The organism is Pseudomonas sp. LB3P31, from assembly GCF_054897945.1.
Genome location: NZ_CM142710.1, coordinates 574,883 through 631,489, shown reverse-complemented (window position 1 = coordinate 631,489; position 56,607 = coordinate 574,883). Strand labels below are relative to the sequence as shown.

Sequence of the window (56,607 nt, the reverse complement as noted above, 5' to 3'; positions counted from 1 at the left end):
GCCACCGTAGGTCAGCAAAGCGCAGACCAGCACGATCACTAGCATCGCCTGGCGCGTACCCAGCAGGCGAATGGCTGCGGCGACGATGGAGCGCGAGAAGCCGGACAGTTCGATCAGCTTGCCGAATACGGCGCCGAGCAGGAACACCGGAAAATACAGTTTGATGAAGCCGACCATTTTTTCCATGAACACACCGGTGAAGGCCGGTGCGACAGCAGAGGGGTCGGTGAGCAGGACGGCGCCGAGGGCGGCAATCGGGGCAAAGAGGATGACGCTGTAGCCGCGGTAGGCGGCCAGCATTAGCAGCGCCAGGGCTGCCAAGGCGATGATCACACTCATGGTGTGTCTCCTGGATTGTTATTTTTTTTGGGGTGAGGCTGGGTGGGAAGTGCTAAAGCGATTTCCGTGCCATGGCGGTAACACGTTGAAATATATGAGGATTTTAATTTTTTGAGTGGTTGAGCAAAATTTGTGTCTCTGATTAGAGAAATGCAGTGACTGAGCCGGGGTCATCGCGGGCAAGCCTTGCTCCCACAGAAGCAAGCTTTGCTCCTCCATATGGCGGCAAAACCCATTATTACGAGACCCTCAAATCCTGTGGGAGCGAGGCTTGCCCGCAAGAGGTAGCATCTACCAATAGAGATATATGTCTCTTTAATGAGACTCAATGATTCCCAAAGCCACCATCTTCTTGTACAAGGTGGAGCGCCCCAACCCCAACTGCGCAGCCGCTTCAATCACCTTCCCCCCACACTGCGCAAGGGTCGACTCGATCAGCTGCCGGTCAAAACGCTCCCGCGCCTGGCTGAATGTCTCATGCACCAGCGACTCAATTACCGCCGGCGCTACGCACTGCACCGGCGTAAACGTGCCAATCGCCGCACGGATTTCTGCCGCGTCCAGAATCAGGTCATCACTGAGCAGCGCCGCACGCTCCAGCACATTGCGCAGTTCACGAATGTTCCCCGGCCAGGCGTGTTGCGCCAACAGCGCCAGCGCCTCGTGGTGCAGTTCATGCTGGCTGCGCAGTTCCTCCAGAATCGCTTCGCTCAGGGCCGGCAGATCATCCAGACGATCACGCAAGGGCGGTACATGGATCGGCAGGACGTTGAGGCGGTAGTAAAGGTCGGCACGAAACTCGCCGCGCTTGATCGCCGCTTCGAGGTCGGTGGAAGTCGCCGCGATTACCCGCGCGTCGCTCTGGATCATCTCGTTGGAGCCTACCGGTTCGAATTCCTTTTCCTGTAGCACTCGCAGCAGTTTGCTTTGCAAGGGCAGGGGCATGTCGCCGATCTCATCGAGGAACAGCGTGCCACCCTGGGCCAGTTGCAGCTTGCCTACGCGACCCTTGCGATCCGCGCCAGTGAAAGCACCCGGCGCGGTACCGAAGAACTCGGCTTCCAGCAGCGCCTCCGGGATCGCTGCGGTGTTGATGCTGACAAACGCCTTGTGCGCCCTGGGCGATGCGCCGTGGATCGCCTGGGCGAGCAATTCCTTGCCGGTCCCGGTTTCGCCCAGCAGCAACACCGGTGAGTCGGCGCTGGCACCACGGCGGGCGCGGCGCTTGACTTCAAGGGTCGCGGCGCTGGTACCGATGAAGTGGGCGAAGTTGTATTTGCTCTGGCGTGCACGCAGCAGGGAGCGAGTCGAGGCAAGTTCTTCCTGCATGCTCATGTAGCGCTTGAGCATCGGCGACAGACTGCGTAGCTCGTCGAACAGGGCAAAGCCGATGGCGCCGATCACTTCCCCGGTGTCATCGTGGATCGGCAGGCGCATGACCACCAGCGGTTCCTTGGGGGTGTCCTGCATGTCCAGCAGAATGGGTCGCCCGGTGCGCACCACTTCGCGCAGCAGGCTGCCGGGGATCACGCTTTCGCAGGGCTTGCCGATCGCCACTGCCGCCGACTCCAGGCCAAAGCGCCGGGCGTAGCGTTCGTTCATCCAGACGATGTTGGCATCACGGTCGACGATGACCGTGCCTTCGCTCGATTGCTCGATGATCTCGAACAGTGAGCGGATCGCCAGCAGGCGGACGCGCTGATAGTCCTTGAGGCTTTCGGTGGTGTTCATATACGGGGGCTGATCCTGATTGTGTGTGGCTGTGCTGGCCCCTTCGCGGGCAAGCCCGCTCCCACAGGGATCTCGGTGGTTACACAAATCCCCTGTGGGAGCCGGGCTTGCCCGCGATGGCCGCGACTGGGTCTCAAGGCATGCCAAGCAACGCCGCCGCCAACAACTCCTTGGTATACGGATGCTGCGGCGAATCGAACACCTCATGGCTCGCACCGCGCTCCACTACTTTGCCATCCTTGATCACGATCATATCGTGGGCCAGGGCACGGACCACCGCCAGGTCGTGGCTGATGAACAGGTACGTCAGGCCATGTTTTTCCTGGAGCTGGCGGAGCAGGGCGACCACCTGTTTCTGCACAGTGCGATCCAGCGCCGAAGTCGGTTCGTCGAGCAGGATCAACGCCGGTTTCAACACCAGTGCCCGGGCAATCGCGATACGTTGGCGCTGGCCACCGGAGAATTCATGGGGGTAGCGATCGCGGCTTTGCGGATCGAGGCCGACTTCTTCCAGCGCGCGAATCACTTCGGCCTTGCACTCATCAGCCGTCAACTGGCTGTGCACCTCAAGGCCCTCGCTGATGATCTGCGCCACCGACATCCGGGGGCTGAGGCTGCCGAAGGGGTCCTGGAACACCACCTGCATTTTCTTGCGCCACGGCCGCAGCTGTTTCTGCGTCAGGCCGTCCAGCGCCTGCCCCTGGAAGCGGATGCTGCCTTCGGAATCGAGCAGGCGCAGGATCGCCTGGCCGAGTGTCGATTTGCCGGAACCGGACTCCCCGACGATCCCCAGGGTCTTGCCGCGCTGGATATTCAGGCTGATGCCGTCCACCGCATGCAGCCAGGTCTTGCGCTGGAACAGTCCGCCACCGAGCACGAACTTGACGCTCAGGTCGTCGACTTCCAGCACATTCTCGCGCTCATCCCGGGGCAGTGCTTCGCCTTCCGGCTCGGCGTTCAACAATACGCAGCTGTAGGGGTGTTTGGGCTCGGTGAACAGGGTTTCGCAGGGCGCTTGCTCAACGATCTCCCCGGCCTTCATCACGCACACGCGCTGGGCGATGCTGCGCACCAGATTCAAATCGTGGCTGATCAGCAGCAGCGACATGCCGAGGCGCTGCTGCAGGGATTTGAGCAGCAGCAGGATCTTGCGCTGCACCGTGACGTCCAGCGCCGTGGTGGGTTCGTCGGCGATCAGCAGTTCCGGCTCACAGGCCAGGGCCATGGCAATCATTACCCGTTGCCGCTGTCCGCCGGAGAGCTGGTGGGGGTAGGCCTTGAGCCGCTCCTTGGGCTTTTGAATGCCCACCAGTTGCAGCAGTTCGAGGATGCGCGCCTGGGCGGGCTTGCCAGTGAGGCCCTTGTGCAGTAGCAGGGTTTCGCCGATCTGCTTCTCGATACTGTGCAGCGGGTTGAGCGAAGTCATCGGCTCCTGGAAGATCATCGCGATGCGGTTGCCGCGCAATTCGCGCAGCACCTTGGGGGCTGCGCCGAGCAGTTCCTTGCCGTGATAGCGGATGCTACCGGTGGTCTCGGTGCCGGTCTCGGGCAGCAGTTGCAGAATCGAGTGTGCGGTCACCGATTTGCCGGATCCGGACTCGCCGACCAGGGCCAGGCACTCGCCGGGACGGATGTCCAGGCACAGCTTGCGCACCACGGTCTGCCCGCTGAAGGCAACGCTGAGGTCACGGATTTCGATCAGGTTGCTCATATCAACGGCCCGTTTCTCATGATCGTGGGTCAAAGGCATCGCGCAGGGCTTCACCGATAAACACCAGCAAAGACAGAATCAGCGCGAGGGTGAAAAACGCGGTCAATCCGAGCCAGGGCGCTTGCAGGTTCTGCTTGCCCTGACCGATCAGTTCGCCCAGGGACGCACTGCCGGCGGGCATGCCGAAGCCAAGGAAATCCAGGGCCGTCAGCGTCGAAATCGCCCCGGTCAGAATAAACGGCAAATAACTCAAGGTCGCATTCATGGCGTTGGGCAGGATGTGTCGCACGATCACCTTGCGATCAGTCAGTCCCAGCGCTCGCGCCGCTTTGACGTACTCCAGGTTGCGCCCGCGCAGGAACTCGGCGCGTACCACGTCGACCAGGGCCAGCCAGGAGAACAGCGCCATGATTCCCAGCAGCCACCAGAAATTCGGCTCGACGAAGCCCGAGAGAATGATCAGCAGGTAGAGTACCGGCAGCCCGGACCACACCTCCAGCAGACGCTGCCCGATCAGGTCGACCCAGCCGCCGTAATAGCCCTGCAGGGCGCCGGCGGCGATGCCGATCAGCGCGCTGACGAGAGTCAGCATCAGGGCAAACAGAATCGACACCCGCGCGCCGAAGATCACCCGGGCCAGCACATCGCGCGCCTGGTCGTCGGTGCCCAGCCAGTTCACGCTGGACGGCGGACTCGGGGCGGGTTTGCTCAGGTCGTAGTTGGGCGTGTCGTCGCTGAACGGAATAGGCGGGAACAGCATCCAGCCGCCGTCCTTCTCGATCAGCTTGCGCACATATTCGCTGCGGTAATCGGCCTGGAATGGCAGCTGCCCGCCAAACTCCTGCTCGGTGTGGCGCTTGAAGGCGGGGAAGTACAGGTCGCCCTGGTAGCTGACCACCAGCGGCTTGTCGTTGGCGATCAGTTCGCCACCTAGGGTCAGCAGGAACAGGCCGATGAACAACCACAATGACCACCACCCGCGACGGTTTTTCCTGAAACGCTCGAAGCGGCGGCGCCCCAACGGCGAGAGCTTGAACATCAGGCGTTCCTCGCGGCGAAGTCGATGCGCGGGTCGACCAGGGTGTAGCACAGGTCGCCGAGCAGTTTTATCAGCAGGCCGAACAGGGTGAAGATGAACAGTGAGCCGAACACCACCGGATAGTCTCGCGAGACGGCTGCTTCATAACTCATGCGGCCCAGGCCATCGAGCGAGAAGATCACCTCGATCAGCAGCGAGCCGGCGAAGAACACGCTGATGAAAGCCTGGGGGATCCCCGAGACCACCAGCAGCATGGCGTTGCGAAACACATGGCCGTACAACACCCGACGCTCGCTCATGCCCTTGGCCCGGGCGGTGACGACATACTGGCGGGTGATTTCATTGAGGAAGGAATTCTTGGTGAGGATGGTCAGGGTGGCGAAACCGCCAATCACCAGGGCCGTCACCGGCAGCACCAGGTGCCAGAAGTAGTCGGCGATCTTGCCCACGGTGGACAGCGACTCGAAGTTGTCCGAGACCAGCCCGCGCACCGGGAACCAGTTCAGTGAAGTGCCACCGGCGAACACCACGATCAGGAACATCGCGAACAGGAATGCGGGCATCGCGTAGCCGATGATGATCGCGGTGCTGCTCCAGATGTCGAAATGACTGCCGTGGTGCACCGCCTTGCGAATGCCCAGCGGGATCGACACCAGGTAGGTGATCAGGGTGGCCCAGAGCCCGAGGGAAATGGTCACCGGCATCTTTTCCAGGATCAGGTCGGTGACCGTGGCGCCGCGGAAGAAGCTCTTGCCGAAATCCAGGCGGGCATAACTGGTGAGCATCAGCCACAGGCGCTCATGGGCCGGCTTGTCAAAACCGTACTGTTTTTCGATTTCCTTGATCAGTTGCGGATCAAGCCCGCGACTGGCCCGTGAGCTGGCGGAGGGCGCCTCGCCGGAACCGCCGCCGACACTCGCACCGCCGATGCCTTGCAGGTGGGCGATGGCCTGTTCCACCGGGCCACCGGGTGCGGCCTGGACGATCACGAAGTTGACCAGGAGGATAATCACCAGGGTCGGAATGATCAGCAGCAGACGGCGAAGTGTGTAAGCCCACATCAATGCGGTCCTCCGGGTCTGCCGCGACTGATGCGCTCAGCGGTCATTTGCTGGTTGGTCAGCGGCGTGGTGCTCATTTCCCACCAGCTTTCGATGGCTTCGTCATTGCTCGCCTGTTCGTTGGGCGTACCGAAGCGGTTCCACCACACGGTGGAAGTGCCGGGCGGGTAATAGTTGGGAATCCAGTAGTAATTCCACTGCAGCACCCGGTCCAGCGCATGGGCGTAGCGCAGCATGTCGGCCTGGGTCGAGGCGCGGATCAGGCCGTTGACCAGGCTGTCCACCGCAGGGTTTTTCAGCACCATGTAATTGTTGGCGCCGGGGTCGTTGGCCGAGGCCGAACCGAAATAATTGAGCAGCTCGCCGCCGGGGGAGGTGGTGACCGGGTAGCCGGTGACGATCATGTCGTAGTCGCGGCTCATCAGGCGGTTGACGTATTGGGAGGCGTCGATGCGGCGGATGTTCATGTCAATGCCGATCTGTTTCAGCGTGCGCTTGTACGGCAGCAACAAACGGTCCAGACCGTTCTGGCTGACCAGGAAGGTGAAACTCAGCGGTTTGCCGTCGGCGTTGACCAACTGATCACCCTCCGGTTTCCAGCCCGCCTGCTCAAGCAAGTCCAGGGCCTGCAGCTGTTTGTCGCGAATCACCCCGCTGCCGTCGGTTTTCGGTGCTTCAAATACCTGGGTAAACACCTCGTCGGGGATCTGCCCGCGCAACGGCTCGAGGATCGCCAGCTCCGCAGCATCCGGTAAATGCCGTGCGGCCAGTTGGGTGTTGGAAAAGAAGCTCTGCTGGCGGATGTACAGGTTGCGCATCATCTGCCGGTTGCTCCATTCGAAGTCCCAGAGCATGGCCAGCGCCTGGCGCGTGCGCCGATCCTGGAACATCGGGTTTTGCAGGTTGAACACGAAACCCTGGCTCGGTTGCGGGGCCTGTGTGGCCAGGTGGGCTTTCTGCAAGCGACCGTCGCGCAGGGCCGGGCTGTCGTAACCGATGGAGTAGCCAGTGGCGGAAAACTCGCGGTTGTAATCATAGGCGCCACCGCGCAGCACCTGACGCGCCACGTCGGTATCGCCGAAATACTCGATGCTGAAATGGTCGAAATTGTACAGTCCGCGACTGACCGGCAAGTCCTTGCCCCACCAGTCGGGATTGCGCTCGAAGGTGATGCTGCGCCCGGAGTCGACCTTGCCGACCTTGTAGGGCCCGCTGCCGAGTGGCGCCTCATATCCGCCGCCACCGGCGAAGTCGCGGATCTTCCACCAGTGTTCGGGAAACACCGGCAGGGTCGCGATGTCCAGTGGCAGGGTGCGGTTTTCGTTGCTCTTGAAGTCGAACCGCACCGTCAGCGGTGATTCGATCTCGACCCCTTTGACGTCGGCGAACTGGGTGCGATAGCGCAGGCTGCCCTGGGTCATCAGCAGGTCGTAGGTGTAGCGCACATCTTCGGCGGTGATGGGTGTGCCATCGGCGAAACGGGCTTTGGGATTGAGGTAGAAGCGCAGTGACAAGCCGTCAGCGGAACGCTCCATCTGCTGCGCCACCAGGCCGTAGACCGTGTAGGGCTCGTCCATCGAGCGCTGGGCCAGGGGCGAGTAGAGCAGGCCATCGATCTGGCTGACGCCGATGCCTTTATCGATGTACGGCAGCATGTGGTCGAAGTGACCGATCTCCACCGCCGAACGCCGCAAGGTTCCGCCCTTCGGCGCCTGCGGGTTGGTGTAGGCAAAGTGACTGAAGCCTGCAGTGTACTTCGCCGGTTCGCCGTACACGGTCAACGCATGTTGCGGGGCCGCATTCACACCGGCGGCGCCCAGTAACAGAGCCACGGCAGTGAATAATAAAGTGGGGAAAGCCAGTTGCATTGTCAGCCTTAAAGCCGGGTGGTCGATAAGCGTAATTTGTACGCTAGCGGCGCATCCCTCGCCAGCCGAATTACTCGTCCCAAACACAACGGCCCACCAAAAGGCGGGCCGTTGTGGCGAAAGCTGCGCGGACTGATCAGTCCTGGCGGCTGGTCACTTCCAGCAGGTGGTAGCCAAACTGGGTCTTGACCGGGCCTTGCACCGTGTTGATCGGCGCGCTGAATACCACGGTATCGAACTCCTTGACCATCTGGCCCGGGCCGAACGAACCCAGGTCACCGCCCTGGCGGCTCGAAGGGCAGGTGGAGTTGGCTTTGGCGACTTCGGCGAAGTCTGCGCCGCCTTCAATCTGGGTTTTCAGTTCGTTGCACTTGTCTTCGCTGGCAACCAGGATGTGACGGGCAGTGGCTTTAGGCATGGGAAAATACTCCAATCAATGTTCAGTAAAGTGGTGAGCCTACCGGATTCAGTGGCCCATTTCTTCTCAAAGTTCCATTGTTCCTACAGACCGGCCTTTCGTAGCCGTAGTGCATGCTGCACATACAGGTCAACCGGGTCGAGGCCTTTGCGCACGCGTCCAGCGGTCTGGTTGATGGCGTCCAGGTGATCCATCGGGTAGTCGGAGCGGATCACCTTGCCCAGGTGAGAGCTATATCGACCGACCAGGCCGTCGTTCTGATCGGCCTCTTTGATGAAGTAACGGGAGAACGCCCGGGAAAAGATGTGCAGCGGATCCAGCGCATTGCGCCCTTCATCGATCAGGTTGCCCTGCAGGGTGCCGCTCCAGGAGTAGTAGCGAATGCCATCTACTATTTCGCGACCCATCCCGCCCCAGGTATCCGGCAAGCCCTGGGGGTATTTTTGATTGAAGGTTCCAACGCCTTCAGTGGTCAGGGCGTTCAGCGCTGCGATGGCATTCTGTGGCATTTCGGGCTTGCCACTGAGTACCGAGAGGAAGTCGGCGAACAAGGTGGCGATCGACTCCGCCACCTGCTCGGGCAGACGTCCGGGCGTCAGCGCCTTGCGCAGACAGTCCGCCAGTTCGGAGCCGTGATTGGGGCCGCTGACGGAGGTGACCGACGCGACGACCTCCGGTTTCACGGCTGCGGCATACCGCGAGGCCAGCGCACCTTGGCTGTGCCCGATCAGATTGACTTTTTCCGCGTCGGTACCTTCCAGCACCCGCTCAATCTGCGCCAGGAGCTGCTCGCCCCGCGCCTCGTTGCTGTTGGTGGCGGATAGGTGCGGCACGAAGACCCTGGCACCGGCCTTTATCAGGGCGGGCCGAATATCGTGGAAGAGTTCGAACGGGCCGATTCGATCGAAACCGAATAGCCCGTGGACCAGCAGGATCGGGTAGTGGGTTTGTGCATTCCGTTGCATGGGTTTGTACCTTTTTTTGCGAGTTCCAGGACGTGTTCTGCGTCCCACTCTAATGTACTCCTACTGCGCGAGCTGTCTGAAAAGGCCGCGCGCGGAGGGGGAAAATGGATTGTGCGGGTGAGAAAATTCGCTTGGATTGGACGGTTACCCCATTCCTTCGTAGGAGCTGTCGAGTGCAACGAGGCTGCGATCTTTTGATCTTGCTTGTTTTTCTGTGTATATATCCATTTTTGCGGTAATGGCTTCTATTGGTTCCGCTTTTACAGCGGGTCACTTGGAGAAGCGCCAAGTAACCAAGCGCTTTCTGCCCCACCACTCGGCACCTCGCCTAGGCTCGGTGTGCCCTCACTCCGGCATTGCTCCGCGGGTCGCTGCGATGGGCCGTCCCTGGCCCAGCGCAGCTAAACCGGCATCCTTGCCGGTTTACCCGCTACGCAATGCCTGCGTTCGGCCAGCGTGGTTTTACGGGGCGTCCGCGATCACAAACGGGGCCGTGGCGGCCTTCGGGCCGACCAAGGCATCAAGCCGGCGCGCTGCGCTTGTTTGATCGTGCACCGTCCCTGAATTTGAAATGAGAATCTGTGGGAGGTGATACCTGTTGGAGGTGACACCTTTGGGAGGTGATATCTGTTAGAGGGGGCACCTGTGGGAGCAAAGCTTGCTCGCGAGGGCGGCGTACCAGTCACCACAAATGTTGAATGCCAATCCCTCATCGCGAGCAAGCTTTGCTCCCACAGGGTGTTCCAGTTAAGGATGTGCCACTCGCCGCTAATGCACAGCCGAGCTAGCCGTCAGGTCGGCTCTCAGGCCGCCTCGGCCTGGTTGTTGATCGCGGACGCCCCGTTAACCACGATGGCCGAACGCAGGCATTGTGGAGCGGGTAAACCGGCAAGGATGCCGGTTTAGCCGCGCTGGCCCATGGATGGGCCATCGCGGCGGCCCGCGGAGCAATGCCGGAGTGAGGGCACGCCGAGCATTAGCGAGGTGCCGAGTGGTGGGGCAAGAAGCCCTTGGTTACTTGGGGCTTTTCCAAGTGACCCGCCGTAAGGGCGGAACCAATAGAAGCCGTTACCGCAGTAACGGATATGTACACAGTAAGATCAAAAGATCGCAGCCTCGTTTCACTCGACAGCTCCTACAGAAGGAATGGAGTGACCCGCTGTAAAAGCGGAACCAATAGAAGTCGTAACCGCAGGAATGGGTATGTACTCGTCAGCCGAGACCATCATTCAGAGCAGTCAACGCCGAGCCCTGATCCGCTGCACAGCCTCCCGCAACAACCGCTCAGTCGCGCCCCAACCCAGACACCCATCCGTCACCGACACGCCATAACGCAGGTCCGCACCCAAAGCCTGGCAACCCTCGAACAGATGGCTTTCAATCATCATCCCGATCAGCGAACGATCACCTTGCAAGCGCTGCTCCAGCACATCATTGAACACCGCCGGTTGCCGCAGCGGATCCTTGCCGCTGTTGGCGTGGCTGCAGTCGACCATGATCCGGTTCGCAATCTTCAGGCGGGTCAGGTCACTGTTGACCTGGGCCACGCTGGCACGATCGTAGTTCGGGCCGCGATGTCCGCCGCGTAACACCAGATGGGTGTCCGGGTTGCCCTGGGTCTGGATGATCGCCGGATGGCCCTGGCTGTCGACGCCGAAATGGCGGTGCGGGTGGGCGGCCGAGCGGATTGCGTCACTGGCGACGCCGACGCCGCCATCGGTGCCGTTCTTGAACCCTACGGGCATGCCCAGGCCGCTGGCCATTTCCCGGTGAATCTGCGATTCAGTGGTGCGGGCGCCAATGGCCACCCAGCTGAGCAAATCGTCGAAGTAACCCGCCGCCATCGGTTGCAACAGTTCGGTGGCGATCGGCAAACCGAGGCGGAGCATTTCGCGCATCAGCTCCCGCGACAGCGTCAGGCCGCCGGCCATGTCGTCGCTGCCGTCCAGTTGCGGATCATAGGCCAGGCCTTTCCAGCCAACCGTGGTGCGCGGTTTTTCGACGTAGGCGCGCATCACCAGCAGCATCTCGTCGCTGACCTCGGTGGCCAGGCGTGCAAGCTGGGCGGCGTATTCAAGGGCTGACTGCGGGTCATGAATCGAGCAAGGGCCGACAATCACCAGCAAACGGGAGTCTTCACCGTTGAGGATCGCGCGGACGGCTTCGCGATGGGCGGCGACTTGCTGGGTCAGGGCGTTACTGAGCGGCAATTGCTGCTTGAGTTGCAACGAGCTGGGCAGGCGCAGGGTCAGTGCTTCGTTGGCAGGGCTCAGGGTGGACAGCGGCAAAGCGGAGACGGACGAGTTCATAATCGGGGCTTCCTGGGCGAGTGGCGGGTCGTTCCCGCGCGCTCGGCCCTACTGGGGTGTTCGACAATTAGCCGGATTGGCTGCGTGTGTGTGCTTGCCACCTGTGGGTGACCGATCGGAGGCGGCAGGCTGTCCCGAGCGGAGACTGGTAAATCGCCAGGCGGTAAAAGTGTCGTAACGGTAATAAGTGGCGTAGTTCATTGGGTAATCCTCAAGGTGTCTGGTGTGACGCTAAAAATGTGTGGAGCCGAAAAAACAAAACCCCCGGTCGGGAAGCCGACCGGGGGTTGAGAAATCTCTGGTGGCGACCCGTTTAAAGTGGGCGCCGTGTGGGTATCAGGCGCGCCAGTGGCTAAACCAATACCCAAAATAAAAGCTGGCCGGAGCACAGACGTCATTCACCCGGGCGGCCGCAACCGAGCGCGGGGCGCTGGCGGTACGAAGCTGTGCAGGGGCGTTGAACATGGTCTGTCTCCGGTGGATGCATCGAGCTTACTAGAGGCCGGTGCGCGGATTCAATCAGAAATTGCCATCGGCCGCATATTTCCCTGAAACACGCAGGCGACAAGCCTCGCAGAACGTATTGATACTTTTTAGTTGGCGCTTGGCGCTAGGTCTGGCAGGCGCTTTTTGCTAAGGTGTCCGCCAACCACAAAGACCATTGCGTGAGGTGTCTGCTTGATTAGGGTGCTAGTAGTCGATGACCATGATCTCGTTCGTACAGGCATTACACGAATGCTGGCTGACATCGATGGCCTGCAAGTGGTCGGCCAGGCCGAGTCCGGGGAAGAGTCCCTGCTCAAGGCGCGCGAGTTGAAACCTGATGTGGTCCTGATGGACGTCAAGATGCCCGGTATCGGCGGCCTCGAGGCGACGCGCAAGTTGCTGCGCAGCCATCCCGATATCAAGGTAGTCGCGGTGACCGTGTGCGAAGAAGATCCGTTTCCTACAAGATTGTTGCAGGCGGGGGCGGCGGGTTACCTGACCAAGGGCGCTGGTCTGCCGGAAATGGTCCAGGCCATTCGCCTGGTTTTTGCCGGTCAGCGCTACATCAGCCCGCAGATCGCCCAGCAACTGGCCATCAAGTCGTTCCAGCCCACCAGCGATTCACCGTTCGACGCATTGTCCGAGCGGGAAATCCAGATCGCGCTGATGATTGTCGGTTGCCAGAAAGTGCAGATCATCTCCGATAAATTGTGCCTGTCGCCGAAAACGGTCAACACCTACCGCTACCGCATTTTCGAAAAGCTTTCGATCAGCAGCGATGTCGAGTTGACCCTGTTGGCGGTTCGTCACGGCATGGTCGATGCCAGCGCCTGAAATGACTGAAATCTTTGATCCCAGCGCTTTTCTGTCCACGGTCAGTGGGCGCCCTGGCGTGTACCGCATGTTCGACAGCGATGCGCGCCTGCTCTACGTCGGCAAGGCCAAGAACCTCAAGAGTCGGCTGTCGAGTTACTTTCGCAAGTCCGGGCTCGCGCCCAAGACGGCGGCTCTGGTGGCACGGATCGCCCAGGTCGAAACGACCATCACCGCCAACGAAACCGAAGCCCTGTTGCTCGAGCAGACGCTGATCAAGGAATGGCGTCCGCCCTACAACATCCTGATGCGCGACGATAAGTCCTATCCGTATGTGTTCCTCTCGGATGGTCAATTCCCACGACTGAGCATTCATCGCGGCGCAAAAAAGGCCAAGGGCAAGTACTTCGGTCCTTATCCCAGTGCGGGGGCCATTCGCGAAAGCCTGAGCCTGCTGCAGAAGACTTTTTTCGTTCGCCAGTGTGAAGACAGCTACTACAAGAACCGCACACGCCCGTGCCTGCAATACCAGATCAAGCGCTGCAAGGCGCCCTGTGTCGGGTTGGTCGAGCCCGAGGTGTACGCCCAGGACGTCCGGCACTCGGTGATGTTCCTCGAAGGGCGCAGTAATGCCCTGACCGACGAACTGTCGGCAGGCATGGAAGAAGCAGCGATCAATCTCGAGTTTGAGCGCGCCGCCGAGCTGCGCGACCAGATCTCCCTGCTGCGCCGCGTGCAGGATCAGCAGAGCATGGAAGGCGGCACCGGCGACGTCGATGTGATTGCCGCGTTCGTCAACCCGGGCGGTGCCTGCGTGCACCTGATCAGCGTGCGTGGGGGCCGGGTACTGGGCAGCAAGAATTTCTTCCCGCAGGTGGGCATTGACGAAGACGTCTCAGAGGTAATGGCGGCGTTTCTCGGCCATTACTTCATCAGCAGTCCCGAGCGCGACTTGCCCAGCGAGTTGATCGTCAATGTGGTGCATGAAGATTTCCCGACGCTGATCGCGGCGATTGATGAGCTGCGCGGTCGCGAACTGTCCATCAGCCACAGGGTGCGTGGCACTCGCGCTCGCTGGCAGCAATTGGCAGTCACCAACGCTGAGCTAGCCCTGGGCGCGCGCCTGGCCAACCGGCAACATGTTGCAGCTCGCTTCGATGCCTTGGCCGAAGTGCTGAACCTGGACGAGCCTCCGCAGCGCCTGGAGTGCTACGACATCAGTCACTCCAGCGGTGAAGCGACTGTGGCGTCGTGCGTGGTATTCGGACCTGAGGGGCCGATCAAGTCCGACTACCGCCGCTACAACATCGAAGGCATTACCGGAGGCGATGACTATGCCGCCATGCACCAGGCCCTGACCCGACGCTTCAGCAAGCTCAAGGACGGGGAGGGCAAGCTGCCGGACATCCTGTTGGTAGACGGGGGCAAAGGCCAGTTGTCGATGGCTCGCGACGTGCTCAACGAGCTGGCGGTGCCCGACCTCATACTTTTGGGTGTGGCCAAGGGGGCGACCCGCAAGGCCGGTTTTGAAACCCTGTACCTTAACGATGCTGCCCACGAATTTACCTTGCGCGGCGACTCGCCGGCACTGCACCTGATCCAGCAGATTCGCGACGAGGCCCACCGCTTCGCGATTACCGGTCACCGCGCTCGCCGTGGTAAAACCCGTCGCACCTCTACGCTCGAAGGCGTGGCCGGAGTCGGGCCAACCCGTCGACGGGATCTGTTAAAACATTTTGGTGGATTGCAGGAGCTGTCTCGTGCCAGCATCGAAGAGATAGCCAAAGCACCCGGAATCAGTAAAAAGCTCGCAGAGTTGATTTATGCAAATCTGCACAGCGAGTAGAATGCCACCTCACCTCGTAGCCAGTTGTGCCGATGAATATCCCTAATCTGATTACCGTTCTACGCGTCCTGCTCATCCCGATCTTTATTTTGCTGTTCTATCTGCCGTATCAGTGGAGCTACATGGCCTCCGCCTCGGTCTTCGCCTTTGCCGCCGCGACGGACTGGCTGGACGGGTATCTGGCTCGCCGCCTGGAGCAAAGCACACCGTTCGGGGCTTTCCTCGATCCGGTGGCCGACAAGCTGATGGTTGCCGTGGCCCTGGTGCTGCTGGTGCAGGAACACGGCAACCTGTGGCTCACGCTGCCGGCCGCCGTGATCATTGGACGCGAAATTGTCGTCTCGGCCTTGCGCGAGTGGATGGCCGAGCTTGGCGCCCGTGCGCATGTCGCCGTGTCCAACCTGGGCAAGTGGAAAACCGCCGCGCAAATGCTCGCGTTGGTGATCCTGCTGGCCAATCCATCGGACTTCACCTTCTGGGTGCTGGTGGGCTACGCGCTGCTGCTGATCTCTGCAGGCCTGACTTTGTGGTCGATGGTCCAATACTTGCGGGCTGCCTGGCCGCATCTGAAGACCGAGGTTGAAAAGAAATAAAACTTTTTTGAATCAAGGGGTTGACGGGGCTTCTGGATTCTATAGAATGCGCCACACCAAGACGCGGGAATAGCTCAGTTGGTAGAGCACGACCTTGCCAAGGTCGGGGTCGCGAGTTCGAGTCTCGTTTCCCGCTCCAAGTTTGTACACATTTGATGTTGCGCTACACGACAGCAAATGTTTTGAGGCCGAGTAGCAAAATGGTTATGCAGTGGATTGCAAATCCACCTACGCCGGTTCGATTCCGACCTCGGCCTCCACTATTAAAAAACCCGTAACTCAGTGAGTTACGGGTTTTTTTTGCGCTCGGGAAAGTGCGCTGGAGCACATCCGATATCCACCGCGCTGACTTCCAGCCAACTGGCCGCGCTGCCGCCGTCTTCTTCGGGAATCAGCGCATCGGGCAGACCGAGATCGACCACCACTTGCCACAACTGCGTCGCAGCGTGACCGGCGTCGGAGCGCGCTGTTGCGCTTACAGTTGCTGATGTTTATCGAGCATGCGCTGGCGTCTGTTCCGGCCCCGCAACGGTAATACCCAGTCGACACAATCTGCGTAGATCCATGATTTGTGAAGAGATTTAAGCGGACAACGCGGAAAGAATTAGTCTTGAAAAGGGTGGTCGCGAACTTGCTTCACCGCCTCGGGATGTATATATTCCCACCTCTGCTGCACAAGCGTCGAATTTGCCAAGTTTTTCTTGGCCCATTTTCAGGCTGCTTGACCGCGCTACCGCCCGAATGGCGAAACTGGTAGACGCATGGGACTTAAAATCCCCCGCTCGTAAGGGCGTGCCGGTTCGATTCCGGCTTCGGGCACCATTTATATCAAGGGCTTGCATGAGAATTTTCATGCAGGCCCTTTTTGTTATCACATCTGCAATTACTTGGCTTTCCAGCTGCCCCCGCCGGTTTCGCAGTCAATTTTTGACTGGCGCAAGTTCTCGCCCCCGTAATAAAACGTGCTGACCTGCGCATTGTCAGGAATGTTAATCGACTGGCTGTTCTTGTCCTTGCTGGTCGATTGCGGATTCGCCAGGGTTTCCTGCGTCAACGTCGCCAGGCAGGTGGCCTGGTAGTGGTCGTCACATTTCTCGACCTTCTTCTTGGTGCTGGTCAGCATTTCCCGGCTTTCATTGCTGCACGACCAGTTGATCGCATCTACCGGCATGCCTTCGTATTCGTAACAGATGTGGGATTCGACGACGGGGACGGAAGGGCTTTGGGATCGCGTGGTGACGTCGCATCCCTGAGCCATCGCCAGGCCGGGACTCAGACTGACGAGCAGAAGCATGACTTTGCTGTTCATCGGGATTTCCTCTCCGAAGCGCCCCACAGGTAAATACGGGGCATATCGGATTGGAAAAGCGCTGAATGGGCTGGTTCCATTGGATTGTTTGGCGGGGGGAGTCAGACAGCGTCCATCGCGAGCAAGCTTTGCTCCCACAGGTATTCTGTTTCCACAGGAAATCGACCATGCCAGTTAAAAACTGTTACCTATGTGTGTGAACTGATTTGTGACCCATGTGGGTGAGTCATACCGGCATGAGCGCTTTGGTTACTTTCGCCTGGGCCGGCATTCCGGCTTTTCGAAAGTGACCCGCTGTAAAAGCGGAACCAATAGGAAGCCATTACCGCAGCAACGGATATGCACACCACACAATAGGCAAAAAAATGACCCGCGTGCGGGCGGGCCAAGGGGATTCATCAAAGGAGTGAATCCACTGTAGGGCACCGCTTGTGAAAGGTGCGTGAAAATTACCTGAATCGCGGCAGCGGCCTGTCCACGGGTTTGAGCGACGACAGCGTGTTGCGAATCAGCGGCGTGTCCTTTTCGATGTCATTCAGCCGATCACGGATTCTCAGGGCAGTTGGATGTCCGCCCTGGTGGTCGACCCAATCGGCAATTTCCTTGCACGCAGCGGCCAGGCGAGCCTGGCGGGTATCAAGCAGGGTGAGCAGGGTGGTGATGGACTCTTTTTCGGACATGAAACACCTCCGTTCAAGAAACCTGGCAAATGGCAGCAAAAAGCCCGCCGGGTGCGAGCTATCTGCCGATGGGTACGCCAATCCTTCAGCAAGCAAAGTATAGACCCGTACTTCAACCTTGTCGGGCCGTGACGCGTGACCTGTCATTGAGGCGCTGGCATTCGCGTCGCGCGTCTTCTTCGAGATCAAATCCATCGCCGATAAAGCCACGAGTACGGGTATCGGCTATGCGATACCAGCCCGTGGCGTCCGGTGGTAGATGGCTGACTTCACCGGCTCTGCGTCCGTGGATGATGATTTTGTTACAGCGCTTGACGACGAATATGTCTTCCATGGCTCCACCGCAGCAGATTCTGTTCACATCAACTATAGAAGCCATTTGCAATCGTGCAAAAAATCGGCAGATCAAAGCATCCGACAAACCCCGGGTTACCGCAAGTCGGCGTCCTGCGCGGCCTCGACCATTTTCTCAAGAAACATCGCCAATCCGACTTCTTCAGCTCTTAGGCCTTTACGCGTTCTGGGCCTCGGCAACTGAGCCAAAGTGCCCAGCAGGAAGCCATCGAGCACCGCCGGATGGATGTAGCATTTGCGACACACCGCCGGCGTGTTGCCCAGTTGTTTGGCGACGTTCTTCACCATCTCCACTACATGGCGCTTGGCATCCGACTCCGGCTCCCAGTGCAACTCGCGCAGCACCGACAGAGCCAGGGCACTGCCAGCCCAGGTGCGGTAATCCTTGGCGGTAAAGTCGGCACCGGTCAGGTTGTGCAGGTAGGCGTTGACGTCAGAGGAGCTGACCGTATGGCGCTCGCCATTTTCGTCCAGATACTGAAACAGGTTCTGCCCGGGAAGCTCCAGGCAGCGCTTGATGATGCGCGCCAGACGCCGATCCTTGACCGTGATCTGATGCTCGACGCCGCTCTTGCCGCGGAACTGGAACAGGATCGCGCTGCCGTTGACTTCAACGTGGCGGCTGCGCAGGGTCGTCAAGCCATAGGATTGGTTGTCCCTGGCATATTGAGTGTTGCCGACCCTGATCAGTGTAGCGTCGAGCAAGGTAATCACAGTGGCCATGACCTTGTCGCGACTGAAACCGGGCGCATCCAGCAATGCCTCAAGCTGTTGGCGCAGTTTCGGCAGGGCCATGCCGAAATCCCTCAGGCGCGAGTATTTGTCGGCGTCGCGCACTTCGCGCCAGCGTGCGTGATAACGGTACTGCTTGCGCCCGCGGGCATCGCGCCCGGTGGCTTGCAGATGACCGCGCGGATCAGCGCAGATCCACACGTCGGTGTACGCCGGTGGCACGGCAAGACTGTTGATGCGTTTAACCTCGTCCGGGTCGGTGATGCGCTGACCGCTCGAGTCGAAGTAACAGAATTTGCCGCGCAGTTTCCTGCGGGTAATTCCAGGTTGCGTGTCATCGACATAATGCAGGTCGGGTGGCAGGACAACGGGCAGATCGGTATCGGGCATGGCGGTAATCCTGGCTGGGAATCAGTGGCCGTTACAGCCATTGACCGCGTGCCGGGGCAGTGGTGCCAGCGGATTTACGCCAGCACCGCCACCGCCTTGATCTGTGCCCACAGTTGCTGGCCGGGATGCACGCCCAACTGGTCCCGGGAATAGCGGGTAATGCGCGCCAGCAGCGGCGTGCCGCCAGCCTCCAGGCGAATCAGCACGTGCGCGGCATTGTCCGCAGGCATCTCGCTGACCACCGTAACGGGCAGGCGATTGAGAATGCTGCTGTGCCCAAAGCTGTCCAGGCTCAGGCTGACATCCCGCGCCTGGACCTTGCACCGCAGGGCCTGGCCCTGGATCATTGGCGCGTGGGCCACGCGAATGCTCATGGCGCTGGTGGGCAGTTGCAGGGTCAGCAACTGGTAGTCGGCATCGTAGGCACTGACCTGGCCCTCGATCACCACGCCTGCGTCGTCACCCAGCGCCAGTGGCAGGTCCAGCCGAGCGAGGGTTTCGCCGATCGGGCCGCTGGCCAGTGCCTTGCCTTCGCTGAGCAGGACAATATGATCGGCCAGGCGCGCAACTTCATCCTGGGAGTGGCTGACGTACAGCACCGGGATCTCCAACTCGTCATGCAGGCGCTGTAAATATGGCAGGATTTCATTCTTGCGCTGGCTATCCAGCGCCGCCAGCGGCTCGTCCATCAGCAGCAGCCGGGGACTGGTGAGCAACGCCCGGGCGATGCCGATGCGCTGACGTTCACCGCCCGACAGGTTAAGCGGATGGCGATCGAGCAGATGGCCAATACCGAGCAATTCGGTGGCGTGGGCCATGTCGACCCGGCGCTGGTGGGCCGGGATGCGCTTGAGGCCGAACTGCAGGTTGGCCAGCACCGACAGATGAGGAAACAGGCTTGCTTCCTGGAACACATAGCCCAGGGCGCGTTTGTGGGCCGGGACAAAAATCTTTTTCGCACTGTCCTGCCAGACTTCATCATTGACCTGGATAAAACCCTGTTCGGCCTTCTCCAGCCCGGCGATGCAGCGCAGGCAAGTGGTCTTCCCGGAGCCGGAGTGGCCGTACAGCGCAGTCACTCCTCGACCAGGCAATTGCAGATCGACGTCCAGGGCAAACCCCGGATAGTCCAGTTTCAGGCGCATATGAATCATGGATCAGCTCCAGCCCGCACGGGTTTTGCGGCTGGAGTACAGCGCCAGCAACACAACAAACGAAAACACCAGCATCGCCCCGGCCAGCCAATGGGCCTGAGCGTATTCCATGGCTTCGACGTGGTCGTAGATCTGCACCGAGACCACGCGGGTTTTATCCGGGATGTTGCCACCGATCATCAGCACCACACCGAATTCGCCGACCGTATGGGCGAAGCCGAGTATGGCCGCAGTAATGAAGCCGGGGCGTGCGAGGGGCAGGATTACACTGAAAAAAGTGTCCCAGGGATTGGCGCGCAGCGTTGCCGCCACTTCCAGCGGGCGAGTGCCGATCGCTGAAAAAGCGTTTTGCAGGGGTTGCACCACGAATGGCATCGAGTAGAGCACCGAGCCGATGACCAGGCCTGCAAAACTGAAGGTGAGGGTGCCAAGCCCGAGTGATTGGGTTAACTGGCCAATAAACCCGTGGGGGCCCAACGCCAGTAACAGATAAAAGCCAATTACCGTTGGCGGCAGGACCAGGGGCAGGGCGACGATCGCCCCGACCGGGCCGCGTAGCCATGAGGTGGTACGCGACAGCCATAACGCGATCGGAGTGCCGATCACCAACAGGATCACCGTGGTCAGCGACGCCAGTTTCAGGGTCAGCCAGATGGCAGCAAAATCGGCACTCGTCAGGCTCATTTAGAGTTGGTAACCGTAGGATTTGATGACGGCAGCGGCTTTTGGCCCCTTGAGGTATTCAACCAGCGCCTTGGCGGCTGGATTGTCCTTGCCCTTGTTGAGGATCACTGCGTCCTGCTTGATCGGGTCGTGCATGTCCGCCGGCACGATCCAGGCCGAACCTTTGGTGACTTTGCCGTCCTTGTAGATCTGCGACAGGGCAACGAAACCGAGTTCGGCGTTGCCGGTGGACACGAACTGGTAGGCCTGGGTGATGTTCTGGCCTTCGACGATCTTGGCTTTGACTTTATCGGTCAGGCCCAGTTTGGCCAGGACCTGGGTGGCTGCCAGGCCGTAGGGTGCCGCTTTTGGGTTGGCGATGGAGAGGTGCTGGTAGTGATCGTCGCTCAGGACCTTGCCCTTGCTGTCGACGTAACCTTCCTTGGCCGACCACAGCGCCAGGGTGCCGATGGCGTAGGTGAAGCGTGACCCCTTGACGGTATCACCTTCGGTTTCGAGTTTCTGTGGGGTGCTGTCATCGGCCGACAGCAACACTTCGAACGGCGCGCCATTCTTGATCTGGGTGTAGAACTGACCGGTTGCGCCGTAGGCCGCCACCAGCTTGTGCCCGGTGTCTTTCTCGAAATCGGCTGCGATCGCCTGGATCGGTGCGGTGAAGTTGGCCGCGACGGCGACCTGGACTTCGTCCGCCTGGACCGATCCGAAGACGAGTAGAGAAAGCAGGCTGGCAAGGGCAGTAGGGGCAAAACGTGAGGCGCGAAGGGTCATGAACGGCTCCGTAGTGGGCAAGTGCAGCAAGGGTATAACGCTATGTAGTGAAATATATAGCGTAATGCCTGCAAACGGAACGCGATTGTATACATGATGACAACGGTTATCCCGGTAGGAGCTGCCGAAGGCTGCGATCTTTTGATCTTGATCCTAAACGAAGATCAAAAGATCGCAGTCTTCGCCAGCTCCTACGGGGTTTCGCGGCGGCCTGAAACTTAGCGCACCATCTTGGCCAACCCTTCCTCCGCCAGCCGGCGGGTAAGCTCTGCCGTGCCCATTTCCACCCCAAGCCTGAACGCCTGACCTGCCCAAAGATTACTGAAATCCGCTTCACCTTTGGCCCGCAATGGCATCAACGCTCCCCCAGCGAGCGGAAAAGCCGGTGCCTTGTCACTCATTGGTCCCAACTCGCGCATCACCCGATTGAGAATGCCCCGAGCCGGGCGGCCGGTGAACAGATTGGTCACCGCCGTCTCGCTTTCCCTGGCCGTGCGCAGTGCCTGATGATGAGAGGCGCTGACCTTGGCTTCGGGAGTAAACAGGTACGCCGTGCCCACCTGCACCGCCGAAGCGCCCAGTAGAAAGGCTGCCGCCACACCGCGCGCATCACTGATACCGCCCGCCGCAATCACTGGCACTTTTACCGCGTCGACAATCAGCGGCACGAGGGCGAAGGTGCCCACCTGGCTGCTCAGGTCATCACTGAGGAACATCCCGCGATGACCGCCCGCTTCGTAGCCCATGGCAATGATCGCATCACACCCATGCTGCTCCAGCCAGATGGCCTCTTCGACGGTAGTGGCAGAGGACAGCACCTTCGCGCCAGTCGCCTTGACCCGGTCGAGCAGGGATTTTTCCGGCAGACCGAAGTGAAAACTCACCACCTCCGGGCGCAGTTCTTCGACAACCTCGCAGGTGGCGTTATCGAACGGCGCGCGATTGGACACCGGCGTCGGTGCGTCGAAGTCCACACCCAGTTCGCGGTAGTAGGGCTGCAGCAGGTTCTTCCAGTCCCGGGCTCGTTGCTCATCGGCCTGGGGTGGTTGATGACAGAAGAAGTTCACGTTGATGGGGCGCTGGGTGTGCGCGCGAATGGCCTTGAGTTCTTCGCGCAGCTGATCGGTACTCAACATGGCGGCGGGCATCGAACCCAGGCCGCCGGCGTTACTCGCCGCGATCACCATGGCCGCAGTAGTCGCGCCGGCCATGGGCGCCTGGATGATTGGCAACTCGATGCCAAGCAGGTCGAGAATGCGGGTGTCTGGCCATTGACTCATTTTGGGTGCTCTCCGGCGTCGAAACAGGGCAGGTCGGTCGAGCTGGACTTGTACCAGTAATGCTGGTGGCAAGGCCAGCCTCGGCGCCGGATTTGTGCCGTCGTAATCAGCGCCGATGCAGCCCGCTCCCTCCACCAAACGAGTGATTCATGAACTGCGATGAGTTGTGGAAATTGTTCAGGCGCTGGTTGCCGAGTGAGCGCGCTGCCGAGTCGCGGTCAAGATTTTGCAGTTGGGCGTTGTTGGCCGGATTGACCCGGTTCGCCCCACCGACCATCGACTGCCAGCCACCGTCGGTTTTCTTGTAAACATGGCCATCGTGCCCGGCATACACGTTGTCACCGACCCTGGCGGCACCGCTGTTGCGCCCGTGTATCCCGCCGATCTGGGTGGTGTTGCCAGTGTTGGGGTTGTAAACCGCTGCCCGACCGGCCGTAACCTGATTGCCCGTGCGAGCGTTGCCTGCAGTCACCCGCTGACCGGCGATGGCGCCGCCGTCCGGGCCCACGGCGACACCACTGCGGCCTGCCGCGTAATTGCCGGTATAGACGTTGTGCACCGCGCCCCGTTGGCCTGCGGCCGAGATACCCGTGCGCGAGTTGTAGGAAGAGCCCACCTGACCGGCCCAGCGATTGCCGGTCCAGGCGTTGTAACCGGCACCATAGCGACTTACCGAGGCCCGATCGCCCCATTGTCGGTAGATGTTGCCCGTAGCGCCGGCCCAGCCTCCTGGGCCCCAGGCAACCGCGCCACCGTGATAACCGTAGGCGGCGCCACCCCATGGGATCGGCGCCGGGTACAGGTGTGGGCCCCAGGCATAACCCCAGCCGTAATTGCCCCACCACGGGTACGCGCCCCAGCCCCATCCCATGGCCACCGTACTGCCGCCCCAGCTCCAGCCAAAACCGAAACCGAAGGTCCAGCCGGTCCAGGGGGTGTAGCGAATCGCCACGCCAAAACCGTAGGTCACTGGCGGTCCATACCAGACGCTGCCGACCCAGGGTGTGTAGGGGTAGCCGGTGCCATAGACCACCACGCCGCTGGCCGGATCCACGGTTGAGCCCTGGTAACCCGGGGTGTAGCCCACCACTACGGTATCGCCGCTGGTCTCGTAGATTTTCACGTAGGTAACGTAGTGCAGCGCTGAACTCGGCGGAATCGAGTAAATGACGGCGGGCACCGATGTCGCTACAGACCAGGGGCCCTGGACCGAGGTCGCGGTGAACCAGATGCCGTTCTCCACCGCGTACCAGCTGCTGGCGCTGACCATGATGATGGGAGTTGCCGAATTCACCACGTATTGCAGCGGCGTGTCGTTGATGGCCTTCAGTTTCGGCTCGCCATCAAATTGCGGCGCGGTCATCTTCACCACGCTTTTCTTGATGGCCGAGGTTTGCGGGATAGTAGCGGCGATGGCCGCCTCCCTGGCCTGAGGCGTGCCGGCCACCGATGCCTTGACGTTTTCCTTGGCGCTGTCGTCGGGAATGTTGGCGAAATCGGCGGGCAGTTTGTCGGCGGCGACAAACGTCCACGGACCTTGCATGTCACTGGCGCGAAACCAGCGGCCGGAAATCAGCACGTAGCTGTTCTGATCGCCGATCTCCTTGAAGATATGCCCGGTGGTATTGCTCACATACAGCAACTGGGTACCCTGGATCGGCTGCCACTGCGGGGCGCCGTCAGTGACGATCAGCTCTGTCGGCGAGGTGGCGATATGGATCTGCGGAATCGGCGGCTTGGCCAGGGTCGGTTTTTTGCCCTTTGGATCGCTCTGGCCGACGAGCAGGTCAACCTGACGACTCTGGATCGCGGCTTTTTTGCTTTTCTCCAGGTCGGCGGGACTTGAGGGCAGCGGTGCATACACACCGTTCAGCGCGTCTGCGCTCATCCAGCCGTCGAACACATGCAGGTAGTGCCTGCCTTGATCATCCTTGAGTAGCAGCGGACGGGTGTTGATCACTCGCTGCAGCGAGGTGCCCGTCACGGGTCGGTAGGCCGGCTCGCCATCGATGTAGACCAGCAACGCCGGGACGTCCGAAGTGATGATGGTGGGTGGGGTGTTTTCAAGCGGCGCACTGCCGGATGTCTGTTCGGCGGCAATCACACCGACCGCGGCTTCGAGCTGATCAAGGGAGATGGTCTTCTTGCGCGCCGCCGCATCCTTTTGCAGCGCTGCCATCCAGGTGTCGGCCTGGCTGGCGCTGGCGGGGAAGTCGGCCTTGAGGATCTTGTATTGGTCCAGGGCCACCCAGCGGGTGGCCTTGTCGACGAGCGTGTGGGCGCTGAACTGCACGATGCCGTAGGTAGCTTTCCCATCGGCTCCCGTGGCCTCGACTGCCGCCCGGGCCAGCAGGGTATAGCCGTCCCAACTGTCGAGTTGAGGCTGGTAGATCGTCAGCCTGGTGTTGCCGCTGGTCAGCACCTGGGGCCAGCTCGGGCTGACAGTGGTTTGCTCGGTGGCCGCCTTCGCGGGTTGCGCAGGCGCGGCGTGGGCGGCGCTGAAGGACAGCAGGCTCAGCATCAGCAGGACAGTAAACGAACGCAAACAAGACATGGTCAGCTCCATCGACAAGACAGAGTCATTGTAGGAGCTGCGTAGGAGCTGTCGAGTGAAACGAGGCTGCGATCTTTTGACTTTGATTTTAAAAAAACCAGATCAAAAGATCGCAGCCTCGTTTCTCTCGGCAGCTCCTACGGGTGAAGGGTTTCGCGCTCAAGCAGCTGGCGCTTACGCTCCACCCCCCACCGATACCCCGACAAATCGCCATCACTGCGCACCACCCGATGACAAGGAATCGCCACCGCCAGATGGTTAGCGCCACAGGCCTGAGCCACCGCCCTGAAAGCTTTGGGTGCACCAATGCGCTGCGCAATCTCGGAGTAGCTGGCCGTACTGCCCAGCGGAATTTCGCGCAACGCCTGCCACACCCGCTCCTGAAACGCCGTCCCCCGCACGTCCAGCGGCAAATCCAGGCCCAGGGCCGGCGCCTCGATAAAGCCGACAACCTTGGCAATCAGCTGCTCGAACTCATGATCGGCCCCTAGCAGATTGGCCAACCGAAACCGGTCCTGCAGATCGCACACCAGCTGGTGCGGGTCATCGCCCAGCAGAATCGCGCACACCCCGCGTTCACTCTGCGCCACCAGAATCGCGCCCAATGAACACTGACCCACGGCAAACAGAATGTCATTGTTCTGGCCAGACGCACGGTAATCCGCAGGCTTCATGCCCAGCACATTGTCCGCCGCCGCATAAAACCGGCTGTTGGAGTTAAAGCCGGCGTCGTACAGCGCATCAGTCACCGAGCCGCCATCCGCCAGCCGCTCACGCACCTTGCGCGCGCGATGGGCAACGGCGTAAGCCTTGGGCGTCAGGCCGGTCAATGTCTTGAACACCCGATGGAAATGAAAGCTGCTCAGACCCGCAACCAGCGCCAGGTCATTGAGCGCCGGCACCGCTTCGGCCGCTTCGATCTGCCGACAGGCGGCAGCCACGGTTGCGGCGTGCTGTGCGGCGAGATCGCTCTGGTCTTTCGCCGCCCTTTTGCTCGGGCGATAACCGGCCGCCTGGGCTTGCTCGGCGGTATCGAAGAACAGCACATTCTGCGGCTTGGGCAAGCGTGCCAGGCTGCTGGGGCGGCAATAGATGCCAGTGGTTTTCACCGCATAAACAAACTGCCCGTCCGCACGTGGATCACGCGCAACCACCGCAGCCCAGCGGGGATCGTTCTCGGTGGCGAGGGTAGTCGAATGAGAGGTCATGGCTTCACCTGTGTTGACGTGTTTGATCCAGACTAGGGCTTGCGGGGCGACGCAACACTCCGGGGCTTGCGATTGAATTCGAAAAATTCATCGCGCGGTCCGGAAGGTGAAGTTGATCCGCTGTTCGCCCAGACGCGGATGCTGGCCGTCCTTGATCGGCAGTATCCCGTGGTAACGCAAGCGATCGACACCACCCCAGACCACGATATCGCCATGGAACAGCGACACCCGCTGACATTTGTCACTGCGTTCGAACCCACCAAACTGGAACACCGCCGGCAGCCCGAGGGAGACCGAGACGATGGGCGCGGCCATCGACGTTTCGTCCTGGTCCTGATGCAATGACATCTTCGCCCCAGGCAGGTAGCGATTGATCAGGCAGGCGTCAGGTTCGAAATCGGCGAACCCGGCTGCTTGCGCCGCTGCCTGGGCCAGCTGGAAAAACACGTCGGGCATTGGCGGCCAGGGCTGGCCGTTCAACGGGTCCTGGCGAGTGTAGCGATAGCCGCTGCGATCGGTGGTCCAGCCCCAGGTGCCGCAGCTGCTCAGGGCCGCTGACATGGTGAAGCCACCGGGGGTAACCATCTGCCGGAAGGGCGCCGCCGCGAGGACAGCCTCCAGTTCCGGCAGCAGTCGTTCAAACCAGGGTAAGGCGAAACCCCGCAGCACCCATGACTGCTCCGCGATCTGCTCGCGCCTGGACGGTTGTGCAGATTCATGGTCGGCAAACAGATCCAGAGTGACAGGGCTCATGGAGCATAACTCTTTTTGACGATAATCAGCGGTTTGAAAGATGCCGGCGTTACAGCGCTTTGCTGACGCTGATCTCGCTGATGACATCTTCGCCCTGGCCGTGAATCGCGTCCAGCGCGGCCTTGGCTTCTTCCGGGGTGCCATGTTCAAGCTGGGCAAACTCGAAGCGGCGCTCGCCGTTGAGTTTGTATTTGATGACGTACTTGGTCGTCTGGGCCACGGTCATACCTGCAAGTCGGGGTGTGGAAACGCCACTCAGCTCAGTTTCGAGCTGGAGCGGCGGATGATCTTGATCGAGTGCGTCAGGGTCGGTTTGCGGGTCACGCTGATCGCCCGGTTGCTCACCGTGTCGATGGTGATGTTCCAGAAACCGGTGCTTGGCGCGGTAATACGGGCTGGAAAAGTGTCGAACGCGCCGCCGTGATAGGTGTGCCGGCCGCCATTCTTGAAGCTGCGGAAGTTGGCGTCGTTCATCAAACGGATATTGCAGGTTTGCGAGCATTGAATGACGACGATGTCGTCTTCATTGAGGTGCTCGCGCTGGTGGATAAATTTCATGAGGCGCCTCCAGATGGGCTTTTTCTACAAAATCAAAACGATAGCTTGGTCGATTGGCGCAGTTTATCAGCCCGAACAGGTTATTATCCGGTCGCCGTGGCCCGCTTTGGTAATAAAAGCAGTTATTTGGACATCAATGAGCGATTAACCCAGGCAGCTTCGGAGAAAAACAGCATTTGTGCTGTCGGAGGGTCTTTATCGGAGGTTTTATATGAAGTGGGGTGTATGGTTCCTGCCGTTGTCGTTAGCGATCAGTGGCTGCGCAAGTGTCTCGGAGATCAATGAAACGCTGCCAACCATGAGCGTGATCTCTGGCAAAAAGCCCCATGAGTATGCGCAGTGCCTGACCGAGAAGCTGGCCAGCAGCCGTGGCGCCTTGCAGATCGAGCCGCACAAGGATGGCGTGCGGGTGATCGTGCCGCAGAAATTTTCCTCGGGACCAGCCGCAGTGTTTGATATTGAAGACCGTTCCACTGGCAGCAGTATCAAGCTGCACGAGCGCATTTCCAATGTGCCGTTACGCCCTTGGGATGTGCGCAATGCGGCGACTGCCTGCATATCCGGCTGATAGAATACCGCCCCTCAATACCGATGCCGCCACAGCAACGCTATGGCGGCATTGTCATTTCTGGAGTCGAGCATGAAGCGAGAGCAGGTACGTGAGCGTCACGCAGAGGGGCATATTTCTGCCACCCATGTGATACAGAACCCGGCTAACTCAGGGGAATGGATCGTGTTTTTCAAGAAGAGCGCCGGGCGCAGTTACTTTCTGGTGGATGACAACGACGAAGTCGAATCCTTCAGCCGCCTCGACGATCTGATCGAGACCGTGCGCGGCCTCGGAATCAAATTCGCCGAAATCCACATGTAGGGCAGGGCGCCTTACTTGCAGACCACCACAACGCTGCGGTTCTTGAAGTTGCCGACGTCGACCCCTAGGGTCTTGTCGCTTTCCTTCAACGAAGGCGTGCCATCGGTGCCGACGATCCGGTAACCGGTACCGGCGCAGGACGCCTCGGCTTTTTCATAGCAGGTCGCCCAGGAATTGGCCTCCCCGGAACAATCGATGGCCAACCCCTGTTCCCCGTTATTCAGGTAAGTGGTTTCGGAGGTGGCACAGCCGCTCAGGGCCAATACTGCAATCAGTGGCAAAAATTTCTTCATGTCGTTGTCGTCGTCAGGATAATGGGGCTAAGCCTGTGACAGCGCCGGCATCAAAAGGTTATAGCGAAAGGCCACTCTGTTGCATTTCTCCTGCAAAAGCCGCGCAAAAAGCCCTGCGAGAAGCAGGGCCCGTGCACGACCGGGGCAGATCAACGCTTGTCTTTGCCGCGCTTGCCAGCAGTGCTCGCGTGTTCCAGCTCCAACACCGAGGCTACCTCGATCGCCATCGCCTCGGTCGGAAATGACCCGGCGCCGGTATCCTCACCGTTGAAATTGGCTAATCGCCAGTCGCCCGGCTTGACTTGCTTGATCTGGTATCCGTTAACAATTTTCGGTTCCGACATCTATCTGCCTCGTTGGCTTGGTTCAATTGCGCAATGATAGCGCCAAATGCGCCTGTCGGGTGCTGGTGGGCGCAGGGTGGTTTGATCTGCTATCTATAGAAGGCGGCCTGTTCCGGGGAACTATCCGTCTGAATATTTCTCTATGTTGGCATCGGTTAGCCAGTGCGGGGCATTGTAAGGTGCCCGCCGCCTGATTAGACTGCGCCGAAACTCGTACACACAGCCCTTACAAGGACTTTTATGATCAAGAAATGCTTGTTCCCAGCAGCCGGTTACGGTACTCGCTTCCTGCCAGCGACTAAAGCCATGCCCAAGGAAATGCTGCCGGTGGTAAACAAGCCACTGATCCAGTACGGCGTTGAAGAAGCCCTGGACGCTGGGTTGACCGAAATCTCCATCGTCACCGGCCGCGGCAAACGCGCGCTGGAAGACCACTTTGACATCAGCTACGAGCTGGAAAATCAGATCAAAGGCACCGACAAGGAAAAATACCTGGTCGGTATCCGCAAGCTGCTGGACGAGTGCTCGTTCTCCTACACTCGCCAGACCGAAATGAAAGGCCTGGGCCATGCCATTCTGACCGGTCGCCCGTTGATCGGCGACGAACCGTTCGCGGTAGTGCTGGCGGACGACTTGTGCGTCAACCTCGAAGGCGACGGCGTCCTGACCCAAATGGTCAAGCTGTACGAGCAATACCGCTGCACCATCGTGGCGATCCAGGAAGTGGATCCCCAGGAAACCAACAAATACGGGGTTATCGCTGGCGAGCTGATCGCGGATGATTTGTACCGCGTGCGCAACATGGTTGAAAAACCAGCGCCGGAAGACGCTCCGTCGAACCTGGCGATCATCGGGCGTTACATCCTGACCCCGGATATTTTCGAACTGATCAAACAGACCGAGCCAGGCAAAGGTGGTGAGATTCAGATCACCGACGCCCTGATGAAGCAGGCGAAAAACGGTTGCGTGATTGCCTACAAGTTCAAGGGCAAGCGTTTTGACTGCGGTGGCGCTGAAGGCTACATCGAAGCGACCAACTTCTGCTTCGAGAACTTCTACAAGACTGGCAAGGCTTACTGATAGCCTGATCCGCTGGTAAAAAAGCCACCTTCGGGTGGCTTTTTGTTTTTCAGCCCCCAAAAGAAAGCGCAGCACTTGCCCAGCAAGCTCCTGCAGGTATGCTGTTGACCTGCCGAGGAGATTGAAGATGGCCTACGATTTTGACCTTTATGTGATTGGTGCCGGTTCCGGCGGAGTGCGGGCTGCGCGTTTTGCCGCAGGCTTTGGCGCCAAGGTGGCTGTGGCCGAGAGCCGGTACCTGGGCGGCACCTGTGTGAACGTTGGCTGCGTGCCCAAGAAGTTGCTGGTGTACGGGGCGCATTTTGCCGAGGACTTCGAGCAGTCCTCCGGTTTCGGCTGGACCCTGGGCGAGGCGCAGTTCGACTGGGCGACCCTGATTGCCAACAAGGACCGCGAGATCAATCGCCTTAATGGCATTTACCGCAACCTGCTCGTCAACAGCGGCGTGACCCTGCACGAGGGCCACGCCAAGATCGTCGACCCGCATACGGTCGAGATCAACGGCGAGCGTCACTCCGCGAAAAACATCCTGATCGCCACCGGCGGCTGGCCACAGATTCCGGAAATTGCGGGCCACGAACACGCGATCAGCTCCAACCAGGCGTTCTTCCTGAAAGAGCTGCCCAAGCGCGTGCTGGTAGTGGGTGGCGGCTACATTGCCGTCGAGTTCGCCGGTATCTTCCATGGCCTGGGCGCTCAGACTACCTTGCTGTATCGCGGTGACCTGTTTCTGCGCGGTTTCGACGGTGCAGTGCGCAAGCATTTGCAGGAAGAGCTGACCAAGCGCGGGATGGACCTGCAATTCAACGCCGATATCGAGCGCATCGACCGGCAGGCGGATGGCAGTCTTAAAGCCACGCTCAAGGACGGTCGTGAGCTGGAAGCGGATTGCATTTTCTACGCCACGGGACGCCGGCCGATGCTGGATAACCTTGGCCTGGAAAACACCGGCGTCAAGCTCGACAAGAAAGGCTTTGTCGAAGTCGATGAGCAGTATCAGACGGCAGAGCCGTCAATCCTGGCCTTGGGTGATGTCATCGGCCGGGTGCAGCTGACACCGGTGGCGCTGGCTGAAGGCATGGCCGTTGCGCGCCGCCTGTTCAAGCCTGAACAATACCGTCCGGTAGATTACAAAATGATCCCGACGGCGGTGTTCAGCTTGCCGAACATCGGCACCGTCGGCTTGACTGAGGAGGAGGCGCGGGACGCCGGGCATGAGGTGGTGATCTACGAAAGCCGTTTCCGGCCGATGAAGCTGACGCTGACCGAGTGTCAGGAGCGCACCCTGATGAAGCTGGTGGTGGATGCGCAGACTGACAAGGTGCTCGGGTGCCACATGGTCGGCCCCGACGCGGGTGAAATCGTCCAGGGCCTGGCGATTGCGCTAAAGGCTGGCGCGACCAAGCGCGACTTCGACGAAACCATAGGCGTGCATCCAACGGCCGCCGAAGAGTTCGTCACCATGCGTACGCCGGTCGATCGTTAATCGGTTGTTGCCGCGTCTGGCGCTGTCGCAACGGCAGCCGCCAGACGCTGGCTTTCATCAAGGCTCGCCCGGGTCTTGAGCAGCTCGCTCTGCAGTCCCTGGTTCAGCTGCGACTGCTCTTCCACGTTTTGTTTGAGCGACTGGCTTTCCAGCAAGGCTACGCGCAAGCGTTCCTGGAGGAGGGTGCGCTCGCTGTCGATACGGTTGACCTGCTCCAGCAACTGATCCTGGCGACTGTGGGTGTGCTTGAGTTGTTCCTGTAACAGGCTCAGCTCCCGCAGCGTCCCGCGGTTTTCCGTCAGCAGGCGTTCGTTGTCGCGGTGCAACTGGGTGATCTCGTCCTGACGCACCAGCGCACTTTGCTGGGCCTGGCGCAACTCCATCTGAATCTGTTGCACCTGGCCTTCATGGCGGCGCTGTTCCTGCTCGCGCTGCTCCTTGACGGCATTGCGGTAGTGTTCCAGCGCATCGCGGGCATGCAGGTGCTTTTCTTCAAGCGAGCGGATCTGCTCGTCCTTGTCTTGCAGACGCAGTTCGAAGTCCGCCAGCGCCTGGTTCAGCCCGGCGTTGCGGGTCTGTTCGGTCTGCAGCACAGAGAGCGTGCTGTGCAGCGTGTCGGATTCCTGGGTGAGTGCCAGTGTCTGCACTTCGTACTGTTGCTGCAGCTCGTCATTGGCTTCCTGTGCCTTCGTCAACTGCAAATCCAAAGCCTTTTTTTGCTGATCGAACTGCGCGCGTGCCTGGTCGATGGGTTCCTGTGCCTGCTCTTTAAGGCGTTGGGCGAGGCGGGCTACCAGCCCGGCGAGTTCGTCGTCGATGGGCTCGGCAGCAGTTTCCGTGGGTTGCGCTGCGTCGTCGAGCTCCTTCAAATAGCGGTGAATCGTGGTCTTTGAGCCGGTATTGCCCATTTCTATCCGTACCGCATCAATGCTCGGGTGTTCGCCCCGGGCAAGGATTGCCTGGCGTGCCGTTTGAACTACTGCTTTGTTAATGCCGCCGCGAGCCATGAGCTCTCCTACGATTTCGTACTGTGGTACGTACCACAAGAAATGCAGTGTACCACGGAAATAAAACCGAGTAAATTTCAAGAAATATGAGACGGGATATTCTGGTATTATCACGTGTGACAGCGATTTTAAACTGGGGCAAGCTCCAAATCCGTACGCAAAACCCTGTAGGAGCCGGCTTGCTGGCGAAAAACTTGGGGCAACGCGGGGTGTCAGGTGTAACCGCGTCATCGTTGAAAACCTTCGCGAGCAAGCCCGCTCCCACATAGGGATAGAGTGTCCATGAGCGATCTGGATCGTTATCTAAACGCCGCCACGCGCGACAACACTCGGCGCAGCTACCGCGCGGCCATCGAGCACTTCGAAGTCAGCTGGGGTGGTTTCCTGCCGGCCACAGCAGACAGCGTCGCGCGCTACCTGGTCGCCCACGCCGGAAAGCTGTCGATCAACACCCTGAAACTGCGCCTGTCGGCGCTGGCCCAATGGCACAACAGCCAGGGCTTCGCCGACCCCACCAAGGCGCCCGTGGTGCGCCAGGTCTTCAAGGGCATTCGCGCGCTGCATCCGGCGCAGGAAAAGCAGGCCGAGCCGTTGCAGCTGCAACATCTGGAGCAGGTAATCGCCTCGCTTGAGCTCGAAGCGCAAATCGCCCAGGCTGAAAATGATCAGCCGGCGCTGCTGCGGGCCAGGCGCGATACGGCGCTGATCCTCCTGGGTTTCTGGCGCGGCTTCCGCAGTGACGAGTTATGCCGGGTGCAGATCGAACACGTGCAAGCCAGCGCCGGTTCCGGCATCAGCCTGTACCTGCCGCGCACCAAGAGTGACCGCGACAACCTCGGCAAGACCTACCAGACACCTGCGCTGCAGCGCCTGTGTCCGGTGCAGGCGTACATCGCCTGGATCAATGCCGCCGCGCTGGTGCGAGGTCCGGTGTTCCGCAGCATTGATCGATGGGGGCACTTGAGCGAGGAGGGCTTGCATCCCAACAGCGTGATCCCGCTGTTGCGCCAGGCGTTGCAACGCGCGGGCATTGCCGCCGAGCACTACACCAGCCATTCCCTGCGCCGCGGGTTTGCCACTTGGGCGCATCAGAGTGGCTGGGATCTGAAGTCGTTGATGAGCTACGTGGGCTGGAAGGACATGAAGTCGGCCATGCGTTACGTCGAAGCCAGCCCGTTCCCAGGCATGCCGCGCCTTAGTGAAAAGCCTGTTGCGCCCTAGATTCCTTTTTCTTCTATTAATACTGTCGGCTAATAGCCAAAACCAATCAGCAGCATCAGCTTTGCCAATGAGCCATCGAGGGATTGGATAGGTAGTATTCATCTCATCAACTTTTCAACCCCTGACGGAGAGTCATCGATGCCTATCATCAACAGCCAAGTAAAACCCTTCAAAGCTGACGCATTCAAGAACGGCGACTTCGTAACAGTCTCGGACGCCGACCTGAAAGGCAAATGGTCGGTCGTCTTCTTCTACCCTGCCGACTTCACCTTCGTTTGCCCAACCGAGCTGGAAGACCTGGCCGACAACTACGACGCGTTCCAGAAACTGGGCGTCGAGATCTACAGCGTTTCCACCGACACCCACTTTGCCCACGCTGCCTGGCACAACACTTCGCCAGCCATTGGCAAGATCCAGTACACCATGATCGGCGACCCGACCCACGCCATCTCCCGCAACTTCGACGTGCTGATCGAAGACGCTGGCCTGGCTGACCGTGGCACCTTCGTGATCAACCCTGAAGGCCAGATCAAAATCGTTGAACTGAACGATGGCGGCGTAGGCCGTGACGCTTCCGAGCTGCTGCGCAAAATCAAGGCTGCTCAATACGTCGCTGCTCACCCAGGCCAGGTTTGCCCTGCCAAGTGGAAAGAAGGCGAGGCCACCCTGGCTCCGTCCCTGGACCTGGTCGGCAAGATCTAAGTCTGTGATCGCTGCATCAGGGCGGACTCCCGCACCTACCAAGTAAGCTGCACCGCCCTATAAAACGCCCGGGCGAGATTCGCTCGGGCGTTTTTTTATGCCTGCTCTAAATGAATTAGCAAAAAGGAAATCGCCCGTATGTTGGACACCAATCTTAAAACCCAGTTGAAGTCGTACCTGGAGCGGGTCACCCAGCCGATCGAGATCGTTGCCTCCCTCGACGACGGTGCGAAATCCCAGGAAATGCTTGAATTGCTGAAAGACGTTGCCAGTCTTTCCAGCCAAATTACCTTGCTCGATAACGGTGATGATGCGCGCAAGCCATCGTTCTCAATCAACCGCCCGGGTGCCGACATCAGCCTGCGTTTTGCCGGCATCCCCATGGGCCACGAATTCACCTCGTTGGTGCTGGCCCTGCTGCAAGTCGGCGGCCACCCTTCGAAAGCCAGCAGTGACGTCATTGAGCAAATTCGCTCGATCGAAGGCGAGTTCAGCTTCGAAACCTACTTCTCGCTGTCGTGCCAGAACTGCCCCGACGTGGTCCAGGCCCTTAACCTGATGGCCGTGCTCAACCCCAATATCCGTCACGTCGCCATTGACGGCGCACTGTTCCAGGCCGAAGTCGATGAACGCCAGATCATGGCCGTGCCAAGCATCTACCTCAACGGCGTGAACTTCGGTCAGGGCCGCATGGGCCTGGAAGAAATCCTGGCGAAAATCGACACCAGCGGCATCGAGCGTCAGGCCGAGAGAATCAGCGCCAAAGAGGCGTTTGATGTGCTGGTGGTCGGTGGTGGCCCAGCGGGTGCTTCGGCGGCAATCTACGCTGCGCGCAAAGGCATTCGCACCGGCGTGGCAGCGGAGCGTTTTGGCGGTCAGGTGCTCGACACCATGGCCATCGAAAACTTCATTTCCGTGCAGGAGACCGAAGGGCCGAAACTGGCCGTGGCGCTGGAAGAACACGTCAAGCAGTACGACGTCGACATCATGAACCTGCAGCGTGCGGACAAACTGGTGCCAGGCAAGGACGGCCAACTGCACGAAGTGCGCTTCGCCAGTGGCGCGACGCTGAAAGCCAAAACGGTGATTCTGGCGACCGGCGCCAGATGGCGTGAAATGAACGTGCCGGGTGAGCAGCAGTACCGCAACAAGGGCGTGGCGTACTGCCCGCACTGTGACGGTCCGCTGTTCAAGGGCAAGCGCGTGGCGGTGATTGGCGGCGGTAACTCCGGCGTCGAAGCGGCCATCGACCTGGCCGGCATCGTGGCTCATGTGACCCTGCTGGAGTTCGATGTGCAACTGCGCGCCGATGCAGTACTGCAGCGCAAATTGCACAGCTTGCCGAACGTGACCGTGGTCACCAGTGCGCAGACCACTGAAGTCACCGGCGATGGGCAGAAGGTCAATGGGCTGCGTTACAAGGATCGCCAGTCGGACGAAGTGCGCACTGTCGAGCTGGAAGGGATTTTCGTGCAGATCGGTTTGCTGCCCAATACCGATTGGCTCAAGGGCACAATCGAATTATCGCCCCGCGGCGAGATCATCGTCGATGCCCGTGGTGAGACGTCGATGCCGGGCGTTTTCGCAGCCGGCGACGTGACCACTGTGCCGTACAAGCAGATCGTGATTGCAGTGGGCGAGGGCGCAAAGGCTTCCCTTAGCGCATTTGATCACCTGATCCGTACTTCGGCCCCGGCGTAATCGGCCCGACTGAAAGCATGAAAACCCCATGATCGCTCATGGGGTTTTTTGTGTCGGCTCGGTCCAAATGTCGGTCACGAACCTGTGGGAGCGGGCTTGCTCGCGAAGGCGGTGTATCAGCAAACACAAGTGCTGAATGACACACCGCCTTCGCGAGCAAGCCCGCTCCCACAGGTTTGGCGCAATGTTTTACATAGGGGCTGGCTGAATGATCTCGACCCAATAGGCATCCGGGTCCTTGATGAACGCCAGGCTCTTCATTCGGCCATCGTTCAGGCGTTTTTGGAAGTCGCAGCCCAGTGCCTCGAAGCGCTCGCAGGCGGCGACAATGTCCGGCACCGAAATGCAGATGTGGCCAAAACCGCGCGGGTCGGTGTTGCCGTTGTGGTAGGCAAAGTCCGCGTCGTTCTCGGTACCGTGATTATGGGTCAACTCCAGAATGCCGGGGATCGACTTCATCCACTCGGTCCGCGCAGCAGCGTCGGCCGGGATTTGGTTCTTGTCGACCAGCGCCAGGAAGTACAGGCTGAACTCGGCTTCCGGGAAATCGCGTTTTTCCACCAGGGAAAAACCGAGGACTCGCGTGTAGAAATCCAGCGACTTGGTGATGTCCTTGACCCGCAGCATGGTGTGGTTGAAGACAAACTTGGCGGTGGCGGTGTCAGGTTGGGCGGTGACGCCGGGGAAGGTGTTCAATTCGTGCAGGCTCATGGGCCCTCCGGTCAATAATGGGCTAACGAATGGCAGCAATCATACGCAAGGGGTCCGACATCACCAAACCCAAAGCGTCCGCTCTTGCCTGACAGGCGGGCGAGGCCCAGACTTCAGGGCTCAACCCTCAAGTGCGATATTGCAATGATTCGATTCTGTGTACTGATCGGCCTGCTGTCGGCCATGCCCATGGCCCACGCAGAGTCGCCGGTGATTACCTGGCCCAGTGGCTGGGAAGTGGAAGAGGTTCCCCAAGCCGACACAGACTCGAAAGTCTCACGTCAACGCGCAGTGAAAAGCGATCAAGACGGTACGCCGGTGCTGGTGATGGAGCTGACCATGACCCCGGTAGACCCTGGGCATCAAGTCAACCTGCAAGGCGTGTTGCTGGAGATGCGCAAGTCAGTGCAAAAAGACTTTTACCAAGGCGGTTACCAGAGTGTCTGCAACAAGATCCACGAGACTGGCCTGAGCGGTTTAAAGGCGCTGGAGACAACCTGCACCATTACCCAGAATGGGCGGCATGTACTCACTCAAACGTTGGTTGCGGCGGTAGATGCCGATAAGGCTTATGTGCTTTCGTATGCTGGCCAAGCCGAGGCTTACAAGGCAAGCCAGGAGGAAATAGTCGCTACTCGTAACAGTTTGAAACTGTAGTTCGGTTTACGCCGTATACCCGAAAGGATTAAACACAAAGTTAAACGACCAACTGCGGTGAATATAAAAAGCCCTGCAATGGCAGGGCATTGTTTTACGATCTCGAATGCTTATCTGCGCAGCCATGACTCAACAGTCGATCCGCCATATTGTTCTTTCCAGGCTTTGAGCCCACGGTGGTTGCCGCCCTTGGTTTCGATCAGCTCACCGGTGTGCGGATTGTGGTAGGCCTTGACCACCCGAGCGCGCCGGGTTTTCGCTGGTAATGCCTGCTGCAGAGCTGATCTGCCCGGGTTAGGGTCGAGAATGGCGACGATGTCGCGCAGGCTCTTGCTGTAGGTTTTCATCAGCCCCTGGAGCTTCTCTTCGAATTCGATTTCTTTCTTCAACCCGGCATCGTTCTTCAGCGACTCCAGTTGCTTCAGCTGTTCCTGGAGGGCCTTTTCAGCTGCACGAAATTCAGCGAGTCTGGACAATGTCTTTACTCCAATGGAAGTTTGGTTGATACCAACCACAAACAAAGCAACAAGCCAGAAGCCTTGTAGCGGCTCGATGTTGGCGGCTTGCCTGCCGTTATTAGCGCAGGCATAAAAAAAGTGTAGTAGTTAAATCTAAAAGAGTAAATCATGTTTTTATCTTCATGTAACAAGCGTCGCTGTATAGTTAGTTTCCCGTTAATATTTTGACGAACTGGGCCCCAGGCATCGGTCGCGCGAACAGATAACCCTGGAGGAAATCGACACCCCGGGCGGTCAGGTAATCACTCTGCTCTGCGGTTTCCACGCCTTCGGCAACAATCCCCAGATTCAGCTTCAGCGAAAGCTCGATGATGCTGTCGAGGATGTGCCGGGACAGCGCATCGGCGCCAATCATGGCAACGAAACTCTGATCGATTTTCAGGAAGTCGACATTGAACTGGCGCAGGTAGCCAAGACTTGAGTGGCCGGTGCCGAAGTCGTCGAGGGCGATTTTTACCCCAAGCCCATGCAGCTGTTCGAACAGTTGATGGGTGATATCCGTGGGTTCAATCAGTTCGCGCTCGGTCAACTCCAGCACCAGGCACACCGATCCCTTAGTGAAATGACTGAGGAATTCGCGGCAATCGGTGACGAGTTGCAGGTCCTGGCAATGCCTGGCGGTGATGTTGACGCTGATGCGAAAGGGTTGAGCGAGCGATCCCGCAATAGGCGCCAACAGTGCGGCTGTCTGCTGCATCAATGAGCGCGTCATGGGCACGATCAATCCGGAGTGTTCGGCAAACGGAATAAACAGATCCGGTCGCACCAGGCCTTCCTTCGGATGCTTCCAGCGCATCAGTACTTCGGCACCTGACCACTGCTTGCTGTCACCCAGAACGATGGGCTGAAAGTACGGAATAAACTCTTTGGCTTCCAGTGCCCGTTGCATCTCGATACTCGGCGAGGTCGAGCGCTTTTGCAGTATGTGCCCGATCAGCCCCGACACCGCGCCAAAGAATACAAGCAGACTGAACAACGACGGGTACTCGCTGCGGATGTAGCGCCAGGTCTCGCCTTGCGGGAAACCCGCCGTCACGTTAAAGGCATAGCGTTGTGAGCTCAGCGTGGTTTGTGCCACCGGCAAGTCGGGCAGGGGGCCTGCATGAAACTGTCCTTCGGCGCTGAGCCAATTGGGGCCCACTTGCAGCAACACAATGGTGTTGCGCCCGATCAGGCGCAGGATATTGCTTAGATGGTAACCATCCAGGGTGCTCAATGCGCCCTGTTTGCCTTTGCTGAGCCGGTAGACCAGCAAGGCAGTGTCCGGCGTCACCGGGTTGCCTTTCATCAGCAATAGCTGGCCTTGGGTGTAGTCACCCGGGGAGAGTTTGTCCTGGGTTTCACCAAACAGTGAACTGCAGTAAATCGTGTTCTCCCACAGCAGATTCGTCGAACGGACAAATGGCCTGCGAGTGACCTGTTCACGCAGGGCGAGAACTACGTCGCTGCAACGCTGGCCAGCCAGCGGCAGCAATTTCTCTGCGGCCTGGGCGGTGTTGTCGAGCATCAGGTCGAACTGGCGGACTGCTTCTTCGGCGGTCAGCAGCGAACCTTGCTCCAGGGTTCGCTGTGCCTGCATATAAAGAATGCCGCTGCCCAGCAGTATCGGCAGCAGGCCGCTGAGCAGGGTCACGGCAATTCGCGAGCTGCGTTTGCGGCGGGTCTTGGCACTCAATGGCATTTGAGGATCCTGGATGACGAGGTAAGGCTCTCAAATGCTGGCAGGACAACCACGTGCCTTCCAAAAAGAGTTCGACAAGACGCCATGATAGTTGGCCTTTTCACTCTCTGCCCAGGCCAACAAACCCCTTGCGCATCAGGCCTGAATGGGGATTTGATACAGAAGGCGGACAAATATGTTTACGCTGTGTAGAATCGGGTTACGCATACAAGAATAATCGTCTTCTGGCAGCAGAAGCCTCGCCCGTCTTAGCCTTGGGTCGACAATGAAGATATTTGGGTTTCAACTGATCTATGGTGACTTCCTCGCGCGCAGCGTGAGAGGCATTTCCTGTGCGCCACCCGCCGGTCTCAGCATTGCTAGCAACTAACTTTCGTTAATTGATAACCAATAATGAGGCGCCAACCATGGCAGATTTATACGAAAACCCAATGGGCCTGATGGGCTTTGAGTTCATCGAATTCGCATCGCCAACCCCGAACACCCTGGAGCCGATCTTTGCGATCATGGGCTTCACCAAGGTCGCGACCCATCGCTCCAAAGACGTGCACCTGTATCGCCAGGGCGCGATCAACCTGATCCTCAACAACGAACCCAACAGCGTCGCCTCGTATTTTGCGGCCGAGCACGGCCCGTCAGTGTGCGGCATGGCGTTCCGGGTCAAGGATTCGCAGAAAGCCTACAAGCGCGCCCTGGAACTCGGCGCCCAGCCGATCCATATCGAGACCGGCCCGATGGAACTGCACCTGCCGGCGATCAAGGGCATCGGCGGTGCGCCGCTGTACCTGATCGACCGTTTTGGTGAAGGCAGTTCGATCTACGACATCGATTTTGTGTTCATCGAAGGCGTGGACCGTAACCCTGAAGGCGCCGGCCTGAAGATCATCGATCACCTGACCCACAACGTGTATCGCGGGCGCATGGCCTACTGGGCCAATTTCTACGAGAAACTGTTCAACTTCCGCGAGATCCGTTACTTCGACATCAAGGGCGAATACACCGGCCTGACCTCCAAGGCCATGACCGCGCCGGACGGCATGATCCGCATCCCATTGAACGAAGAATCGTCCAAGGGCGCCGGGCAGATCGAAGAGTTCCTGATGCAGTTCAACGGCGAAGGCATCCAGCACGTGGCCTTCCTCAGCGACGACCTGATCGACACCTGGGACCGCCTGAAGAAGATCGGCATGCGCTTCATGACCGCGCCACCGGAGACTTACTACGAGATGCTCGAAGGCCGTTTGCCGAACCATGGCGAGCCGGTCAACGAACTGCAGATGCGCGGGATCTTGCTGGACGGTTCTTCCGAGTCGGGCGACAAACGCCTGCTGCTGCAGATCTTCTCGGAAACCCTGATGGGTCCGGTGTTCTTCGAATTCATCCAGCGTAAAGGCGATGATGGATTTGGCGAGGGCAACTTCAAGGCGCTGTTCGAGTCGATCGAGCGCGATCAGGTTCGTCGTGGGGTGCTTTCCACCGACTAAACCTTTTTAGATCAAAAGATCGCAGCCTTCGGCAGCTCCTACAGGGACTTTTGTTCACCCTGTAGGAGCTGCCGAAGGCTGCGATCTTTTGCTTTTAAGGGCGGCGCTGCCGCATCAGGTGCTTGAACCCTTCAAACACCAGTACCAGCACCGCCATCCAAATCGGTATGTAGGTCAGCCATTCCCCCGTCTTGATGCTTTCCCCAAGCAGCAACGCCACCCCCAGCAGCAGCACCGGTTCGACATAACTCAGCAGCCCGAACAAGCTGAACGGCAGCAACCGGCTGGCGATGATGTAGACCACCAGCGCCGACGCGCTGATCACCCCGAGTATCGGGATCAGCAGAGACAGCCACGGATGCTGGTCAAACACGCCAAAGCCTTGCTCGCCACTGCGCACGAACCAGTACGCAATCGGCAGCATCAGGGCCATGTCCACCCACAGTCCGCCGAGGTTGTCAGTCTTCAACCATTTGCGCACCACGAAATACAGCGGATAACCCACGACCACCACCAGTGTCGCCCAGGAGAATCCGCCGGCTTGATACAATTCGTTGACTACGCCAAGGCTGGCGAAGAACACCGCGACTTTTTGCAGGTATGACAGCCGTTCACCGTAGGCAATACGCCCGGTCAGGACCATGGCCAGCGGCAACAGAAAGTAGCCCAGTGACACATCCAGGCTGTAGTCATTGAGCGGGGCCCACATGAACAGCCAGAGTTGCACGCCCAGCAACGCCGATGACAGTATCAGGCCACCGATCAGCTTCGGTTGCGCGCCAATCCGTCGCAGCAGGTCAATGACCCGCCGCCATTCCCCGGACACCAGCATGAACAGGGTCATGCACGGCACGGTCAACAGCATTCGCCAGCCGAAAATCTCCAGGCCGCTCAACGGCTTGAGCAACGAAGTGTAGTAATACATGACGGCAAACAGCACCGAGGCTGAAACCGATAAAGCGATGCCTTTTGACAAGCTGTCCTCGCGAGGTTGAACGTGAAACGGGGTGCGGAGGATACGTGGTTTTACTGTCGAATATTGTCCAATCAATAAAGATCCCCCGTAGGAGCGAGCCTGCTCGCGATGGTGGTCAACGATAACGCGGGGAGCCTGAATGCCCGCGGTGTCTATTCGCTCATCGCGAGCAGGCTCACTCCTACAGGGGTTTTGTGTTTACTCCGTTACGCGGTTACGATCCGACACGAAATGACTCACATCATTGAACTCCGGCGTTGACGCATGCCCCGGTGTTACCAGCGAATCGATGAATGCTTCATCCTCAGCGCTAATCTTCACCGCCTGCGCCTTAGTGTAGGCATCCCACGGTTCTTCAGTGCGTGGGCCGACAATGGCTGAGGTCACGGCGCTGTTGTTCAGCACCCAGGCGATGGCGAACTCGACGATGCCGACGCCGCGCTCCTGGTGTATTGCTGGATCTGCTGAGCAATGCGCAAAGACTCGACGCGCCATTCCGTTTCCAGAATGCGTTTGTCTGCGCGTCCTGCGCGGCTGTTAGCGTCCGGCTTGACGTCCGGCGCGTATTTGCCGCTGAGCACGCCGCGCGCCAACGGACTGTATGGCACCACCCCGAGGCCGTAATTTTGCGCGGCACTGATCTGTTCGGATTCGGCCTGGCGGTTGACGATGTTGTACAGCGGCTGACTGATCACCGGCCGGTCGACACCTAGCTTATCGGCCACGCGAATCACCTCGGCGATGCGCCAGCCCCGGTAATTCGACAGGCCCCAATAGCGGATCTTGCCTTCGCGAATCAGGTCGCCAACGGCCGACACCGTGACCTCCAGCGGCGTGTTGTGGTCTTCGCGGTGCAGGTAATAGATGTCCAGATAGTGGGTGCCCAGCCGCGTCAGGCTGGCCTCGATACCGTTGAAGATGTGCTTGCGGTTGAGGCCGCTGCGGTTGGGCACTCCGTCCACCGGGCCGAAACCGACCTTGGTGGCCAGCACCCATTCCTGACGGCGACTGGCAATGGCCTCGCCGACGATATCTTCGGACCGTCCGTTGGTGTAGACATCGGCGGTATCGATGAAATTGGTGCCCTGATCCCAGGCCTTGTCGATGATTGCGGGCCAATGACATTGGCGCAAGCCCGCAGCGAAGCTCCGCGCCTGTTGCGTGAGCGAGTGAGTGATGTAGCGCGGGTCTGGCGGATGGCCGCTCGTACGGTCTGAAGGCAGGTTTTCATCAGCAATTACGCCAGCGCCACGTGCGCAAGCAACGTTGCCTGCGCGCAAAAAAGCCCCCTACCTGTCAACTTTGACAGTTTCGCTTTTTTTTCCATGAGAGCTTAATCCGTTCGAGGTCAGTTCGGCCTGCCGGGCGAGCAGTTTCGTTCGCCGTGCTTCCAGCGCCCTTGCTGTTGACTGACGGAACGGCCGTGGCATTGCCTATGAGCTACAGCCCGCTCAACACCCAGGACAGCGGCTTCGGCCTGGGTTGGACCCTGCGCCTGTCGCAGTACACCCCCGCCGACCAGGTCCTGTCCCTGAGCACCGGCGAAACCTTCAAGGTCACCGGCAGCGACAGCCAGACCGGACAGCTGGTGATGGGGGAAAAGAAACTCGACAGTTTCCATTTTTTCAAGGAAGAAAAGGAGGACGAGAAGGACGAGGAGCGTTACCGCGTGGTGCACAAGTCCGGTCTGGTGGAAATTCTCGAACTGCGCGGCAGCGCCCAAAACCAGGTGGCCCTGCCCGTGGAGATTCACTCGCCGACAGGACATCGCATCTCGCTCGACTATGTCCCCTTCAGCGGCTCGCAGCAGTTGCTGTCCTGGGTCAAGGATGACGCCGGCCAGACCCTGCTCACGGTCCAGCGCCATGACACCTCGGTCGAGGTGCTGCTGCACCCCTTTTCCGGCCCGGACGGCGGGCCTCTGGCGCGCTTTGTCATGACTCTGGGAGGCTCCGACAATCGCGTCACCAAGATCACCCTGCCCACCGAAGAACAGGCGTCCTGGCGTTTCGGCTACCAGCTCAAGAACGATCACCTGTGCATCATTTCGGTAGAAACCCCCACCGGCGCCCGCGAGGAATTGCTCTATCAGGACCTCGGCCATCAGTTCCCCGTCAGCAGCGGCCGTGAGCCCCTGCCGCGGGTGACGGACCTGCGCACCTACCCCGGCTTCGGCCAGCCGATGATCCATGTCGGTTACAGCTACCCCGGCACGGGCAACTTTGTCGGCGGCGACCTGCCGATCTCCTGGAAAGACGATGGCCTGGACAACCTCTACAAGTACCTAGGCAGTTATGACTACAGATGTGTCGAAACCCTGTTGGTCGACGAGCAGCCCGTACGCACCATCGAACGCACGTTCAACCAGTTCCACCTGCTGACCGAAGAAAAGACCACCCAGAACAACAACGTGCAGACGGTCCAGACCAGCTACTTCCTGACCAAGGATGTGCCGTTCGAGCAACAACCGGCCTACTGCCAACTGCCCAAGGAGGTGAAAACCACCTGGTCGGTGCTCGGCACCAGCCGCTACCGCGAAGAAATCGTCAGCAACACCTACGATATCCACGGCAACTCGCTGACGCAAAAGCAGGCCAACGGCGTGGTGGAAACCAGCACCTGGTACCCGGCCGCGGGCGCCGATGACTTTGTGCGCTACCTCAAGGACCGCACCGTCACCCCGGCGCCATCGCCCAATGGCCAGGCACCGACGCTTCGCACCCACTGCGCCTACAAGGCGTTGCCACCGGTGGCCGGCAGCTCGTTGCCGAACTGGCACACGCTGGAAAACGAGCGGCTGGTGCAGGTGGACGGCAGCAATGAAACCGAGTTGCAGCGCACGGCTTACACACACTTCAACACCCCGGGCGATGCCTTCGTACATGGCCGTGTGCAGCGCCAGACGGTGACAATGAAGCAACACGACACGGTCATCGATTATGCCTACAGCAAGCTGGACAGCCCGGAGCTCAAGGAAAGCGTCCTGCGAACGGTGGAAACGCTGAGTGGTTTTGACCACGTGGAAAACCGTCGTAACGTGCAAAAAATTACCACCCTCGAACATTCGCTGCTCAATGGCGAGCCCTTGCTCAACAGCGACGATAACGATGTCAAAATCCGTTCTGTCTACGATGTGCTGCGTCGGGTGATCAGCGAGACCGTAGCCCCCGATTCCCCGTATGCAGCCACGCGTCGCTATGAATACCAACTCTGTGCCAATCCCGGGGACAAGGCCGAACAACGGCTGTTCGACGTCAAGAACGTCCAGACCCGCACCCAATTCGACGGGCTCAACCGGGCGATCTACGAAGAACGCGACGACGCCGATAACCCGGTGCCTGGCGGCAAGCCACGCCAGACCTACTGCGCCGTCCACGATGCCTGGGGCCGGCTGGTCACGGAGACAGAATACGATTGGCTGGACACGCAGGCACTGCCCCTGACCAGTTGTTTTGACTATGACGACTGGGGCGAGCAACTTTGCATCACAGGCCCGGACGGGGTGAAAACGTTCGAGGAAACCGATCCGATCGGGACGGCGGAGTCCGAGGGCCCCATCCAGCGTAGCTGGCGCGAGGGTCCCGGCACTACACCGATGATTGGCGGCGTCAGCGAAACCTGGTTGAACCTGTTCGAAAAACCGGTCCAAATTCAACGGTTCGATCTGGCCAAGCAGCGCATCAGCCTGCATCGGTACTTTTATGACGGGCTGGGCCGGACTCACAAAGAAATCGTTGGATTTGATTCGGTACAGCGAGAAAACCTCTACAAGTACGATGCCTTCGACCGGATGATCGAAAACACCTTGCCCGATACCGCCGTGGTTCGACGTAGTTACACAGAGCACAATAGCGAGGATTTACCGACATCGATCAGCGTCAACCACATTGTCCTCGGGACGCAGGTTTTCGACGGATTGGGCCGCATGATCGAGTCAGTCACCGGTGGACGTAAGCAGGTTTTCACCTTCGAGACCGGGCAAACCCAGCCCAAGACCGTGACCACCCCTAGTGGAGAAGTCATCGAGTATGACTATCAGCCAAAATTGGGCAACGAACCGCTGCGTCGTCGTCTGCCTCGTCTGGGTGTACAGGGGGAGTTTGACGAAGCCAGCTACGAATACGATGCGCAAAATGCGCGCCTGCTGGTCTGCGAGGAGCAAGGCCTGCAACTTTCGCGTACGTACTTCAGCACTGGTGAGCTGAAAAGCGAGACGCGGGTGGTGCAAGACGGTGAGTTCACCATGAATTACCGTTACAGCCGGCTGGGCCGCCTGTTGCGCTACACCGATGTTCTGGGGCAACCGCAGAGTTATGAATACGACCCGCAAGGGCGGTTGATCAAGACCCAACTGGGGACTACCGCTTCAACGTTTACCTATGACGCTCTGGGCCGCACTGCAACCATCGACACCCAGGACAGCCAAAGCGGGCAAAGCGTAGGTATCGTCTTGCAATACGATGAGTTCGATCGGGAGGTGCTGCGCAGCTTCGACCTCAACGGGGTCGAACAGACCTTGAGCCAGGTTTACAACGATGTTGATGGCTTGAAGCAGCGGACATTGAAGGAAGGGGTCACCGTGCTGCGTGATGAGATTTATGAATATGATCTGCGCGGACGACTGACCAACTACAAATGCACCGGTAGCCAGCCTCCTGTTGATCCGTATGGCAAGGCCATCAGCGAGCAGGTGTTCGGTTTCGATGCCTTGGATAACCTGACGGCGGTGATGACCTATTGGGGCGAGCCGTTCAATCGCGCAAGGTACTTCTACGACAACCCGGACAAGACGCAACTGAGCAAGGTCACCAATACCCATGCGGACTACCCGTCGCAGATCGATTTGCTCTACAACCCGGACGGCCATCTGATCCGCGACGAAGAACAGCGCACCCTGACCTACGACTCTCTTGGCCGCTTGATCCTTATCGAAGGCCTGGCGGGTGGCAAGTCCAGTGGCTTGACCTACGGTCCGCTTGACACCCTGTCCGGCGAGAATGACGGTGATGGGCAGTCGCATCGTTTTTACCAGGGCGATCAATTGCACAACCAACTGAAGGGCGCCGACAGCAGCACCTTCATGCGTGGCAACCAGACCGTGCTCGCCGAGCTCAAGGCAGGTGGCGTCCCAAAGTCCTGATGCTGGGCGTTGATCACAAGAACAGCGTGATCAGCGAAATCGACAAGACAGAGCGAAAGGACATCAACTATACGGCTTACGGCCATCGCGGGGATGAGGCATCGGTGACGGGTCAACTGGGCTTCAATGGCGAGCGGCGGGAGGCGCAAACGGGGTGGTATCTGTTGGGCAATGGGTATCGGGCGTTTAGTCCGGTGTTGATGCGGTTTAATGCTCCGGACAGTTTGAGTCCGTTTGGGGTGGGGGGGAGGAATGCGTATGCGTATTGCGAGGGGGACTCGATCAACAATGTTGACCCCAGTGGGCACATTGTTTCGCCTTGGCAAGTCTTTCAGGCCTTTATAAAAAGCAATCCCACAATGAATACAAATAATAAGCGGTATGCGGCGAAGGTGGCGAGTGCTGAGTTTCATAAGAGCAGTCCTGGAACTCCCGCAGCGGACGCTGCCAACTCCAGACTAGAAGCTGCAAACATTAAACTGCAAAGTAAAGCGTCAGGAAACCAGTCCCGGCCTTTAACTCCGAAACCTGATTACGATTCGGATAGCAGCAGCTCTCTAGCTGGTGGTCAGCTTACAGGTAGGACAAGTGTCACAAGTACAGCCAGTAACCCTGTGCCTGTCCTCTCCCGCCCAGCTGTTAGTGGCGGCAAACCAACTGCTACTTCCAGTAAAGCCACTCCAACTGTTGCTCCTAGGCGCGCTGCTCCAAAAAACAATCCCAATGCTGAAAAAATAGCCGAGGTTCAAGCTCAGCTCAAAGCAGCAAAAGGAGTTCGTCACGCCTATATGCTCGATGAACCGTTGATCAGGCGCCTTACACAACAAATTGCCGATTTACGTACTGGTTGAATCGTCGGTTTCTGCCGCGTCGGGTGTTTCCCGACGCGGCAGCTCTGAGGTTCAAAATGCACGCTGAATGGCGAGAGAAGATAACTGAACTTACCCCCCCCGGCGATATCCCAACAACCGTCGTCAGAGTCCACCGATTCAGATGCCTCAATGCAACTGAATCATCCCTTGTTCCAACGCGATCATCACCGCTGCCCAGCGCGAGCTCACGCCGAATTTGCGGCGGATATTGGTGAAGTGATAATTCACTCCCGCTTCAGAGCAATTGAAGATCCGGCTGATTTCCCACGATGACTTGCCCCGGGCACTCCATAACAAGGCTTCCTTTTCCCGATGGGTCAGCGCAATGCGACCCTGTGTTTCGGTATTAGGCTCCGGCAAGCCGGGCTGGACAGTGCGGGCGTGAGTGGGGATCGGGGTTTGGTGATTCATGACAGGCACTCCCGTTGTTCAATCAAAGAGGCGGGCGCGGCGGTTCCATCCTGAAACGGGCATGGTCCCTGCGTCCAGCGTGTAGCGTCAGCCCCGTTATAGCGTGGTTTCGGTGCCTTGAAACCTGTAAGAAGTACCAGTAGCAATATGCCATTGCGGCGACCGGAAAACGGTCGCTTTTGCAGGATCTCAACCGATGTATCTGTTTTTCTTCGGCTAAATGCCGATTGTGCGGCGTTGTTTGCAGTCTGTTCCACTCGTCGACTTTTGATCGGCGCCCGTCGCGTCGATCCTTGAACGTACGTTGGATGACCGCCGTGAGTGAGTGCATTTTTTGTTGCCATACTGGCACGTTGACTGAATTGAGATAGGGTTGACTCAGGAACTCGCGCGATTGGAGAATTACATGCGCTATTCAGGCTTGACCCAACGCATCGCCGGCGAAGGCGCCGCGGCCTGGCAGATTCATAACCGCGCACTGCAAATGCGCGAACAGGGTGTCGACGTACTGCTGCTGTCGGTCGGCGACCCGGATTTCGATACACCCAGCCCCATCGTCCAGGCGGCCATCAACAGTTTGCTGGCGGGAGACACCCACTACTCGGAGGTGCGCGGCAGGCGGGGTTTGCGCGACAGCATTGCCCGCCGTCATCGACGTCGAAGTGGTCAGGTGGTGGATGCCGACCATGTAATCGTGATGCCCTGCGCGCAATGCGCGGTGTACTCGGTCGCGCAGTGCCTGCTCGATCCGGGCGACGAGGTGATTGTCGCCGAGCCGATGTACGTAACGTATGAAGGCGTGTTCGGCGCGTGTGGGGCAACCGTGGTGCCGGTGGCGGTGCGCCCGGAGAACGGCTTTCGGGTCGATCCGGCGGATGTGGCGGCCCGGATCACCCCCAGGACCCGCGCGCTGTTGCTCAACAGCCCGAACAACCCCTCCGGCGCCAGTTTGTCGCTGATGATCTGGCAGGAGCTGGCCTTGCTGTGTGTGCGTCACGACCTGTGGTTGATCAGCGACGAGGTCTACGGTGATCTGCTGTACGAGGGCGAACACATCAGCCCGGCCAGCCTGCCGGGCATGGCCGAGCGTACCGCGACCATCGACAGCCTGTCCAAATCCCACGCCATGAGCGGCTGGCGAGTGGGTTGGGTGATCGGGCCGAACATCTTGAACGACCATCTGGAGCATCTCTCGTTGAGCATGCTGTTTGGCATTCCGGAGTTCGTTCAAAAGGCGGCGCAACTGGCACTGGATGAAGACCTGCCGGAGGTGGCGCTGATGCGCGAAGAGTATCGTCAGCGCCGCGACCTGGTGTGTACGAGCCTGAACCAATGTCCGGGTATCCGGGCCATTCGGCCGGATGGCGGGATGTTCGTGATGGTCGACGTGCGCCAGACCGGATTGTCCGCCCAGCATTTTGCCGAGCGGCTGCTGGAGGGTTATGGCGTGTCGGTGCTGGCGGGTGAGGCGTTTGGGCCAAGTGCGGCGGGGCATATCCGCATCGGCTTGGTGGTGGATCAGCGCAAACTGGCAGATGCCTGTCGGCGAATTGCGCTGTGTGCGATGGACCTTCTGGAAGCGCGGCGGGCCTGAAAAAAGATCGCAGCCTGCGGCAGCTCCTACAGTTTGGACACGTTCCCCTGTAGGAGCTGCCGCAGGCTGCGATCTTTTGATCTTCAGTCTTTCCAGGCCGCCGAATTCACCAGATTAGCCGGCCGCTCACCCGCCAACGCCGCCAACAGATTGTCCACCGCACACCGGGCCATCGCCTCCCGTGTCTCATGGGTCGCCGAGCCCATGTGCGGCGTTGCCACCACGTTGTCCATCTGCAACAACGGCGAGTCATGGTTCAGCGGCTCACGCTCAAACACATCCAGCCCCGCCGCGCGAATCTGCCCTGCACGCAATGCCTCGATCAACGCCGCTTCATCCACCACCTTGCCCCGGGAGATGTTGATGAAGATGCTTTGCGGGCGCATCAGGGCAAATTCCTCGGTGCCGATCAGCCGCTCGGTTTCAGCGGTCAATGGCAAGGTCAGGCAGATGAAGTCCGCCTGCTGCAACAGCTCGCTCAAGCTGCGGTATTGCGCATTGAAACGCTGCTCGACCGCAGGTTTTGGCGAGTGGCTGTGGTAGATCACCGGCATGCCGAAACCGCAATGCCCACGCTGGGCCAACGCTTCACCGATGCGGCCCATGCCGATGATGCCCAGGGTTTTGCCGTTTACATCGCTGCCGAAGTGCGCGGGGCCCAGGTTACGGCTCCAATTGCCTGTGCGAACCATGTTCGCCAGTTCCACCACGCGCCGGGCGGTCGCGAGAATCAACGCAAAACCGGTATCTGCGGTGGTCTCGGTGAGCACGTCCGGCGTGTTGCTCAGCAGGATGCGCCGCTCGGTCAGGTAGTCGATGTCGTAGTTGTCGACGCCCACCGAGACGCTGGCGATGGCTTCCAGGTTCGGTGCCAAATCCAGTAATTCGGCGTCCAGTTTCAAGCTGGCGCCCAGCAAGCCGTGAGCGCGGGGCATAGCATCGCGCAATCGGGCCAGGCCATCGGCGTCGAAGCTTTCGATCAGCGTTACTTCGGCCTGCTCGTGCAAGCGAGCCATCAGCAGCGACGAGAGTTTCTTGTACAGAACAACCTGCTTTTTCATCTTCGATATCTCGACATCAATTCAGGAATGGGCGGCGGTGCCGCGATTCACAGCGAGCGTGGGCCGCATCCGATCGCTGGCGCCGGGCTTGAGGAAAATCGTCAGCACCACCGAGAGCATCAGCGCGCCGCTCATCAACAAGTAAGACGCGCCGGGCGAACCAGTGGAACTGTTCAGATAGCCGACCAGATAGGAACCGCCGAACGAGCCGAGGGCGCCCATGCTGTTGATCAGCGCCATCGCGCCGCCGGCAACGTTGGCTGGGAGGATCTCCGGGATGATCGCGAAGAACGGCCCGTAAGGCGCGTACATGCAGGCACCGGCAATCACCAGCAAGGTGTAGGACCACCAGAAATGTTCGGCGCCCAGGGCGTAGGAGCCATAGAAAGCGAACGAGGCGATCAGCAGCGGCGGCCAGACGAAGCGTTTGCGCTTTTGCAGTTTGTCCGAACCCCAGGACACCAGGAGCATGCCGATCACCGCCGCCAGATAAGGCAGCGCCGACAGCCAGCCGGCCTGCACCATGTCCATCTGCGCACCGGCCTTGAGGATCGATGGCAGCCACAGCACGAAGCCGTAGACGCCGATGCTCCAGCAGAAAAACTGCAAGGCCAGGATGATGACTTTCGGCGAGCGGAACGCTTCGGCGTAGTTCTTCACCGCTTTGATGCCGACCTGCTCGGCGGCCAGGGCGCTTTCCAGATCCTGCTTTTCCTGGTCGTTGAGCCACTTGGCTTGCTGTGGGCGATCATCGGCCAGATGCCACCAAATGAACGCCCAGAGCACCGCTGGCAGACCTTCGACGATGAACATCCAGCGCCAGCTGTAATGTTGCACCAGATACCCCGAGACCACCGACATCCACAGCATGGTCACCGGGTTGCCGAGGATCAGGAAAGTATTGGCCCGCGACCGTTCGGCGCGGGTGAACCAGTGGCACAGGTAGATCAGCATCGCCGGCATGACTGCAGCTTCGACCACGCCAAGCATGAAGCGGATGACGATTAACCAATAGGCATTGGAGACGATCCCGGTCAGGGTCGCCAGGCCGCCCCAGAGGATCAGGCTGACGAAGATCAGCTTCTTCACGCTGTGCTTTTGCGCATAGATCGCCCCCGGCACCTGGAAGAAAAAGTAGCCGAGGAAGAACAGCGCGCCGAGCATCGACGACAGGCCCGGAGTGATCATCAAATCCGCCGCCATGCCGGAGGCGGCGGCGAATCCATAGTTGGCTCGGTCCAGATAGGCCAAGCTGTAGGTGATGAACACGATGGGCATGATGTACCACCAGCGGCGGGTGGCGAGGGTTGCGGTTTTCATGGTGGTGCTCCTGAGCTTGTTGTTTTTGTCGCAGCAGGTGTTTAGCTGTTGATCGTTCCCACGCTCCGCGTGGGAATGCCTCTAGGGACGCTCCGCGCGCCCTGTGACGCAAAGCGTCACGGGCTGCATTCCCACGCGGGAGCGTGGGAACGAGCGGTTAAAGGCAGAGGCAGTTCGGCTCGGGTCGGCAACCCCTCCATATCCCCCCGACTCTGCACCGCCCGGCTGCCAATCCAGTTGGCGCGCTGCACGGCTTCGGCAAAGCTGAAGTTCTCCAGCAGCGCACTGATCATGCCGACTGCGAACCCATCACCGGCTCCCACCGTGTCGACCACCGTTTGCACCGGCACGCCAGCGACAAATCCCTGATCCTGATGAGTGCGGTAGTAAGCGCCATGCGGGCCCAGTTTGATCGCCACCGCTTCGGCGCCCTGATCGAGGTAGAACGCGGAGATGTCGGCCGGATCTTCGAAACCTGTGAGCAAGCGCCCCTCACTCAGCCCCGGCAACACCCAGTGAGCGAGGGCGGCAAGGCGGTTGTTTTCGCTGATCATCTGTTGCTCGCTGGCCCACAGGCTCGGGCGCAGGTTCGGGTCGAAGGACACGCTGCGCCCGGCCTCGCGCATGCGGGTCATCAACTCGAACGACATCTGCCGTGCGGTTTCCGACAGCGCCGGTGGGATGCCGGTGGCGTGCAGGTGTCGGGCTTTGAGCAATTGCGGCGCGATCGACTGCGGCGACAGGTGGCTGGCCGCCGAACCGCGGCGGAAATACTCGACGACGGGGTCGCTGCCATCGTCGGTGCGGGACTTGAGCTGGAAACCCGTCGGGTGCGCGGTGTCGATGGCGACATGGCCGCAGTCGAGGCCTTCCTTCTCCAGGGTGTCGATCACGAACCGGCCCAGCGAATCGGCACCCACCCGACTCAACCATGCCACCTTGAACCCGAGCCGCGACAGGCCGATGGCGACATTGCTGTCAGCGCCGGCGATGCGTTTGTGGAACTGGCCGACGCTGGCCAGATCACCCGCTTGGTCGGCGACGAACATCGCCATGGTCTCGCCAAACGACAGAATATCAATCTCAGACATGAGCGTTCTCCCACTGCGATTGGCCCAGGTGGGCGAGGGCGGCAACGTGTTCGCGGGTCAGCTGCACCAGGTCATCGCCTTGCAGCGGGTATTCCGCCGCGCGCATAACGCCGTGGGGCATGTGGCGCAGCAGTTGTTCCCACTGATGCAAGTCGCTGGCGGCAGGTGGGATGGCGACCAATTTGCCGTCGGCGCGACGGGTCACCGCTTTGCAGTGCACATAACCCACATGGCGACCGAGCAATCGCGCAGCGCTGGTAGCCGACTGGTCCTGCCATTGCCAGTTGCCAATGTCAAAGGTCATCTTGATCGGCAGGTTGTGTTGCTCGACTTCATCGAAAAAACGCTGGAAGGGTTCGAGGCGACCTCCGTGGAGGGTCTGGTCGTTTTCCACCAGCAACTGCACGGTACTTTCGCTCAGCACTCGGGCGAGGGTTTGCAGATCGCTGTTGTCGGTGAAATAACCCAGGGACACTTTCAGCCATTTGGCGCCGAACGCCTGGCCGCGCTGCAGGGTGCAGATCAGTTCGGGATTGGGTCTGGACTGGCCGGCCAGCCACAATTCCATTGGCGAGGAATACACGCTTTCCAGGCCCCCGGTTTGAGCGGCAGCGGCGAGTTGCGCGGGGTCTTCGACGGTCAGCAGTTCTTCGCGCCATTCGATGCGCGTGGCCCCAGCGGCGGCCAGAACTTCGATGAAACTGCCTTGGCCGCGTTGGCGTACCAGGTCGGCGCCGTAGCTGGAGAGGCTGATGGAAACGGGTGCTTTATTCATTATTTTTTATCTCTGAAACCGGTTTCATTGTGATTCAAAAAAAGGCCTGATCTTTAGGGCCCCATCGCGAGCAAGCTCGCTCCCACAGGGATCCCAGGTGTACACAATTTTGTAAGACACAAAACCCTGTGGGAGCGAGCTTGCTCGCGATGGGGCCGGAACAATCACCGAAGATCCCCCAGAGTGGATCCCCGCACCATCAACCGCGCCGCAAAATCCAGCGTCCGCATTGGGCCATCATCCCCCCGCAAACGCCTGAGCAAACACTCAAACGCACTCGCGCCAATCTCGGTGGTCGGTTGGGCGAGGGCGGTGATACCGCTGCCCACCAGCGGGTACCAATCCAGGTCATCCAGGGCAATCAGGCCCACGTCCTGGAACAGGTTGATCCCGAGCTCACGCAATGAATGGGTGCTGGCCAACGCCGCAATCCCGTTCGCGCAAAACAGCGCTTTCGGACCGGGCCCAGGTGTGTCGAGGAAGGTTTTCAGATTCGCCGTCAGCTCGCTGCCGGTTTCTGTGATTGCCCCGCGAAGCGCAGGCCGCTGCTCGATCTGCGCCTTGAAGCTGCTGACTCGCTCGATCCGCGAACTGGTGCCGTCAAAAGGCTCGGTCACCAGCATCACGTCGCGGTAACCACGTTCTTCAAGATGGACGAGGGCCATGTCGACTGCTGCCGGATTGTCCAGCCCGACCATGTCGCTTTCAAGGTGCTCGACCTTGCGATCCACCAGCACCAGGGGCATTTCACGGTGCAGTTCGTGCAGTTCGTCGCGGTGATGGCCCAAAGTGTTCACGATCAGGCCTTCAATGTTGTACGAGCGCAGTAGCGCCAGGTGCTGGCGTTCCTGCTCGTCATCGCGGTCGGTGTTGCACACCACCAGGCTGTAGCCGTGCTGACGGCAAGCGGTTTCCACGCCATGCATCACGGCAATCGAATAGGGGTTGCGAATATCGGCCACCAGCATGCCGATCAGGCGCGTACGCCCGCGTTTCAAACCGCGGGCCATCTGGTTTGGCCGATAACCCAGCTCGCTGATGGCCTGCTCGATGCGCAAGGCAATGGCATCGGACAGCAAGGCGCGGTCTTCACCGATGAACCGCGACACGCTGGCCTTGGAGACCCCAGCGCGTTCGGCAACATCGAGCATGGTCACGCGGCTGCGTTGGGCGGCGGAGAAGCTGTTCACGGGCACGACCTTATTATTAAATTTATTGGCAAGCAGCGGCGGTGAGATCTCGCTGAAACCGGTTTCAGGAAACACCATAAACCGGTGGGCCGTCAAGTGGGGAGTGAAAGAAGATTGTCAGCCGTAGACGGCAGCAGCACGCGTACAGGAAAACGCCACTAACTGCGCCGCAATGGCGGGGCTTGGGTCGTGGTGAGCGGAACCAGCCAACCTGTCACCGGTTTGATAGATGGCGTCGTCGGCGGGCGGATGACGGCGCGAAATGCAGGTGGAAAATCGCTGCCGTTAATCGCTGAGTTGACGACTAAATGATGCAACGTCAGCCAAACAACCCCGCGGCGATATTGATCGAAAACCCCAATATCGCCGTGTTGAACAAAAAACCAATCAACGACTGTGCCAGCACAATCTTGCGCATACCCCGAGTCGCCACGCCAACATCGGAAGTTTGCACCGCCACGCCGATGGTGAACGAGAAGTACAGGAAGTCCCAGTAATTGGGCGTGGTCAGACCCTCGGCGAAGCGTAGCGCCGGGTCGTTGCCGTTGCAGGTGTAGAACAGGCGGGCGTAGTGCACGCTGAAGATCACGCCGATCAGCAGCCATGAGCCGATCACGGTCAGTGCAGTGAAGCCATAGTGCAGCAGCTTGCTCGCGGTCTCCAGTTGCTTGCTACCGGCCAGTTCGAAAGTGATGGTTGCCAGGCTCGCGATGGCGGCGATGCACACCACGAACAGCACAAGGCCGGCATTTTCGTCTTCGACCACGGCGATGCGCTTCACGTCCGGTGCCTTGGCGCGGGCGGCGAGCCAGAGCATC

The 56,607-nt window shown here is 59.5% G+C and carries 53 protein-coding genes, 3 tRNA genes and 1 pseudogene (2 of these 57 only partly in view); 19 read left to right on the top strand and 38 right to left on the bottom strand.

Features of this window, described 5'->3' with window-relative positions:
* The 9 genes from ACYZTK_RS02740 to ACYZTK_RS02700 form a co-directional block, all read right to left on the bottom strand.
* Window positions 1-339 carry the start of a GntP family permease gene (locus ACYZTK_RS02740; protein WP_462013021.1) on the bottom strand. It extends 1,053 nt beyond the left edge of the window, so 339 of the gene's 1,392 nt are visible here — the first part of the coding sequence; its start codon is at window positions 337-339; its stop codon lies off the left edge, out of view.
* Between the two features lie 315 nt (window positions 340-654).
* Window positions 655-2,070 (bottom strand): sigma-54 interaction domain-containing protein, encoded by a 1,416-nt coding sequence (locus tag ACYZTK_RS02735; RefSeq protein WP_462013020.1) that lies wholly within the window; start codon window positions 2,068-2,070, stop codon window positions 655-657.
* Between the two features lie 133 nt (window positions 2,071-2,203).
* A complete protein-coding gene (locus tag ACYZTK_RS02730) occupies window positions 2,204-3,781 on the bottom strand; it encodes an ABC transporter ATP-binding protein (protein WP_462013019.1) in 1,578 nt (525 codons plus the stop codon).
* A 16-nt stretch (window positions 3,782-3,797) separates the two neighbouring features.
* Entirely contained in the window at window positions 3,798-4,820 is a 1,023-nt protein-coding gene (locus ACYZTK_RS02725; protein ID WP_462013018.1) for an ABC transporter permease, read from the bottom strand.
* Window positions 4,820-5,881, bottom strand: coding sequence for a microcin C ABC transporter permease YejB (locus ACYZTK_RS02720; RefSeq protein ID WP_462013017.1), 1,062 nt, complete (start codon window positions 5,879-5,881; stop codon window positions 4,820-4,822). The genes ACYZTK_RS02725 and ACYZTK_RS02720 overlap by 1 nt, the downstream gene beginning before the upstream one ends.
* Window positions 5,881-7,749: an extracellular solute-binding protein gene (locus ACYZTK_RS02715; protein WP_462013016.1), complete on the bottom strand. Its 1,869-nt coding sequence runs from the start codon at window positions 7,747-7,749 to the stop codon at window positions 5,881-5,883. The genes ACYZTK_RS02720 and ACYZTK_RS02715 overlap by 1 nt, the downstream gene beginning before the upstream one ends.
* Window positions 7,750-7,885: 136 nt before the next feature.
* Window positions 7,886-8,167 carry a peptidylprolyl isomerase gene (locus tag ACYZTK_RS02710; protein WP_462013015.1) on the bottom strand — a complete coding sequence of 94 codons (282 nt, stop codon included), beginning with the start codon at window positions 8,165-8,167 and terminating at the stop codon, window positions 7,886-7,888.
* A gap of 83 nt (window positions 8,168-8,250) precedes the next feature.
* Window positions 8,251-9,132, bottom strand: coding sequence for an esterase/lipase family protein (locus ACYZTK_RS02705; protein WP_462013014.1), 882 nt, complete (start codon window positions 9,130-9,132; stop codon window positions 8,251-8,253).
* Window positions 9,133-10,370: 1,238 nt separating this feature from the next.
* A complete protein-coding gene (locus tag ACYZTK_RS02700) occupies window positions 10,371-11,441 on the bottom strand; it encodes a 3-deoxy-7-phosphoheptulonate synthase (protein WP_462013013.1) in 1,071 nt (356 codons plus the stop codon).
* Between the two features lie 678 nt (window positions 11,442-12,119).
* On the opposite strand from ACYZTK_RS02700, the gene gacA reads away from it, so the two are divergent.
* The 5 genes from gacA (at window position 12,120) to ACYZTK_RS02675 (ending at window position 15,439) form a co-directional block, all read left to right on the top strand.
* Entirely contained in the window at window positions 12,120-12,761 is a 642-nt protein-coding gene (gene gacA / locus ACYZTK_RS02695; protein WP_462013012.1) for a response regulator transcription factor GacA, read from the top strand.
* A gap of 1 nt (window position 12,762) precedes the next feature.
* Entirely contained in the window at window positions 12,763-14,586 is a 1,824-nt protein-coding gene (uvrC, locus tag ACYZTK_RS02690) for an excinuclease ABC subunit UvrC (RefSeq protein WP_462013011.1), read from the top strand.
* A gap of 32 nt (window positions 14,587-14,618) precedes the next feature.
* Window positions 14,619-15,179 (top strand): CDP-diacylglycerol--glycerol-3-phosphate 3-phosphatidyltransferase, encoded by a 561-nt coding sequence (pgsA, locus tag ACYZTK_RS02685; protein ID WP_045058294.1) that lies wholly within the window; start codon window positions 14,619-14,621, stop codon window positions 15,177-15,179.
* A gap of 63 nt (window positions 15,180-15,242) precedes the next feature.
* Window positions 15,243-15,318 (top strand) — tRNA-Gly (locus ACYZTK_RS02680).
* Between the two features lie 47 nt (window positions 15,319-15,365).
* A tRNA-Cys gene (locus ACYZTK_RS02675) sits at window positions 15,366-15,439 on the top strand.
* A gap of 27 nt (window positions 15,440-15,466) precedes the next feature.
* Here the strand turns inward: ACYZTK_RS02675 and ACYZTK_RS02670 are convergent.
* On the bottom strand, window positions 15,467-15,601 hold the full coding sequence (locus tag ACYZTK_RS02670; protein ID WP_462013010.1) for a hypothetical protein: 135 nt from the start codon (window positions 15,599-15,601) through the stop codon (window positions 15,467-15,469).
* A gap of 313 nt (window positions 15,602-15,914) precedes the next feature.
* Here ACYZTK_RS02670 and ACYZTK_RS02665 point away from each other — a divergent pair.
* Window positions 15,915-16,001: transfer RNA gene (locus ACYZTK_RS02665), tRNA-Leu, on the top strand.
* A 61-nt stretch (window positions 16,002-16,062) separates the two neighbouring features.
* On the opposite strand, the gene ACYZTK_RS02660 is transcribed toward ACYZTK_RS02665, so the two are convergent.
* From ACYZTK_RS02660 to ACYZTK_RS02600, 13 genes are all read right to left on the bottom strand, one after another.
* Window positions 16,063-16,488 carry a hypothetical protein gene (locus ACYZTK_RS02660; RefSeq protein WP_462013009.1) on the bottom strand — a complete coding sequence of 142 codons (426 nt, stop codon included), beginning with the start codon at window positions 16,486-16,488 and terminating at the stop codon, window positions 16,063-16,065.
* A gap of 449 nt (window positions 16,489-16,937) precedes the next feature.
* Complete coding sequence (locus ACYZTK_RS02655) at window positions 16,938-17,168, bottom strand: hypothetical protein (protein ID WP_462013008.1); 231 nt, start codon at window positions 17,166-17,168, stop codon at window positions 16,938-16,940.
* A gap of 112 nt (window positions 17,169-17,280) precedes the next feature.
* Entirely contained in the window at window positions 17,281-17,502 is a 222-nt protein-coding gene (locus ACYZTK_RS02650; RefSeq protein ID WP_462013007.1) for a hypothetical protein, read from the bottom strand.
* 95 nt (window positions 17,503-17,597) lie between these two features.
* Complete coding sequence (locus ACYZTK_RS02645) at window positions 17,598-18,644, bottom strand: DNA topoisomerase IB (RefSeq protein ID WP_462013006.1); 1,047 nt, start codon at window positions 18,642-18,644, stop codon at window positions 17,598-17,600.
* A 74-nt stretch (window positions 18,645-18,718) separates the two neighbouring features.
* Window positions 18,719-19,798: a molybdenum ABC transporter ATP-binding protein gene (modC, locus tag ACYZTK_RS02640; RefSeq protein WP_462013005.1), complete on the bottom strand. Its 1,080-nt coding sequence runs from the start codon at window positions 19,796-19,798 to the stop codon at window positions 18,719-18,721.
* Between the two features lie 3 nt (window positions 19,799-19,801).
* The gene (gene modB, locus ACYZTK_RS02635; RefSeq protein WP_462013004.1) at window positions 19,802-20,482 is read right to left on the bottom strand and encodes a molybdate ABC transporter permease subunit; all 681 of its coding nucleotides are present in this window, start codon (window positions 20,480-20,482) and stop codon (window positions 19,802-19,804) included.
* Complete coding sequence (modA, locus tag ACYZTK_RS02630; RefSeq protein ID WP_462013003.1) at window positions 20,483-21,250, bottom strand: molybdate ABC transporter substrate-binding protein; 768 nt, start codon at window positions 21,248-21,250, stop codon at window positions 20,483-20,485.
* A 218-nt stretch (window positions 21,251-21,468) separates the two neighbouring features.
* Entirely contained in the window at window positions 21,469-22,530 is a 1,062-nt protein-coding gene (locus ACYZTK_RS02625) for an NAD(P)H-dependent flavin oxidoreductase (RefSeq protein WP_462013002.1), read from the bottom strand.
* 106 nt (window positions 22,531-22,636) lie between these two features.
* Entirely contained in the window at window positions 22,637-25,084 is a 2,448-nt protein-coding gene (locus tag ACYZTK_RS02620) for an autotransporter (protein WP_462013001.1), read from the bottom strand.
* Between the two features lie 137 nt (window positions 25,085-25,221).
* The gene (gene ada / locus ACYZTK_RS02615; protein ID WP_462013000.1) at window positions 25,222-26,292 is read right to left on the bottom strand and encodes a bifunctional DNA-binding transcriptional regulator/O6-methylguanine-DNA methyltransferase Ada; all 1,071 of its coding nucleotides are present in this window, start codon (window positions 26,290-26,292) and stop codon (window positions 25,222-25,224) included.
* An 87-nt stretch (window positions 26,293-26,379) separates the two neighbouring features.
* A complete protein-coding gene (gene alkB, locus ACYZTK_RS02610) occupies window positions 26,380-27,045 on the bottom strand; it encodes a DNA oxidative demethylase AlkB (protein ID WP_462012999.1) in 666 nt (221 codons plus the stop codon).
* A gap of 49 nt (window positions 27,046-27,094) precedes the next feature.
* Window positions 27,095-27,265 (bottom strand): hypothetical protein, encoded by a 171-nt coding sequence (locus ACYZTK_RS02605; protein ID WP_462015008.1) that lies wholly within the window; start codon window positions 27,263-27,265, stop codon window positions 27,095-27,097.
* A gap of 35 nt (window positions 27,266-27,300) precedes the next feature.
* A complete protein-coding gene (locus ACYZTK_RS02600) occupies window positions 27,301-27,603 on the bottom strand; it encodes a DUF1883 domain-containing protein (RefSeq protein ID WP_247290389.1) in 303 nt (100 codons plus the stop codon).
* Here ACYZTK_RS02600 and ACYZTK_RS02595 point away from each other — a divergent pair.
* From ACYZTK_RS02595 to ACYZTK_RS02585, 3 genes are all read left to right on the top strand, one after another.
* Window positions 27,589-27,888, top strand: a complete 300-nt coding sequence (locus ACYZTK_RS02595; protein ID WP_462015007.1) for a hypothetical protein — start codon at window positions 27,589-27,591, stop codon at window positions 27,886-27,888. The two genes, ACYZTK_RS02600 and ACYZTK_RS02595, sit on opposite strands and share 15 nt — an antisense overlap.
* Window positions 27,815-28,171, top strand: a complete 357-nt coding sequence (locus ACYZTK_RS02590; protein WP_462012998.1) for a hypothetical protein — start codon at window positions 27,815-27,817, stop codon at window positions 28,169-28,171. The genes ACYZTK_RS02595 and ACYZTK_RS02590 overlap by 74 nt, the downstream gene beginning before the upstream one ends.
* A 72-nt stretch (window positions 28,172-28,243) precedes the next feature.
* Window positions 28,244-28,474 (top strand): hypothetical protein, encoded by a 231-nt coding sequence (locus ACYZTK_RS02585; protein WP_054050560.1) that lies wholly within the window; start codon window positions 28,244-28,246, stop codon window positions 28,472-28,474.
* Window positions 28,475-28,485: 11 nt separating this feature from the next.
* On the opposite strand, the gene ACYZTK_RS02580 is transcribed toward ACYZTK_RS02585, so the two are convergent.
* A complete protein-coding gene (locus ACYZTK_RS02580) occupies window positions 28,486-28,767 on the bottom strand; it encodes a hypothetical protein (RefSeq protein ID WP_462012997.1) in 282 nt (93 codons plus the stop codon).
* A 149-nt stretch (window positions 28,768-28,916) separates the two neighbouring features.
* Window positions 28,917-29,111: a hypothetical protein gene (locus ACYZTK_RS02575; RefSeq protein WP_462012996.1), complete on the bottom strand. Its 195-nt coding sequence runs from the start codon at window positions 29,109-29,111 to the stop codon at window positions 28,917-28,919.
* Window positions 29,112-29,351: 240 nt separating this feature from the next.
* Between ACYZTK_RS02575 and galU the strand changes: the two genes are divergently transcribed.
* Together galU and gorA are read left to right on the top strand one after the other, a co-directional pair.
* Window positions 29,352-30,191 carry a UTP--glucose-1-phosphate uridylyltransferase GalU gene (gene galU, locus ACYZTK_RS02570; RefSeq protein ID WP_008155104.1) on the top strand — a complete coding sequence of 280 codons (840 nt, stop codon included), beginning with the start codon at window positions 29,352-29,354 and terminating at the stop codon, window positions 30,189-30,191.
* Window positions 30,192-30,318: 127 nt separating this feature from the next.
* Window positions 30,319-31,677 (top strand): glutathione-disulfide reductase, encoded by a 1,359-nt coding sequence (gene gorA, locus ACYZTK_RS02565; RefSeq protein ID WP_462012995.1) that lies wholly within the window; start codon window positions 30,319-30,321, stop codon window positions 31,675-31,677.
* On the opposite strand, the gene ACYZTK_RS02560 is transcribed toward gorA, so the two are convergent.
* Complete coding sequence (locus ACYZTK_RS02560) at window positions 31,674-32,684, bottom strand: DNA-binding protein (RefSeq protein ID WP_462012994.1); 1,011 nt, start codon at window positions 32,682-32,684, stop codon at window positions 31,674-31,676. The genes gorA and ACYZTK_RS02560 overlap by 4 nt on opposite strands.
* A gap of 282 nt (window positions 32,685-32,966) precedes the next feature.
* Here ACYZTK_RS02560 and ACYZTK_RS02555 point away from each other — a divergent pair, with 282 nt between their 5' ends.
* The 3 genes from ACYZTK_RS02555 (at window position 32,967) to ahpF (ending at window position 36,308) form a co-directional block, all read left to right on the top strand.
* Window positions 32,967-33,905, top strand: coding sequence for a site-specific integrase (locus tag ACYZTK_RS02555; protein WP_462012993.1), 939 nt, complete (start codon window positions 32,967-32,969; stop codon window positions 33,903-33,905).
* A 138-nt stretch (window positions 33,906-34,043) separates the two neighbouring features.
* Window positions 34,044-34,607 carry an alkyl hydroperoxide reductase subunit C gene (gene ahpC, locus ACYZTK_RS02550; RefSeq protein ID WP_462012992.1) on the top strand — a complete coding sequence of 188 codons (564 nt, stop codon included), beginning with the start codon at window positions 34,044-34,046 and terminating at the stop codon, window positions 34,605-34,607.
* Between the two features lie 138 nt (window positions 34,608-34,745).
* A complete protein-coding gene (ahpF, locus tag ACYZTK_RS02545; RefSeq protein ID WP_462012991.1) occupies window positions 34,746-36,308 on the top strand; it encodes an alkyl hydroperoxide reductase subunit F in 1,563 nt (520 codons plus the stop codon).
* 189 nt (window positions 36,309-36,497) lie between these two features.
* On the opposite strand, the gene gloA is transcribed toward ahpF, so the two are convergent.
* The gene (gloA, locus tag ACYZTK_RS02540) at window positions 36,498-37,019 is read right to left on the bottom strand and encodes a lactoylglutathione lyase (RefSeq protein ID WP_462012990.1); all 522 of its coding nucleotides are present in this window, start codon (window positions 37,017-37,019) and stop codon (window positions 36,498-36,500) included.
* A gap of 144 nt (window positions 37,020-37,163) precedes the next feature.
* On the opposite strand from gloA, the gene ACYZTK_RS02535 reads away from it, so the two are divergent.
* Window positions 37,164-37,676: a DUF4946 domain-containing protein gene (locus ACYZTK_RS02535; RefSeq protein WP_462012989.1), complete on the top strand. Its 513-nt coding sequence runs from the start codon at window positions 37,164-37,166 to the stop codon at window positions 37,674-37,676.
* A 110-nt stretch (window positions 37,677-37,786) separates the two neighbouring features.
* On the opposite strand, the gene ACYZTK_RS02530 is transcribed toward ACYZTK_RS02535, so the two are convergent.
* Together ACYZTK_RS02530 and ACYZTK_RS02525 are read right to left on the bottom strand one after the other, a co-directional pair.
* A complete protein-coding gene (locus ACYZTK_RS02530; protein ID WP_462012988.1) occupies window positions 37,787-38,152 on the bottom strand; it encodes a histone-like nucleoid-structuring protein, MvaT/MvaU family in 366 nt (121 codons plus the stop codon).
* Between the two features lie 187 nt (window positions 38,153-38,339).
* Complete coding sequence (locus ACYZTK_RS02525) at window positions 38,340-39,875, bottom strand: EAL domain-containing protein (RefSeq protein ID WP_462012986.1); 1,536 nt, start codon at window positions 39,873-39,875, stop codon at window positions 38,340-38,342.
* A 407-nt stretch (window positions 39,876-40,282) separates the two neighbouring features.
* Between ACYZTK_RS02525 and hppD the strand changes: the two genes are divergently transcribed.
* Entirely contained in the window at window positions 40,283-41,359 is a 1,077-nt protein-coding gene (gene hppD / locus ACYZTK_RS02520) for a 4-hydroxyphenylpyruvate dioxygenase (protein WP_462012985.1), read from the top strand.
* A 94-nt stretch (window positions 41,360-41,453) separates the two neighbouring features.
* On the opposite strand, the gene rarD is transcribed toward hppD, so the two are convergent.
* Window positions 41,454-42,335 (bottom strand): EamA family transporter RarD, encoded by an 882-nt coding sequence (gene rarD, locus ACYZTK_RS02515; RefSeq protein WP_462012984.1) that lies wholly within the window; start codon window positions 42,333-42,335, stop codon window positions 41,454-41,456.
* A 198-nt stretch (window positions 42,336-42,533) separates the two neighbouring features.
* Window positions 42,534-43,444: pseudogene (locus ACYZTK_RS02510) on the bottom strand (aldo/keto reductase); the annotation flags it as partial.
* Window positions 43,445-43,758: 314 nt separating this feature from the next.
* Between ACYZTK_RS02510 and ACYZTK_RS02505 the strand changes: the two are divergent.
* Both ACYZTK_RS02505 and ACYZTK_RS02500 read left to right on the top strand, forming a co-directional pair.
* On the top strand, window positions 43,759-47,475 hold the full coding sequence (locus tag ACYZTK_RS02505; RefSeq protein ID WP_462012983.1) for an RHS repeat domain-containing protein: 3,717 nt from the start codon (window positions 43,759-43,761) through the stop codon (window positions 47,473-47,475).
* Window positions 47,475-48,326, top strand: coding sequence for an RHS repeat-associated core domain-containing protein (locus tag ACYZTK_RS02500; RefSeq protein WP_462012982.1), 852 nt, complete (start codon window positions 47,475-47,477; stop codon window positions 48,324-48,326). Before ACYZTK_RS02505 ends, ACYZTK_RS02500 begins: the two co-directional genes overlap by 1 nt.
* A gap of 147 nt (window positions 48,327-48,473) precedes the next feature.
* Here ACYZTK_RS02500 and ACYZTK_RS02495 read toward each other — a convergent pair whose 3' ends face one another.
* Window positions 48,474-48,758: a response regulator transcription factor gene (locus ACYZTK_RS02495; RefSeq protein ID WP_462012981.1), complete on the bottom strand. Its 285-nt coding sequence runs from the start codon at window positions 48,756-48,758 to the stop codon at window positions 48,474-48,476.
* Between the two features lie 406 nt (window positions 48,759-49,164).
* Between ACYZTK_RS02495 and ACYZTK_RS02490 the strand changes: the two genes are divergently transcribed.
* The gene (locus tag ACYZTK_RS02490; protein WP_462012980.1) at window positions 49,165-50,352 is read left to right on the top strand and encodes a pyridoxal phosphate-dependent aminotransferase; all 1,188 of its coding nucleotides are present in this window, start codon (window positions 49,165-49,167) and stop codon (window positions 50,350-50,352) included.
* 83 nt (window positions 50,353-50,435) lie between these two features.
* Here the strand turns inward: ACYZTK_RS02490 and ACYZTK_RS02485 are convergent, their stop codons facing one another.
* The 6 genes from ACYZTK_RS02485 to ACYZTK_RS02460 form a co-directional block, all read right to left on the bottom strand.
* The gene (locus ACYZTK_RS02485; RefSeq protein WP_462012979.1) at window positions 50,436-51,413 is read right to left on the bottom strand and encodes a 2-hydroxyacid dehydrogenase; all 978 of its coding nucleotides are present in this window, start codon (window positions 51,411-51,413) and stop codon (window positions 50,436-50,438) included.
* Window positions 51,414-51,434: 21 nt separating this feature from the next.
* The gene (locus ACYZTK_RS02480; RefSeq protein WP_462012978.1) at window positions 51,435-52,733 is read right to left on the bottom strand and encodes an MFS transporter; all 1,299 of its coding nucleotides are present in this window, start codon (window positions 52,731-52,733) and stop codon (window positions 51,435-51,437) included.
* A 116-nt stretch (window positions 52,734-52,849) separates the two neighbouring features.
* Window positions 52,850-53,824, bottom strand: coding sequence for a sugar kinase (locus ACYZTK_RS02475; RefSeq protein WP_462012977.1), 975 nt, complete (start codon window positions 53,822-53,824; stop codon window positions 52,850-52,852).
* Window positions 53,817-54,599: a sugar phosphate isomerase/epimerase family protein gene (locus ACYZTK_RS02470; protein ID WP_462012976.1), complete on the bottom strand. Its 783-nt coding sequence runs from the start codon at window positions 54,597-54,599 to the stop codon at window positions 53,817-53,819. Before ACYZTK_RS02470 ends, ACYZTK_RS02475 begins: the two co-directional genes overlap by 8 nt.
* 164 nt (window positions 54,600-54,763) lie before the next feature.
* Entirely contained in the window at window positions 54,764-55,789 is a 1,026-nt protein-coding gene (locus tag ACYZTK_RS02465) for a LacI family DNA-binding transcriptional regulator (RefSeq protein WP_462012974.1), read from the bottom strand.
* 319 nt (window positions 55,790-56,108) lie between these two features.
* Window positions 56,109-56,607 carry the 3' portion of a DUF1345 domain-containing protein gene (locus tag ACYZTK_RS02460; RefSeq protein WP_462012973.1) on the bottom strand. Its footprint extends 143 nt past the window's final position, so the window shows 499 of its 642 coding nt (coding positions 144-642); its start codon lies off the right edge, out of view; its stop codon occupies window positions 56,109-56,111.

Bases quoted from the DNA above. Each gene is read 5' to 3' on its own strand.
- ACYZTK_RS02735 (WP_462013020.1), bottom strand. From the start codon at position 2,070: ATGAACACCACCGAAAGCCTCAAGGACTATCAGCGCGTCCGCCTGCTG.
- ACYZTK_RS02730 (WP_462013019.1), bottom strand. From the start codon at position 3,781: ATGAGCAACCTGATCGAAATCCGTGACCTCAGCGTTGCCTTCAGCGGG.
- ACYZTK_RS02725 (WP_462013018.1), bottom strand. From the start codon at position 4,820: ATGTTCAAGCTCTCGCCGTTGGGGCGCCGCCGCTTCGAGCGTTTCAGG.
- ACYZTK_RS02720 (WP_462013017.1), bottom strand. From the start codon at position 5,881: ATGTGGGCTTACACACTTCGCCGTCTGCTGCTGATCATTCCGACCCTG.
- ACYZTK_RS02715 (WP_462013016.1), bottom strand. From the start codon at position 7,749: ATGCAACTGGCTTTCCCCACTTTATTATTCACTGCCGTGGCTCTGTTA.
- ACYZTK_RS02710 (WP_462013015.1), bottom strand. From the start codon at position 8,167: ATGCCTAAAGCCACTGCCCGTCACATCCTGGTTGCCAGCGAAGACAAG.
- ACYZTK_RS02705 (WP_462013014.1), bottom strand. From the start codon at position 9,132: ATGCAACGGAATGCACAAACCCACTACCCGATCCTGCTGGTCCACGGG.
- ACYZTK_RS02700 (WP_462013013.1), bottom strand. From the start codon at position 11,441: ATGAACTCGTCCGTCTCCGCTTTGCCGCTGTCCACCCTGAGCCCTGCC.
- uvrC (WP_462013011.1), top strand. From the start codon at position 12,763: ATGACTGAAATCTTTGATCCCAGCGCTTTTCTGTCCACGGTCAGTGGG.
- pgsA (WP_045058294.1), top strand. From the start codon at position 14,619: ATGAATATCCCTAATCTGATTACCGTTCTACGCGTCCTGCTCATCCCG.
- ACYZTK_RS02660 (WP_462013009.1), bottom strand. From the start codon at position 16,488: ATGAACAGCAAAGTCATGCTTCTGCTCGTCAGTCTGAGTCCCGGCCTG.
- ACYZTK_RS02655 (WP_462013008.1), bottom strand. From the start codon at position 17,168: ATGTCCGAAAAAGAGTCCATCACCACCCTGCTCACCCTGCTTGATACC.
- ACYZTK_RS02650 (WP_462013007.1), bottom strand. From the start codon at position 17,502: ATGGAAGACATATTCGTCGTCAAGCGCTGTAACAAAATCATCATCCAC.
- ACYZTK_RS02645 (WP_462013006.1), bottom strand. From the start codon at position 18,644: ATGCCCGATACCGATCTGCCCGTTGTCCTGCCACCCGACCTGCATTAT.
- modC (WP_462013005.1), bottom strand. From the start codon at position 19,798: ATGATTCATATGCGCCTGAAACTGGACTATCCGGGGTTTGCCCTGGAC.
- modB (WP_462013004.1), bottom strand. From the start codon at position 20,482: ATGAGCCTGACGAGTGCCGATTTTGCTGCCATCTGGCTGACCCTGAAA.
- modA (WP_462013003.1), bottom strand. From the start codon at position 21,250: ATGACCCTTCGCGCCTCACGTTTTGCCCCTACTGCCCTTGCCAGCCTG.
- ACYZTK_RS02625 (WP_462013002.1), bottom strand. From the start codon at position 22,530: ATGAGTCAATGGCCAGACACCCGCATTCTCGACCTGCTTGGCATCGAG.
- ACYZTK_RS02620 (WP_462013001.1), bottom strand. From the start codon at position 25,084: ATGTCTTGTTTGCGTTCGTTTACTGTCCTGCTGATGCTGAGCCTGCTG.
- ada (WP_462013000.1), bottom strand. From the start codon at position 26,292: ATGACCTCTCATTCGACTACCCTCGCCACCGAGAACGATCCCCGCTGG.
- alkB (WP_462012999.1), bottom strand. From the start codon at position 27,045: ATGAGCCCTGTCACTCTGGATCTGTTTGCCGACCATGAATCTGCACAA.
- ACYZTK_RS02600 (WP_247290389.1), bottom strand. From the start codon at position 27,603: ATGAAATTTATCCACCAGCGCGAGCACCTCAATGAAGACGACATCGTC.
- ACYZTK_RS02590 (WP_462012998.1), top strand. From the start codon at position 27,815: ATGAAGTGGGGTGTATGGTTCCTGCCGTTGTCGTTAGCGATCAGTGGC.
- ACYZTK_RS02585 (WP_054050560.1), top strand. From the start codon at position 28,244: ATGAAGCGAGAGCAGGTACGTGAGCGTCACGCAGAGGGGCATATTTCT.
- ACYZTK_RS02580 (WP_462012997.1), bottom strand. From the start codon at position 28,767: ATGAAGAAATTTTTGCCACTGATTGCAGTATTGGCCCTGAGCGGCTGT.
- ACYZTK_RS02575 (WP_462012996.1), bottom strand. From the start codon at position 29,111: ATGTCGGAACCGAAAATTGTTAACGGATACCAGATCAAGCAAGTCAAG.
- galU (WP_008155104.1), top strand. From the start codon at position 29,352: ATGATCAAGAAATGCTTGTTCCCAGCAGCCGGTTACGGTACTCGCTTC.
- gorA (WP_462012995.1), top strand. From the start codon at position 30,319: ATGGCCTACGATTTTGACCTTTATGTGATTGGTGCCGGTTCCGGCGGA.
- ACYZTK_RS02560 (WP_462012994.1), bottom strand. From the start codon at position 32,684: ATGGCTCGCGGCGGCATTAACAAAGCAGTAGTTCAAACGGCACGCCAG.
- ACYZTK_RS02555 (WP_462012993.1), top strand. From the start codon at position 32,967: ATGAGCGATCTGGATCGTTATCTAAACGCCGCCACGCGCGACAACACT.
- ahpC (WP_462012992.1), top strand. From the start codon at position 34,044: ATGCCTATCATCAACAGCCAAGTAAAACCCTTCAAAGCTGACGCATTC.
- ahpF (WP_462012991.1), top strand. From the start codon at position 34,746: ATGTTGGACACCAATCTTAAAACCCAGTTGAAGTCGTACCTGGAGCGG.
- gloA (WP_462012990.1), bottom strand. From the start codon at position 37,019: ATGAGCCTGCACGAATTGAACACCTTCCCCGGCGTCACCGCCCAACCT.
- ACYZTK_RS02535 (WP_462012989.1), top strand. From the start codon at position 37,164: ATGATTCGATTCTGTGTACTGATCGGCCTGCTGTCGGCCATGCCCATG.
- ACYZTK_RS02525 (WP_462012986.1), bottom strand. From the start codon at position 39,875: ATGCCATTGAGTGCCAAGACCCGCCGCAAACGCAGCTCGCGAATTGCC.
- hppD (WP_462012985.1), top strand. From the start codon at position 40,283: ATGGCAGATTTATACGAAAACCCAATGGGCCTGATGGGCTTTGAGTTC.
- ACYZTK_RS02500 (WP_462012982.1), top strand. From the start codon at position 47,475: ATGCTGGGCGTTGATCACAAGAACAGCGTGATCAGCGAAATCGACAAG.
- ACYZTK_RS02495 (WP_462012981.1), bottom strand. From the start codon at position 48,758: ATGAATCACCAAACCCCGATCCCCACTCACGCCCGCACTGTCCAGCCC.
- ACYZTK_RS02490 (WP_462012980.1), top strand. From the start codon at position 49,165: ATGCGCTATTCAGGCTTGACCCAACGCATCGCCGGCGAAGGCGCCGCG.
- ACYZTK_RS02485 (WP_462012979.1), bottom strand. From the start codon at position 51,413: ATGAAAAAGCAGGTTGTTCTGTACAAGAAACTCTCGTCGCTGCTGATG.
- ACYZTK_RS02480 (WP_462012978.1), bottom strand. From the start codon at position 52,733: ATGAAAACCGCAACCCTCGCCACCCGCCGCTGGTGGTACATCATGCCC.
- ACYZTK_RS02475 (WP_462012977.1), bottom strand. From the start codon at position 53,824: ATGTCTGAGATTGATATTCTGTCGTTTGGCGAGACCATGGCGATGTTC.
- ACYZTK_RS02470 (WP_462012976.1), bottom strand. From the start codon at position 54,599: ATGAATAAAGCACCCGTTTCCATCAGCCTCTCCAGCTACGGCGCCGAC.